Annotated in this window: 50 protein-coding genes, 2 pseudogenes and 1 riboswitch (1 of these 53 only partly in view); of the genes and pseudogenes, 18 read left to right on the top strand and 34 right to left on the bottom strand. The window is 37.3% G+C overall.

What is annotated here, in order from left to right; all coding sequences use genetic code 11:
* Positions 1-469 carry the 3' end of a Ger(x)C family spore germination protein gene (locus tag NST76_RS12080; RefSeq protein ID WP_036117094.1) on the top strand. 695 nt of this gene lie to the left of the window's left edge, so only the last 469 of its 1,164 coding nucleotides appear in the window; the start codon falls outside the window, past its left edge; the stop codon is at positions 467-469.
* Positions 470-1,274: 805 nt separating this feature from the next.
* Here NST76_RS12080 and NST76_RS12085 read toward each other — a convergent pair.
* Entirely contained in the window at positions 1,275-1,487 is a 213-nt protein-coding gene (locus tag NST76_RS12085; RefSeq protein WP_342543917.1) for a hypothetical protein, read from the bottom strand.
* A gap of 287 nt (positions 1,488-1,774) precedes the next feature.
* Positions 1,775-1,939 carry a hypothetical protein gene (locus NST76_RS12090; protein WP_244504829.1) on the bottom strand — a complete coding sequence of 55 codons (165 nt, stop codon included), beginning with the start codon at positions 1,937-1,939 and terminating at the stop codon, positions 1,775-1,777.
* A 331-nt stretch (positions 1,940-2,270) separates the two neighbouring features.
* Here NST76_RS12090 and NST76_RS12095 point away from each other — a divergent pair, with 331 nt between their 5' ends.
* The 4 genes from NST76_RS12095 to NST76_RS12110 all read left to right on the top strand — a co-directional run bounded on the left by NST76_RS12095 (position 2,271) and on the right by NST76_RS12110 (position 5,807).
* A complete protein-coding gene (locus NST76_RS12095) occupies positions 2,271-3,464 on the top strand; it encodes a Ger(x)C family spore germination protein (protein ID WP_342543919.1) in 1,194 nt (397 codons plus the stop codon).
* A 306-nt stretch (positions 3,465-3,770) separates the two neighbouring features.
* Complete coding sequence (locus tag NST76_RS12100; RefSeq protein WP_036117097.1) at positions 3,771-4,637, top strand: effector binding domain-containing protein; 867 nt, start codon at positions 3,771-3,773, stop codon at positions 4,635-4,637.
* Between the two features lie 15 nt (positions 4,638-4,652).
* Positions 4,653-5,234, top strand: a complete 582-nt coding sequence (locus tag NST76_RS12105; RefSeq protein WP_036117099.1) for a GNAT family protein — start codon at positions 4,653-4,655, stop codon at positions 5,232-5,234.
* Between the two features lie 141 nt (positions 5,235-5,375).
* Positions 5,376-5,807 (top strand): hypothetical protein, encoded by a 432-nt coding sequence (locus tag NST76_RS12110; protein WP_036117101.1) that lies wholly within the window; start codon positions 5,376-5,378, stop codon positions 5,805-5,807.
* 97 nt (positions 5,808-5,904) lie between these two features.
* Here NST76_RS12110 and NST76_RS12115 read toward each other — a convergent pair whose 3' ends face one another.
* On the bottom strand, positions 5,905-6,750 hold the full coding sequence (locus tag NST76_RS12115) for an alpha/beta hydrolase (protein WP_036117103.1): 846 nt from the start codon (positions 6,748-6,750) through the stop codon (positions 5,905-5,907).
* A 591-nt stretch (positions 6,751-7,341) separates the two neighbouring features.
* On the opposite strand from NST76_RS12115, the gene NST76_RS12120 reads away from it, so the two are divergent.
* Entirely contained in the window at positions 7,342-7,827 is a 486-nt protein-coding gene (locus NST76_RS12120) for a tetratricopeptide repeat protein (protein WP_058843653.1), read from the top strand.
* 34 nt (positions 7,828-7,861) lie between these two features.
* Here the strand turns inward: NST76_RS12120 and NST76_RS12125 are convergent, their stop codons facing one another.
* The 5 genes from NST76_RS12125 to NST76_RS12145 form a co-directional block, all read right to left on the bottom strand.
* The gene (locus tag NST76_RS12125; protein WP_036117114.1) at positions 7,862-8,080 is read right to left on the bottom strand and encodes a DUF3955 domain-containing protein; all 219 of its coding nucleotides are present in this window, start codon (positions 8,078-8,080) and stop codon (positions 7,862-7,864) included.
* Positions 8,081-8,430: 350 nt separating this feature from the next.
* Positions 8,431-9,474 (bottom strand): phosphotransferase family protein, encoded by a 1,044-nt coding sequence (locus NST76_RS12130; RefSeq protein ID WP_330493274.1) that lies wholly within the window; start codon positions 9,472-9,474, stop codon positions 8,431-8,433.
* Between the two features lie 12 nt (positions 9,475-9,486).
* A complete protein-coding gene (locus NST76_RS12135; protein WP_036117118.1) occupies positions 9,487-10,263 on the bottom strand; it encodes an SDR family oxidoreductase in 777 nt (258 codons plus the stop codon).
* Complete coding sequence (locus NST76_RS12140; protein WP_271910085.1) at positions 10,260-11,495, bottom strand: acyl-CoA dehydrogenase family protein; 1,236 nt, start codon at positions 11,493-11,495, stop codon at positions 10,260-10,262. Before NST76_RS12140 ends, NST76_RS12135 begins: the two co-directional genes overlap by 4 nt.
* A 685-nt stretch (positions 11,496-12,180) precedes the next feature.
* Positions 12,181-13,074 (bottom strand): LysR family transcriptional regulator, encoded by an 894-nt coding sequence (locus tag NST76_RS12145; protein WP_342543921.1) that lies wholly within the window; start codon positions 13,072-13,074, stop codon positions 12,181-12,183.
* Positions 13,075-13,214: 140 nt separating this feature from the next.
* Here NST76_RS12145 and hutG point away from each other — a divergent pair, with 140 nt between their 5' ends.
* Complete coding sequence (gene hutG / locus NST76_RS12150) at positions 13,215-14,180, top strand: formimidoylglutamase (protein WP_340834431.1); 966 nt, start codon at positions 13,215-13,217, stop codon at positions 14,178-14,180.
* The gene (gltS, locus tag NST76_RS12155; RefSeq protein WP_058843652.1) at positions 14,177-15,361 is read left to right on the top strand and encodes a sodium/glutamate symporter; all 1,185 of its coding nucleotides are present in this window, start codon (positions 14,177-14,179) and stop codon (positions 15,359-15,361) included. Before hutG ends, gltS begins: the two co-directional genes overlap by 4 nt.
* A 44-nt stretch (positions 15,362-15,405) precedes the next feature.
* Here gltS and NST76_RS12160 read toward each other — a convergent pair whose 3' ends face one another.
* From NST76_RS12160 to NST76_RS12175, 4 genes and pseudogenes are all read right to left on the bottom strand, one after another.
* Positions 15,406-16,668 carry a polysaccharide deacetylase family protein gene (locus NST76_RS12160; RefSeq protein ID WP_101966729.1) on the bottom strand — a complete coding sequence of 421 codons (1,263 nt, stop codon included), beginning with the start codon at positions 16,666-16,668 and terminating at the stop codon, positions 15,406-15,408.
* A 474-nt stretch (positions 16,669-17,142) separates the two neighbouring features.
* Entirely contained in the window at positions 17,143-17,979 is an 837-nt protein-coding gene (locus NST76_RS12165) for a serine hydrolase (RefSeq protein WP_036117134.1), read from the bottom strand.
* Positions 17,980-18,107: 128 nt separating this feature from the next.
* Positions 18,108-18,269, bottom strand: a pseudogene (locus NST76_RS12170) (histidine phosphatase family protein); the annotation flags it as partial.
* Positions 18,270-18,502: 233 nt separating this feature from the next.
* Positions 18,503-20,191 carry an AAA family ATPase gene (locus NST76_RS12175; protein WP_342503718.1) on the bottom strand — a complete coding sequence of 563 codons (1,689 nt, stop codon included), beginning with the start codon at positions 20,189-20,191 and terminating at the stop codon, positions 18,503-18,505.
* Between the two features lie 93 nt (positions 20,192-20,284).
* Here NST76_RS12175 and NST76_RS12180 point away from each other — a divergent pair, with 93 nt between their 5' ends.
* Complete coding sequence (locus NST76_RS12180) at positions 20,285-20,716, top strand: hypothetical protein (protein ID WP_342543924.1); 432 nt, start codon at positions 20,285-20,287, stop codon at positions 20,714-20,716.
* Between the two features lie 33 nt (positions 20,717-20,749).
* Here NST76_RS12180 and NST76_RS12185 read toward each other — a convergent pair whose 3' ends face one another.
* The 4 genes from NST76_RS12185 to NST76_RS12200 form a co-directional block, all read right to left on the bottom strand.
* Positions 20,750-21,676 carry a WYL domain-containing protein gene (locus NST76_RS12185; protein WP_342543925.1) on the bottom strand — a complete coding sequence of 309 codons (927 nt, stop codon included), beginning with the start codon at positions 21,674-21,676 and terminating at the stop codon, positions 20,750-20,752.
* A 707-nt stretch (positions 21,677-22,383) separates the two neighbouring features.
* Complete coding sequence (locus tag NST76_RS12190; RefSeq protein WP_036117142.1) at positions 22,384-22,698, bottom strand: YbjQ family protein; 315 nt, start codon at positions 22,696-22,698, stop codon at positions 22,384-22,386.
* Positions 22,699-22,700: 2 nt separating this feature from the next.
* Complete coding sequence (locus tag NST76_RS12195) at positions 22,701-23,189, bottom strand: nucleoside 2-deoxyribosyltransferase (protein ID WP_058843648.1); 489 nt, start codon at positions 23,187-23,189, stop codon at positions 22,701-22,703.
* A gap of 12 nt (positions 23,190-23,201) precedes the next feature.
* Entirely contained in the window at positions 23,202-23,636 is a 435-nt protein-coding gene (locus tag NST76_RS12200) for a GNAT family N-acetyltransferase (protein ID WP_058843647.1), read from the bottom strand.
* Positions 23,637-23,828: 192 nt separating this feature from the next.
* Between NST76_RS12200 and NST76_RS12205 the strand changes: the two genes are divergently transcribed.
* Together NST76_RS12205 and NST76_RS12210 are read left to right on the top strand one after the other, a co-directional pair.
* Complete coding sequence (locus NST76_RS12205; RefSeq protein ID WP_036117149.1) at positions 23,829-24,995, top strand: immunity 26/phosphotriesterase HocA family protein; 1,167 nt, start codon at positions 23,829-23,831, stop codon at positions 24,993-24,995.
* A gap of 113 nt (positions 24,996-25,108) precedes the next feature.
* The gene (locus tag NST76_RS12210) at positions 25,109-26,143 is read left to right on the top strand and encodes a YdcF family protein (RefSeq protein WP_342543926.1); all 1,035 of its coding nucleotides are present in this window, start codon (positions 25,109-25,111) and stop codon (positions 26,141-26,143) included.
* A 61-nt stretch (positions 26,144-26,204) separates the two neighbouring features.
* Here the strand turns inward: NST76_RS12210 and NST76_RS12215 are convergent, their stop codons facing one another.
* From NST76_RS12215 to NST76_RS12250, 8 genes are all read right to left on the bottom strand, one after another.
* On the bottom strand, positions 26,205-26,672 hold the full coding sequence (locus tag NST76_RS12215; RefSeq protein WP_342543927.1) for a hypothetical protein: 468 nt from the start codon (positions 26,670-26,672) through the stop codon (positions 26,205-26,207).
* 19 nt (positions 26,673-26,691) lie between these two features.
* Positions 26,692-27,159: a DUF4259 domain-containing protein gene (locus tag NST76_RS12220; RefSeq protein ID WP_036116920.1), complete on the bottom strand. Its 468-nt coding sequence runs from the start codon at positions 27,157-27,159 to the stop codon at positions 26,692-26,694.
* 223 nt (positions 27,160-27,382) lie between these two features.
* A complete protein-coding gene (locus tag NST76_RS12225; RefSeq protein WP_036116923.1) occupies positions 27,383-28,183 on the bottom strand; it encodes a hypothetical protein in 801 nt (266 codons plus the stop codon).
* A 13-nt stretch (positions 28,184-28,196) separates the two neighbouring features.
* Positions 28,197-28,901 carry a DUF4274 domain-containing protein gene (locus NST76_RS12230; protein WP_342543928.1) on the bottom strand — a complete coding sequence of 235 codons (705 nt, stop codon included), beginning with the start codon at positions 28,899-28,901 and terminating at the stop codon, positions 28,197-28,199.
* Positions 28,902-28,916: 15 nt separating this feature from the next.
* Complete coding sequence (locus NST76_RS12235; protein WP_342543929.1) at positions 28,917-30,578, bottom strand: DUF6138 family protein; 1,662 nt, start codon at positions 30,576-30,578, stop codon at positions 28,917-28,919.
* 68 nt (positions 30,579-30,646) lie between these two features.
* Positions 30,647-31,708 (bottom strand): suppressor of fused domain protein, encoded by a 1,062-nt coding sequence (locus NST76_RS12240; RefSeq protein ID WP_036116930.1) that lies wholly within the window; start codon positions 31,706-31,708, stop codon positions 30,647-30,649.
* 277 nt (positions 31,709-31,985) lie between these two features.
* Entirely contained in the window at positions 31,986-32,534 is a 549-nt protein-coding gene (locus tag NST76_RS12245) for a hypothetical protein (RefSeq protein ID WP_036116978.1), read from the bottom strand.
* 789 nt (positions 32,535-33,323) lie between these two features.
* Positions 33,324-33,851, bottom strand: coding sequence for a hypothetical protein (locus NST76_RS12250; RefSeq protein WP_342543931.1), 528 nt, complete (start codon positions 33,849-33,851; stop codon positions 33,324-33,326).
* A gap of 959 nt (positions 33,852-34,810) precedes the next feature.
* On the opposite strand from NST76_RS12250, the gene NST76_RS12255 reads away from it, so the two are divergent.
* A complete protein-coding gene (locus tag NST76_RS12255) occupies positions 34,811-35,272 on the top strand; it encodes a MarR family transcriptional regulator (RefSeq protein ID WP_058843643.1) in 462 nt (153 codons plus the stop codon).
* Positions 35,273-35,293: 21 nt separating this feature from the next.
* Positions 35,294-36,475 (top strand): MFS transporter, encoded by a 1,182-nt coding sequence (locus NST76_RS12260; protein WP_058843642.1) that lies wholly within the window; start codon positions 35,294-35,296, stop codon positions 36,473-36,475.
* 337 nt (positions 36,476-36,812) lie between these two features.
* Here NST76_RS12260 and NST76_RS12265 read toward each other — a convergent pair whose 3' ends face one another.
* Both NST76_RS12265 and NST76_RS12270 read right to left on the bottom strand, forming a co-directional pair.
* Positions 36,813-38,585, bottom strand: coding sequence for an oleate hydratase (locus tag NST76_RS12265; RefSeq protein ID WP_036116942.1), 1,773 nt, complete (start codon positions 38,583-38,585; stop codon positions 36,813-36,815).
* A gap of 1,146 nt (positions 38,586-39,731) precedes the next feature.
* Positions 39,732-40,205: a peptide-methionine (S)-S-oxide reductase gene (locus tag NST76_RS12270; RefSeq protein WP_036116946.1), complete on the bottom strand. Its 474-nt coding sequence runs from the start codon at positions 40,203-40,205 to the stop codon at positions 39,732-39,734.
* Positions 40,206-40,965: 760 nt separating this feature from the next.
* Here NST76_RS12270 and NST76_RS12275 point away from each other — a divergent pair.
* Together NST76_RS12275 and NST76_RS12280 are read left to right on the top strand one after the other, a co-directional pair.
* Positions 40,966-41,184, top strand: a complete 219-nt coding sequence (locus NST76_RS12275) for a hypothetical protein (protein ID WP_036116948.1) — start codon at positions 40,966-40,968, stop codon at positions 41,182-41,184.
* Between the two features lie 719 nt (positions 41,185-41,903).
* The gene (locus tag NST76_RS12280; RefSeq protein ID WP_036116951.1) at positions 41,904-42,380 is read left to right on the top strand and encodes a GNAT family protein; all 477 of its coding nucleotides are present in this window, start codon (positions 41,904-41,906) and stop codon (positions 42,378-42,380) included.
* Positions 42,381-42,594: 214 nt separating this feature from the next.
* On the opposite strand, the gene NST76_RS12285 is transcribed toward NST76_RS12280, so the two are convergent.
* Positions 42,595-42,858 (bottom strand): hypothetical protein, encoded by a 264-nt coding sequence (locus tag NST76_RS12285; RefSeq protein ID WP_170829824.1) that lies wholly within the window; start codon positions 42,856-42,858, stop codon positions 42,595-42,597.
* Positions 42,859-43,421: 563 nt separating this feature from the next.
* Between NST76_RS12285 and NST76_RS12290 the strand changes: the two are divergent.
* A pseudogene (locus NST76_RS12290) lies at positions 43,422-44,005 on the top strand (phosphotransferase); the annotation flags it as partial.
* Between the two features lie 163 nt (positions 44,006-44,168).
* Here the strand turns inward: NST76_RS12290 and NST76_RS12295 are convergent.
* The 5 genes from NST76_RS12295 to NST76_RS12315 all read right to left on the bottom strand — a co-directional run bounded on the left by NST76_RS12295 (position 44,169) and on the right by NST76_RS12315 (position 51,043).
* Complete coding sequence (locus NST76_RS12295) at positions 44,169-44,519, bottom strand: aconitate hydratase (RefSeq protein WP_340809133.1); 351 nt, start codon at positions 44,517-44,519, stop codon at positions 44,169-44,171.
* Positions 44,512-44,844 carry a YolD-like family protein gene (locus NST76_RS12300; RefSeq protein ID WP_058843639.1) on the bottom strand — a complete coding sequence of 111 codons (333 nt, stop codon included), beginning with the start codon at positions 44,842-44,844 and terminating at the stop codon, positions 44,512-44,514. The genes NST76_RS12295 and NST76_RS12300 overlap by 8 nt, the downstream gene beginning before the upstream one ends.
* Positions 44,845-44,857: 13 nt before the next feature.
* Complete coding sequence (locus NST76_RS12305; protein WP_036129128.1) at positions 44,858-46,117, bottom strand: UV damage repair protein UvrX; 1,260 nt, start codon at positions 46,115-46,117, stop codon at positions 44,858-44,860.
* Positions 46,114-46,335 (bottom strand): transcriptional regulator, encoded by a 222-nt coding sequence (locus NST76_RS12310; protein ID WP_036129126.1) that lies wholly within the window; start codon positions 46,333-46,335, stop codon positions 46,114-46,116. Before NST76_RS12310 ends, NST76_RS12305 begins: the two co-directional genes overlap by 4 nt.
* Before the next feature lie 520 nt (positions 46,336-46,855).
* Positions 46,856-51,043, bottom strand: a complete 4,188-nt coding sequence (locus tag NST76_RS12315; protein ID WP_342543936.1) for a S8 family serine peptidase — start codon at positions 51,041-51,043, stop codon at positions 46,856-46,858.
* A 1,039-nt stretch (positions 51,044-52,082) separates the two neighbouring features.
* On the opposite strand from NST76_RS12315, the gene NST76_RS12320 reads away from it, so the two are divergent.
* Positions 52,083-52,745, top strand: a complete 663-nt coding sequence (locus tag NST76_RS12320; RefSeq protein ID WP_342545276.1) for a cupin domain-containing protein — start codon at positions 52,083-52,085, stop codon at positions 52,743-52,745.
* Between the two features lie 95 nt (positions 52,746-52,840).
* Positions 52,841-53,317 (top strand): DUF3231 family protein, encoded by a 477-nt coding sequence (locus NST76_RS12325; RefSeq protein ID WP_058844181.1) that lies wholly within the window; start codon positions 52,841-52,843, stop codon positions 53,315-53,317.
* A 45-nt stretch (positions 53,318-53,362) separates the two neighbouring features.
* Here the strand turns inward: NST76_RS12325 and NST76_RS12330 are convergent, their stop codons facing one another.
* Positions 53,363-55,969, bottom strand: coding sequence for a cation-translocating P-type ATPase (locus NST76_RS12330; protein WP_058844180.1), 2,607 nt, complete (start codon positions 55,967-55,969; stop codon positions 53,363-53,365).
* A 231-nt stretch (positions 55,970-56,200) separates the two neighbouring features.
* Positions 56,201-57,391, bottom strand: a complete 1,191-nt coding sequence (locus tag NST76_RS12335; RefSeq protein ID WP_036129111.1) for an MFS transporter — start codon at positions 57,389-57,391, stop codon at positions 56,201-56,203.
* A gap of 74 nt (positions 57,392-57,465) precedes the next feature.
* Positions 57,466-57,565: riboswitch (purine riboswitch) on the bottom strand.
* Positions 57,566-57,671 lie beyond the last annotated feature (106 nt).

Consider the following 57,671-nt stretch of genomic DNA (forward strand, 5'->3'; position numbering starts at 1 on the left):
GAATTCTGCAGCAAAAGGCAATCAATGGATGCATAATGAAACTAGTCGCGGAGAGGTCACCTTTAAATTAGAAGGTGGCGAAAGAGATTATCTAACCGCTGATTTAGATAAATTAGATGTCAAAGTGAAGCCTGTCATTAAGAATAATCAAGTGACATTTGATATTACGATTCATTTGCGTGCTACCTTGAATGGATTTAAAGGAAAAATAAACTCTGATGAGGTGAGAGCCAATATTATAAAAGAAGTAAAAAAACAAATATTGACAACCTATGAGGAAGGTTTAAAGTTGGACGTTGATATTTATCGTTTTTCAGAGTATCTCTATCGCTCCAACGTCAAGACGTGGAAAAAGTTAGAGAAAGATGGAAAAATCCCTTTAACAAAGGATTCCATTGGGGACATAACGATCCAAGTAACAAAAATAAACCCGGGTCGTAAAACGTATGAAGAGACCATTGAAGAATAAGACCCCTATAGCTGCCAGCATGATGGAAAGCTGTATAGCCTGTTTTAGAATGATCGGAGGCATCATATTTTCTGACGGATTGATTTGTTGTCTGTATGCTACTACAAATTAAAAATATCAGCTAATATGGATAGTTGACCGCTAAAACAAAAAACCAGGTGCTCATCTTTGAGGAGCATCTGGTTTTATTGTGAAAGTGAATCTTACTAATTTGCTTAGTTTTGATTCGTTATAATACTACGATAAGTTGGAGCACTGAACAAGTTAAAATATTTTCCAATAAACTTTTAAGGGGATTTAATGGTTTTTCGAGAAAATAAATTGCCCTTTCAAATTTTATAGTGTTTATTCTATAAAATACTTTGCAGAGCAAGTAAACAAAAGGACCAGTCACTCTCCATGAGCGCTGGTCCTCTCATATTGTTGAAAAAGATGCTATTTTACTAAAATTCTATTGCTTGTTTTGTTTTTCAACACTATGAAAATCTTCTTGATCACTATACAAATATACAAAAAGGACTAGATCCCTACATCCTCATGTGGGTCCTAGCCTTTTTAGTGAAAGTGAATCTTACTAATTTTGCTTAGCTTTTGATTCAATTAAGAATACGTCTAAATTCCATAAAGGTTTCATTTTTTCGTTAAAAATCGATAATGCTACACAAAAAGACCAGGAAAACACGAAAAATGTGCTCCTGGTCCCTTTGTGAAAAGTGAATGTTACTAGTTTGCTTTAGTTTTTGTATTCTACTAATGAGTTAGACGAGTGATGTTTTAAAAAAGTTACATCTATTTTAAAAAGTTTTTATTCCACCAATTTTACAACAAAATCAAACATGCCCTCCGCACCATCTATCGTAATAATGGACATAGAATACATTCCTTCTGGCATAGTATAGCTTCCTTTTTCCAGTATTGCCGTATGTGCTTTTTCAGCTGCTAATGTCCCTTGAGCCCATAGCTTGCCATCTGAGTCAATCATTTTCCAACTAAATTGTTGTGTGCCTTTATTTTTCACACTGTATTGAATGCCTAGCTTGTCTGGTGAATGGTTACTATAAAAGGTGTCATGAAACTCACCATTTCCAGTTGTTCCATCACATAATTTATAGAAAGCCTATGGTACACTGCTACTTCCTTTTTTTGGGGTTGAACAGCATTTTTCATAATTCTCAATTTTCTCTCTATTTCCCAGGCAATTAACTACTTCAATATAGAGAATCAGTATACTATAGTAGTGTAAAGCTAATTAGCCTTACACCTCCAAGACTTGTTACTAGGGTCACTGTTCATGCAGTGACCCGCTTATGATTGATAAACCCCTAAAGGATTTCCATCTTTTGTTTTTCCCTCCCCTCCTAGAGCATTGACTTTCACATCATGATCCACTAAAAATTGATAGGTCTCTTCAATATTGCGCGACATGTAATTAAAATTACCAACCCAAAATATTTCTCTGGAAAACATCATGGCTGATGTTCCTTTGCTTTTACTAAGCAAGTGACGGTTGGACATTGTTTAGCGATTATCATGACAGCTGCCCCGTCCTATATAGAAGCTTAAAAGCAATATGTCCTCATACCATTTTGCCGATAATTTGGGTTCGAGATAAAAATAGCTTCTACACCTATTACTATTTCCTTCATTGCCATTTCCTCCATTTCCTCGCTTTTATACATACAGGTTCCCTTTCCATACTTTACTTTCCTCCAAAAAGAATCTCGTCGATATCGATTATTTTGCATGGCTTTTGCTTATCCTTAATAGTATCGGAAATGACTTAGCCCTTTTCCTAGAGGAGGTGCCCATCATCAAACACACACTATTTTTCATCCTACTGCTTAGCGTGATTCTCTTGCTAGGTGGCTGTTGGAATAAACGAGAGTTAAACGAATTAGCCATTGTTACGGCTGTTGGGGTCGATAAATCAGACGAGCTTGTTGAAATCTCCGTTCAAATCGTTAACCCTAGTCAAGTAGCCTCGAACAAAGCAACCAGCTTTCAAGTTCCTGTTTTCACCTATCACGCAAAGGGAAAATCCTTATTTGATGCCATTCGAAAATTAACAACGCTAACGCCAAGGAAGCCTTATTATGCACATGCTCAGATCATTATTATTGGAGAGGAAATGGCTAAAGAAGGAATGAATAGCATTTTGGATTTATTTCAAAGAGATGCTGAGGGTCGGAGCGAATTTAACATTATCGTTACCCAAGAATCGACTGCACAAGAAATTTTAAGTGTTTTAACACCGCTAGAGGATGTTCCTGCCAGTAAAATGTTTAAATCCTTAAAGGTTTCAGAAGCTGCATGGGGAACGACAGAATCTGTAATTTTAGATGATTTAGTCCAATCTTTAGGTGGTATTGATCATAGTGCCGTATTACCTTCTATTCAAATACTCGGAGATGCGGATATTGGAAAATCTATTAGCAATATAGAAAAAATTGAGAGCCCTGTACAATTACAATATGGTGGAATGGCCGTTTTTAAAAATTATAAGCTAATTGGCTTTTTAACCGAACAAGAAAGCAGAGATTATAATTTTTTAAACAATCATATAAAAAGCACGTTTGAAAATATTGCCTGCCCTGAGCAAGGAAAAATATCGACAGAAATTATCAATTCTTCAACAAAAGTGACGGGCCATTTTCAAAATGACAGCCCTTCCATTACGATTCAACTTGATATTGACCAAAACATAGCTGAGGTAGGTTGTCATCTGGATTTAACGAAACCTGAAACTATCGATGCATTAAATAAAGAGACGAGTAGACAAATTAAAGAGAGCTTAGAACGCACGCTTCATACGATCCAACAAACCTATCAAGCCGACATTTTAAAATTTAGTGAAGTGCTACACCGAGAGGACTACCATGCATGGAATCGAATAAAAAAAGACTGGCCAACCCTTTATCCCGAGCTAACTGTTCGTATTAAGGTCGATGTTCATACAAAAGGAATCGGGACTGCTACAAAATTAAAACTAAATTAAGCAACCAAAAATGACCAGACTCTTTTTCAGAGTGCTGGTCATTTCCATTAACAGCCGCTTCAAATGTAATGAGTGACGTTTCTTGATTAGGTTGTTTTAAGATACGTGTAATTCGCTGAACATATTATGCCAAAGAAAAATGGGAACATAGAGCTAACTATCATTATCTTGTAAATTTGAATTGAACGTTTAATTCAATATTTCTATTGATTTCATGTTGATGACCATTTAATGTACAAATTAGCACAAATTATCAAAAAACACTTTCGCTGAAACAGTACTATTAAGTCGAGAAAGGATGATGGTATGGATTATTTTGAAAGAATACAAAACGCCATAGAGTTTATTGAGGACAATCTACAGGAAAAGTTAACGATCACAGCTATTTCTTCCCAATCTTACTTTTCTGCATTTCATTTCCAACGACTTTTTCAAGCTATTACAGGATTTTCGGTACAGCAGTATATTCGCAACAGAAGGCTTTCTGAAGCGGCCTCTCTATTAGTAACTACTCCCAAGAACATACTGGAAATTGCGATCAACTTTCAATATGGTTCTCAAGAGGCGTTTACACGAGCATTCGTTCAATATTTTGGCGTCACACCTGCTAAGTACCGAAAAGAAGCCAACTCCATACCACTTCTAACCAAAATGAACTTTTTGGATTATAAACTGGAAGGAGAACTCCCTATGCAGCGACCAGAAATACTTCAATTACCTAAAAAATGTATCACTGGCTATGAATACAAAACGTCCTTACAAAACGATCAGTATTATGCAGACATCCCAAGCTTTTATTTAGATTTTGGCCAACAGCAGTATTATGAGCGAATCTCACATAAGGTAGCCCCTAATATGGCATATGGCATTTCTACAGGTTTTCAAGAGGATGGTCAATTTTCCTTTATTGTAGGAGAGGAAGTTCATTGCTTTGAGGAGCAATTAGAGAAAGGCTTCGTTCACCTTGAAATTCCTGCTGGTAAATATGCGGAATTCACATTGAATAGCACTGCGGAAGGAATTCAAAATACAAGACGTTACATTTACGGAGTATGGCTACCAAACTCTAATTATGAGCGAGATGCAGGCCCTGATTTTGAAATAACCGATGTCATGCAATCTATCTATCCACATGATATGAAGATGACAATATACATTCCCATTAAAGAATAAAAAGGAGCAACATCAATGATTATTGAAAAAGTATTTAAACAATTCCCAATCTTACATTCAACAACTTTGGAATTAAAAAAAATAGAAGAATCCCATTTACAAGAATTATTTGCCATTTATGATAATGACAAAGTATTTGAGTACTGCGGAATCATCCCAAAACACAACTTACAAACTGTTCAAAAAATGATTGCTCATTTTGAACGAGATTATTCGAAGAAAAGCAGAATTAAATGGGGTATTTTCGAAAAATCACAAAGTGAAAAACTAGTAGGTATTATCGAAGCAATGGACTTTAATCAAAAAGTAGATATGGTAACAATTGGTTACTATTTAGCTGAGACATCTTGGGGCAAAGGCATCGCTACAGAGGCAGTCGAAATCATTGTGAAATTTTTATTAGAGGATGTAAATGTTAATCGAATTCAAGCTGAGGTCATGCCGTTAAATGAGCCTTCGAAAAAAGTCCTGCTAAAAAATGGCTTTTTAAAAGAGGGTCTATTGAGACAAGCTTCATTATGGTCTGGTAAAGGAGTTGTCGATTTAGAAATATATAGTTTATTGCAAGGCGATTGCAAACATGATCTGCAAAGCTAGACTCTACTTGTGAGTCTAGTCTTTTCTTTTATTCTACAAACAATTGGACATTTTACCATCTCCCAAATGCTCTTTGACATAGATTAGAAATAGGTGCCTCGTGCTAGCAAGACATTCAAACCATAAAGGAGCGTTTAAGGAATGGATGAAAACAGATCTTTAACACGAATGAATTGGGAGTTTAATAATTATCATAAGTTTGCTAAATGCTATTGTGCCTCAAAGAATTTTTGCTCAGGTTACTATTCTGACATCGATCATCATGTGGATGAGGAAGAGTCATATACAATCAAATACTATAATAGCCCCCAATATGAAAAAACATATAAGAAGAAGGAGCAAGCCAAAAAGCAGTGTGACAGTTGTATTTGCCATCATTTAGAATATTTTAAACTTGGAACTTTAGTCGATGTATACCTCTCGAACGGCTGTCAATTTTTAAGTATTTACTTTATCTATCTTGATTCGCAAAGTTGCTGTGGGTATTTCCTTCAAATAGATGATCAAGCCGTTCCTGTGATGATTGACTGTCGACAAATTGATGCGATACGCAAAGCTTGTTCTGCAAGCTAATACTTTGGCTCTTCCCTTTTGGGAGTAGCCTTTTTTATGGTTAAAGAAAGGAAAAAGGCTGGTTATTTGCTATAAAAGCATCACCAGCCAAAAATAACTATCCTTCGTTTATCCATGCAATTAATTGTTCATCAAAATATTCAGGTTCTTCCAGCATAGGATTATGACCACTTTTTTCAAAAATAACTTTCTTTACATGAGGAGTACACTCCATTGCATCCCATAATGATACAGGCGCAACTAAATAATCATACCTACCTAGACCGACAAAAATCGGCATGTTTAAGTGATGTATTTGCTGTAAAAGGTTCTGCTCAGCAAAAGCTACACCCCAAAGATAATCAATGATTTCCATATTCGGATACACGCCATCCCATGTAGAGGTAGCGTTGAATGTGTAATCATAAAAGCTATGTGCACCCATCCGAATACACATATGAACAAAACGTCGTTCAGGTTCTCTCTTTAGATCCTGTTCCAATAAAGCAATATCCTGCTGAAATTGATGTTTACGCTTCGCACTTGCATATGCCTCAAAATAAGACAAACTTTGTTGCTGTCTCTTTTGGCTGTTCGTTGTTGCTGTATTTAATAGGATCATTTTTTGAACATGCTGAGGGTAGGCTTTGGCATACGCCACCGCCATAAATGCATGCCCCGAATGCCCTGCAATAATTAAGTCATCTAGCTTTAGGATTTGTCTTGCATGCTCTATATCCTCCACTATTTTATCCAATGTATAATCAGCTTGTTTAAATGCACGAGTTGGCTTGCCAAATCCTCGATGATCTAAAAAAATAAGCTGAAAATGTTGGGAAAAGTTTTCAGAGAACAAACGCGGATAATAAACACTGCTACCCACCACCAAAATCGGCTGACCTTGCCCTTTTATACAATAATTTAATTCAAATCCATCACAAATTATTTTTTGATAAGTCATCATCTTAATCCTCTTTTCTTGTTTTGTTTAATCACTCCCTTTCCTCTTGATGTTCCCGTGTCTTTTCCATTGAACGCTCTAGCATTCTATCACCTCATGAATGTTACTATGACATAAACAATACCATTCCTACAGGTTTCTAGCAATTCGAGATCATGTATAATAAACAAAAGGATCAGCATTCCTTAGTAGGCACTCCAGCTAGCCAAGAAGATCAGCAGCAACCTCATGTACAATTTCATGCTGATTATGTAACATTCATTGAAATATTTGGGGGTGCCTATGCTGGAATAGCAGTTCATGCTTTTTCTAATGGCTCTAGTATTGGAAACGAAACCTTTGTCGATTTAACTAACCCTGGATTTTCGTCACCAATACAAAGATGTTCTATCTCCAAACATTCTAGACACTAGCTATGTCTTTTCAATGGATGGTGAGGGCAATCCCATTTTTATCGATTCATCAGGTAAGGTTTTCATTTGTTATCATGATTCGGGAGAAATGAGGCTATTAGTAGATTCATTCGAATTGTTGATTGAAGATTATTTTCGCGAATGGTAATTTATTATAAAATATAACGAGAGGGTTAATAATATGGATAAACAAATAGCACATCTTATCACATTGAGAAAAAACGGACAGCTTGAGGAAGCAAATCAATTGATGGTGGGACTAGTCAAGGAACATCCTGAAAATGCTTACTATCAATTTCAATGTGCCTGGACCTTTGATTCTTTAGGAAAAGAAAAGGAGGCAGTCCCCCATTATGAAAAAGCGATTAAATTAGGACTGGAACCAGATGTTTTAATAGATGCTTATCTTGGTTTAGGTAGCACTTATCGGACATTAGGGCAATATGAGCAAGCCGAACAAATCTTTATACAAGCCATTCACGAATTCCCTGAAGCCGAGCATGTCAAGGTCTTCTATGCCATGACACTTTACAATCTTGGCAACCATGTAAAATCGATGGAGACATTACTTCAGACATTATTACGTACAACCAATCATCAGGGCATTCAAGATTATAAAAAAGCTATTCACTATTACAGCGATAAACTTGATCAAATATGGTCGTAAAAAAACAGGCTCCTATTTAGGGCCTGTTTTAGCATTATTTTGCGACATTCATATTTTTTATTTTTGAAAAAAGGGCCATAAATAAGAATGTCAGTATGCCACTAAAGAAAAATAGATAGCTTAATGGAATGAAAAAGAAATTCTTCTCCACGATCGTTCCATCCGCTAATATTTCATCACCAATAATCCCCTTTATAAATAAACATAAAACCCCAAGTACCATTGGAATTGTAGCTAGTAAATATTTTTTCATTGTTGCTTCCTCCATCTATTTGTTTAAATTTGTATTTGATCAATTATCAAACACCTATTCACTATTGTTATAATAGCTTTATACACATTCTAAGTCAACAATTATTTATCGATAAACAATAAAATATTGTTGTTTTATATAAAATCCTTTTTTTCGCAAAAAGAAGGCATATGTGATAAAATAAGAACATACATTCCATCTCTCTTAATTTTTTTACGTGTGTTGTTTTGGCTATTAAGAAGGGTTGGTGCGAGTAGCTATAAATAATTATATTTTATAATGTCGGATAATCTGTTATTGAGAGCAATAAAAAAACAGTTACTTAGTAAAAAGTAACCGTTTTTTAGAATTTATATCGATTTAGAAGCCTGTTGTATGAGTGCAGCGACCATTTTATCCAACTGAGCAAAGCGGTCGTCCTGTGTTTGCCCCTTAGCATAACGATAATAAATTTGCTGACAAATAACGGCTAATTTGAAATAAGCAAATGTACAGTAATAATGAATAGTCGAAACATCTCGCCCACTTTTCTCCGCATATCGTTCAATAAACTGTTGTCGCGTATAAAAGCCTGGTAAAATGGTTACTGGTGGTTCTCCCAGTGCATATAACAACATTTTCGGGTCATCCGCATGCATCCAGTAGCTCATTGCTACACCGACATCGGCTAATGGGTCCCCTACCGTCGTCATTTCCCAATCAAAAAGGCCAATCATTTCGGCATAGTCCTCAGAAAACATCGCATTATTTAATTTATAGTCATAATGAATAATGGTTGCCTCATTATTGGAAGGAATATGATTTTTTAACCACTCTGTCAAAATAGCTACTTCCGCATGCTCTGCTGTTTTGGCCTTTTCATAGCGCTCTATCCAGCCATGAACTTGTCGTTCCATAAATCCATCAGGCTTCACCATATCCTTTAACGCTGTGTCTTGGTAGGGAATGGCATGAAGCGCCACTAAAGAGTCTACCATCATTTCGGACAACTGACGGGCTAGCTCCTCTGTTGGCTCTGTCCCATTTGGAAAATGCGTATCGAGAACAATACCTTTTTTGCGCTCCATTAAAAAGAAGTCGCTACCAATAACATCTCGATCCTCTACATAGACATATGGCTTTGGAACCGCTGTTAAAAACGGATGCAATGCTGATAAAATTGTAAATTCACGCTTCATATCATGTGCTTTCTTGGCTACTGGTCCAAGCGGTGGACGACGAAGAACGACTTCGAAATCAGCTATTTTTAAACAATACGTTAAATTGGAATGCCCTGCACTAAATTGCGAAATTTCAAGTTCACCCTGTGGTAGCTCAGGAAAATAGCTTGCCAAAAAGGCATGTAATTTGTCCACATCTAAACGCTCACTTGCCCTTACTTGCATCGTATCCATTTTATTCCCTCCCTAAATGATAGAGCTCATGCCCCCATCTACAACAATGACATCACCTGTTACATAGTCTGAAGCTGGTGCTGCTAAAAATAACGCCACACCTTTCAAATCATTTTCTGAGCCTAAACGTTTTAACGGTGTAACGTCCATCAAATAGTCCTGTCCTCGTTCAATTAAAACATTGGACATTTTCGTTGGGAAAAATCCAGGTGCTATCGCATTGACATTGACACCGTGTGGTCCCCATTTAACAGCTAAATCCTTCGTTAAGGTTATAACGGCCCCTTTACTCGCATTATAGGCAATGGTATCCATAAAGGCGGGAAGTGTGCCCCCAAGTCCTGCGATGGAAGCAATATTAATAATTTTGCCGCTTTTCTGCTCCAGCATAATTTTGCCCACTGCTTGGCTCATCAAAAAGGTCCCGTTGACATTGACATCAAATACTTTTTGCCAGGCTTCGTAGGGCATATCAATGGCAGGTGTCCCCCATGAAGCACCACTATTATTGACTAAAATATCTATTTTACCGAATGTAGTAATCGTTTTAGCCACCACATTAGCAATATCCTCTGGTTTTGTGACATCACAGGCTAGTGCTAATGTTTGAACACCTAGCTTTTCAAGTGCTATGGCAATCTCCTCACACGCTTCCACTTTTCTTGAGCATAAGACGACATTGGCCCCAGCCTCTGCAAATCCTTGAGCAATTTGCGCTCCGAGTCCCCGTCCCCCACCTGTCACTATCGCTGTTTTACCTTTTAAGCTAAATAACTCTAGGACCGTCATTTCATCAGCTCCTCTTGTTTTTTCGCATGTTTTTTCAATTCTAATTTAGCAATGGTATTACGATGTACTTCATCAGGACCATCTGCTAAACGTAATGTTCGTGAGTTTGCCCATTGTGCAGCAAGCGTCGTATCTGGCCCAACACCAGCCGCACCAAATGCTTGGATGGCTCGGTCAATAACCCTTAGTGCCATATTTGGTGCCACTACCTTAATCATAGCAATTTCAGCTTTAGCCTCTTTATTGCCTACTGTGTCCATCATATAGGCCGCTTTCAATGTTAAAAGTCTTGCTTGCTCAATATCCATACGAGATTCAGCAATACGCTCACGCATTACTCCTTGATCTGCCAACGGTCGATGAAACGCCTGTCGCTCCTGAACACGCACACACATTTCCTCCAATGCGCGCTCCGCAGCACCGATGAGACGCATACAGTGATGAATTCTTCCCGGTCCTAGTCGACCTTGAGCAATGGCAAACCCTTTTCCTTCTCCCCATAAAATATTGTCCACTGGTACGCGTACATTGGTAAAGGTAACTTCACCATGTCCTTCTGGTGCATGATCGTAGCCAAAAGCAGTCAGCATACGCTCTACTTTTACCCCTGGTGTATCCATCGGTACGAGAATCATAGACTGTTGCTCATGGATAGGGGCATTTGTATCCTTATGTTTACCCATAAAAATGGCCACTTTACAGCGAGGATCCCCAGCACCTGTCGTCCACCATTTATGGCCATTTAAAATGTATTCATCGCCATCTCGCTCAATGCTCGCCTCTATATTGGTAGCATCACTAGATGCAACAGCGGGCTCCGTCATCGCAAAGCATGACCGTATTTCTCCTCGTAACAATGGTTCAAGCCATTGCTTTTTTTGTTGTGCTGAGCCATAACGTACAAGCACTTCCATATTTCCAGTATCTGGTGCATTACAATTAAACACTTCTGGTGCCAGTAGTGAACGTCCCATAATTTCACATAAAGGGGCGTATTCTAAATTGCTTAATCCTGCTCCATATTCACTATCTGGCAAAAATAAATTCCACAATCCCGCCTGTTGTGCCTTCTGTTTCAATTCCTCCATAATGGGTGGAATCGCTCCCCAACGATCCTCCATAGCCTCTACCTGCGCTGCATAAACAGCCTCATTTGGATAAATGTATTGCTCCATAAAATTCGTTAGCTTGTCCTGTAACTTCACAACTTTTTCACTATAAGAAAAATTCATTGGAAGATACCCCCTTTGCTTGAACTTTAAAAATGAATGAAAATTCATTTTCATCGTGTTGAAAAACAAAACCATCCATAGCATTTTTGTGAAAGGTGAAAATGGATTTCCGTTGCAGGCTACTTGCTTTCCTGTCGGCGAGCGCCGAGCCGCTTCCGCTCCGTTTAGAGGCTCGCCTGTCTCACTATCCCCCTTCCACTCCAATTCATATAAATGTTTCTTTTTAGCAAGGTTTTCAACTAAAGTGAAGTTATTCACTACCCTTTATGGAGATGTGTTGTCACTTACCACTTCTTCACATTGAAAATAAAGGGCTATTTTGTTCACTACGGCTCGTATGAAAGAGAAGGAAAAGACATTTTTACATATGGTTAATTGGAGTAGAGCCAGCGTCACTCCTAGGGGATTTAGCGTCACATCTGAGTCCCTGGAGCGAACGCAGTGAGTGAAGCGGCTCATCGGACGCCCCCCTGGAAAGGACGCTGGCGGAACGGAAATCAACCCCTCGCCTTGCCAAAAAGTCTTTTTCTGCTATTGCCATGATCTTATTTCAACAACATAAAATGAATGAATATTCATTTTCATTCTTACATTAAATGTTACCGCTATTTTTCTAGTAAAGCAATGTTCTATTATGAATTTTCTAATAAAACAGAAAAAACATGACTTAAGGATTGCTTGCATGTTATAGCATCTTATTTTCAAAAGAATGCAAAATATCTTTCAATAATTGTCGGATAGCCAATGGTAAATGACGATTTTTTAAAGATACTAAATAAACATTGCGACTTAACTTTGCACCTTCAATCTCTTTTTTTACAATGGTTTTGGCTGTTGGTCCTTGCAAATAGTTTTCAGGTAATATCGTTATCCCTAACTGTTCACGCACTAGTGAGACAGCCGTTTCAAAACGTTCGATTTCAAATTGTATGTTGATGTTTTTCCCAGCCTTTTCAAACATCGTTAAAATATCGTGTCTTGTTTGAAAGCCCTCGGTACTAATAATAAATGGCTCTTCACTAATATCCGAGATGGTTAAAGTCTCTTTCCTGGCTAACGGATGGTGTAAGGGTAACACTGCAACCAACCTCTCTTCATATAAGGTTTGGACTTCCAACTCTGGATCATCCATTAACTGATTCGTTATGATTAAATGGGTTTTATAGCTTTTTAACGATTTCTTCACACGTTTACTGCCTAAAATATCGACTAAATGAATCTTCATTTGTGGATAATCCTTTTTATAGTTAGCGATTACTTTAGGCAACCAATGCTTGATCGATTCCATAACACCAATGGTGATGTCTCTCGTGCCATGAACAATGACTTCATCCATTTCAATTTTCAATACTTCCATATTTTTCACAATAACTTTTGCCCGTTCAAAAAGTAGCTCTCCAGCTTCTGTTAATTGCAGATTTCTAGTATTTCTCTCCAATAAGGGGGAACCAATCTCTTGTTCTAATTTTTTGATAGCATTACTTAAGGAAGGCTGCGAAATATGCAGTCTTTCTGCGGCTTTCGAGAAATTCCTTTGTTCTGAAACAGCAATAAAATAGTGTAGTTGTTTAATATCCACTTATATAATCCTCCTTCATTTATAGTTAAAAGCTATAAGTTAATATTAATTATATATTAGTAATTATAATTATGTGAATATATAATGAATTACAACAATACTTTTTCTACAATAATTTTAACAATGGGGTGAATAGGATTATGTACACACTGACAGATCAAAAACAATGGAAAGGCCGTATAGATTCAACGACAAATACAAGCAGTTTTCGTTTACATCAACAAGTAAAAAGATTGGCGATTAATGATGTAAGCGCTTCAGATAAGAAAAGGGCTGCACTCGTTGGTTTTATTTGCGATGAAGGGGTACGTCGAAATCAAGGTCGTCTAGGAGCAGCCAATGGACCGAACGCACTACGGGAAGGACTAGCTAGTCTACCGTGGACATTTGAAGATGATCAACAAATCATTGATGTTGGCAACATCGTTTGTCTTAATCATAATTTAGAGGAAGCGCAGCGTGAGCTTGGTGAAATTGTCGGAACAGTATTGCAAAAAAAATGTCCATGTATTGTGCTTGGCGGCGGTCATGAAACACTTTATGGCCATTATTTAGGTGTTCGCTCAGCATTATCAAAGGATGCTAAAATCGGCATTATTAATATAGATGCTCATTTTGATTTACGACCATACGATGAACAGTCTTCTTCTGGTACTATGTTCCGTCAAATTTTAGAACAGGATCCATATGCTGATTATTTTGTTGTCGGTATTCAACGCTATGGCAATACAAGAGAACTATTCGAAAAAGCGGATGAATTACAGGTAAAGTATGTGTTTGAAGATCACATGACAGTAGCCAACCAACAGCAATTATTGGATGAGCTACAACACTATATGGATCAACATGATTATGTTCTTTTAACCTTATGTATGGATGTCTTGAATGCAGCGTTTGCTCCAGGTGTAAGTGCACCTTCACCGTTTGGGCTTGACCCATCAACGGTACGCACGATCCTACAAAAAGTCACTGCACATCCTCATACACATTCATTTGATGTTTGTGAGGTCAATCCGTTATTAGATGAAAATGGACGAACGGTTAAATTAGGTGCTTATTTTGTGTATGAAGCACTGAACAACTTACTTAGGGGGCAAGGCTCATGATCGAAATTAATCAAATAACAACGGTGTTTTTAGCCGTCGCACTCTTTGCATTGGGAAGCTTTCTTATTAATAAAATCGGATTTTTAAAGCGATTTTGTATTCCAGCTCCGGTGGTAGGTGGTTTATTGTTCGCTGCTCTCGCTACCATCTTAAAAACAACTGGTGTTCTAGAAATATCGCTCGATACGTCCTTGCAAAGCTTATTTATGATTACGTTCTTCACAACGATTGGCTTAGGGGCAAGCTTTAAGTTAGTAAGACTCGGAGGAAAATTATTAGTTATTTATTGGCTAGCCTGTGGCTTCCTTGCTTTAATGCAAAATGTCATTGGGGTATCACTTGCCTCCCTCATGGGGATTCATCCTTTAATCGGAATGATGGCTGGTGCTGTTTCCATGGAAGGTGGTCATGGGGCTGCTGCCGCATTTGGACAAACATTAGAAGATTTGGGCATTTCCTCAGCCATGACGATTGGGGCTGCTGCCGCAACTTGTGGTCTAGTTGCTGGTGGATTAATTGGTGGTCCGATTGTCAAATATTTAGTCGGTAAATACAATTTAACACCTGATGAACAAGAAGCTGAAGCAGTCGAATATGAAAATAAACACGAACAAATTACATCTGACTCGTTCTTTACACAAGTCTTATTGATTACGTTCAGCATGGCTGTCGGCACATATGTTGGGACATTATTCTCAGAAGCAACAGGCTTCGTCCTACCAGGCTATGTAGGCGCAATGTTTGTGGCTGTATTAGTACGTAATATTATGGATAAAGTTAAACCTCAAGCAATTAATATGAAAAGCATTTCATTAATTGGGGATGTAACATTAGGCGTGTTCCTTTCAATGGCATTAATGAGTATCAAATTATGGGAAATTGCTGATTTAGCGCTACCATTATTCATCATCGTTTTTGTGCAAGTATTCTTTATTGTCGTATTTAGTATCTTCGTTTTGTTTAAGCTACTCGGCAAAAACTACGATGCAGCTGTGATGGTAGCTGGTTTTGCAGGACATGGGTTAGGGGCAACACCAAATGCCATGGCAAATATGTCAGCTGTTGTGCAACGCTTCGGACCTTCTCAAAAAGCCTTTCTTGTTGTACCAATTGTCGGCGCCTTTTTAATCGACGTGTTTGGGATTCCTATTATTATTACAACCATTAATTTATTTAAATAAAAGGAGCTGTGCAGTCTCTAGAAGACAATTGCACAGCTTTTCTATTATTGTAATATCTCACTCACTGTAACAAATTCATAGCCTTGTTTCTGTAAATAAAGAATGACATTTTCTAAACCATTCGCTGTCGTTTGATGAATATCATGCATTAAAATGATACTGCCATCTTTTACAGAGGCTTTCACATACGCTAAAATTTTATCCGCATTATGATGTTTCCAATCTAGTGTATCAATCGACCATAAAATCGAAGGGATCGTCATGAACGAGCGCACTTGATCATTTGTCGCCCCATACGGTGGACGGAAAACGGTTGGGTATTGGCCAATGGCTGTATAAATCGCATTACTTGTGCCATTGACTTCTTGTTTAACCTCCGCTATGGATAAAGCCGTTAATTTTTTGTGATTCAAGGTATGGTTGCCAATTTCATGCCCAGCCTCATAGACTTGCTTGACGATAGCAGCATTTCTTGACACATTTTTTCCTACCATAAAGAATGTAGCCTTCGCATCGTATTTATTTAAAGTCGCCAATATTTGCGGTGTTACCTTGGCGTTAGGCCCATCATCAAATGTTAAAGCTACACGTTTTTTAGCACCCTTCACTACTGGCACACCTTTATTATACACTTTATTATCGGTTAGCTGAATATTGGCTAGCTCAGAAGCTTTGACATACCCTTTTTGGTCGCCCGCTTCTACATAGGCCCAGCCTGCAAGCGTTATGTAATACTGGACAGCTGTATTATTGGCAAGTGTACCAAGAACTTCTCCATGTGGGCTAGCAGTTAAACGTAATTCAGCACCAGCCACAGCGTTGATTCGTTTCTTCGTTGGAACAGGTTTTTTTAAAGCATTTGTTGCCACATATCCTATATCCTGCCCATATTGGACGAAAGACCAGCCTCCAGGTGCTGTGCCATACACATAAATCATGCGTCCTTCATAAAGCGATCCTGCCTGCTGTGCATTTTGGCTTGGCGCAGTAAATAGCGTCGCACCACCCTTTTGAATGACTAAATAGCCGACAGACTTCAACTTGACTAAAACATCAGATGGCACAAAGCCTGCCTGCTCTGGCGTTTGAATATGTGTCCACCCTTTGCTTGCTTGCGTCACTGTGACAAAGTGTCCCTTCGCCAATTCCCCCATCTCATTGCTAGTTTTGGAAGGCTTTTCATAAATGACCGTATCCTTCATCACTTTTTGAATTACCACTGGCCCTTCAGCACTTGCTGACAATTGCCCAGCAAATAAACACATCATCAATGTCAACACGATTGCATAGGGTAAAAATTTTGTCATTGTTCTTCACCGTCCTTAGATGTCTTCCCATGTCGTTTGCTAAAAAAATGCTAAGAATTAACTATCATTATAGAGTAACCATTCAGACCAGAAAATAGTAGTAATCGACTAGATTCCATCTTCCAAGACCCTTCACATCTGTATAATATTAACCTTACTACATTTCTCCTTCCCTTTTTTCTATAAAACTATGCGTAAATTATGATAATGACATGTTGAGCCCTCCTTTTTGTGGAGTGATTGAGTGGCTCGCTCCTATTTTGGAGCGAATTCCCCAGAGCTTCCCCAACCATGAGGGCATCTTCCCCGCATCAATAAGCAAAGGGCTACAAAAAGTAATCGTTTTGCTTGATCCAGGAGAGACTTCCCTCAAAAATGGATTATCTAGCACCATCGCAAAACAAGAAATGTCTTCCTTTCAAATAAGACGTTGGAAACGATGAAAAAGTTGAGATGTTTTCATCTTTTTTCCACTTACAGGGCATCATAGGCAGTTAAAGCATCTTCGATATGAGGGGGTGGCGTCCAAACATAGGTCGGGGCATTGGTTGTAATGAAAAGAAATGATTTTCCTTCTTTTTCGATAATGGACGCCAGACAGAGCCCTGCTTCTGGTGTATATCCTGTTTTCCCTCCTAGTATGGGGCCATCTACACTAGGCACTTTTGTAAACAACGAGTTTGTGATAATTAATTCATTAGGCACATGGGTTGTATAGCTTTTCGAGGTAAATATTTGATAAAAGATAGGGTTTTCTAACGCATAGCGTAGAAGCTTACTGATATCCCGCACGCTAGATACATGTGCCTCATCATGTAGGCCACTGGTATTAACAAAATATGTATCATGCATGCCTAATTCCTGCGCCTTGTTATTCATCAAAGTGACGAATTTGTCCTCACTGCCTGCGATAGCATCTGCAAGAGTTCCTGTTGCATCGGCACCTGAGGCAAGGAGTGTGCCATATAATAAATCCTCCATTGTTACAAAGTCTCCTGCTTGAAAGCCTGCCATCGAAGCATTTTGGGCCGTATAGTTGGCAATCGTTTGAGGTTCTACAATTGTTTGTCTTTGTAAATCCTCTGTCATCTCTATGGCAACGATGGCTGTCATAATCTTGGTTAAGGAAGCTGGATAAATAATAGCATCTGCATTTTTTTCGTATAATACTTCGCCTTGTTCATTGAGCAATAAAGCATTATGACTATGTAATGATGGCAGTTCTAGCTGAGCGCGTTCATATATTTTGTTTGTATAATAAAATAAGAAAACCACGATACAAATACAACAACATAACATCCATTTTTTCATAAAAAAACGCCTCCTACACATTATAATAGGTGGCATTTCTGAATATTCCTTGAGAACAATGTGATGAACTCAAATATCTTTATATGTACTAATCATCTTCGATATTAGAACAAATTCTTGAGATTTCTTTATTGGTTGACTTGAATAATACATCTTGAGTGCCTTTTTTTATTAAGTCCTGCATAGACACCCTGTAAAATTCGCCCAGTCAGACCATGCGAGACAATAATCACTTTTGGGAATTGTTGAATCCCGTCAAGCCAAGATGTTAGTCTGCGCACAACAGTCTCATCACTTTCTCCATCCGGTGCACGAAAATACCAATTAAAGGCATCCGTGTTCGTTAACGATAGCGTATATTTTGTATTATATTACCATATCAAGCATAACTCATTAACTTTTATTGTTTTTATGGACATTTATATGATTATTTACTGTAACATGAATCGTTATTATCCGTGGTAAAATACAAGCACACACTAAAATAATGGCAAACCATTTTTTCATTCGTCTACTCCTTATCTTAAAAAGTGTTATCAAATAGCTTTTCTGATAGGCCCTGTAAAATATCTTGCTCCTCAAAAGTCATCAATTCTTCTTTCGAGATTGTTGCCTGTTGAATCAATCGGTTTGATTGGATCGTCACCAATTTTTCAAACAGGTTTCGAATATAGCGACCATTCGAGAAATTAGGAATTGTTTCAATTGGCATTTGGCGTAGCTGCACTTTCATATGTTGGGCAAATGCTTCTCCGAATTGATAATCATTCGTTTGACAAAGCATAGCAAAAATAGCAAAGAGTTCATCGGTGCTAAAATTATCGAACTGGACAAAATGATTAAAGCGAGATTTAAAGCCTGGATTCGCTTGTAAAAACTCCTCCATAAGCTCTGTATACCCAGCAACGATAATTACTAAGTCATCACGTAGATCCTCCATTGCTTTTAATAAACTGTCAATCGCTTCCTTACCAAATGCATCCTGTTTATCATGAATTAATGAGTAGGCTTCATCAATAAAGAGAACCCCACCCTTTGCTTTGTTAACAACTTCCTGAACCTTGAGTGCTGTTTGCCCTACATATCCAGCGACCAATCCTGCGCGATCTGTTTCAACAAAATGTCCGCTTGATAACACGCCAAGATGCTTGTAGATTTGGCCAATAATGCGTGCCACTGTTGTTTTACCTGTCCCTGGATTGCCTGAGAAAACAAGATGATACGTAATTGGAAAGCTTGTTAATCCATGATCGACACGCAGGCTTTGGATTTTAATGAAGTTTATTAAATTATGTAATTCTTTTTTTGCGTTCGGCAATCCTACAAGACTGTCCAATTGCTTTTGTAGTTTAGTAATCTCCTGTTCGATTTCAGGTGTAATGCGCAATCGTTCATCATTGATAAATTCACCACTGTAAATGATTTTGCCATCTTCATTAAAATAATCGCCTCGTCCATGTTTTTTGCCATGAACCAATTCCCCTCTATAGGAAGCCTGTCCATTGGCATAATAAAGCGTTCCATGCCCTGTCATCTTATCTTCTTTAAACTGTCCTTCCGCTTCCAGCATACCCTGCCTAGAAAAAACTTTCCCTTTGCCATGTTTCAGATCTTCAAAGAAATGACCCTCATAGTGGCATGTTGTGACACCACGGGCAAGCTCTTCAGCCGTTGGTGATTCTGTCGGATAATAGAGCTTACCAGCCCCTTGCATATGATGCCAAATAAAATCACCCTCATATTGTAAAAACCCATTTGGATAATATTGCTTGCCTTTTCCTTTTTTCATGCCATGTACAAAATCACCCTCATACTGTGGCTGATTTAAATGAGGATATTGTGCTCGCAATGCTTGATAAGGAGCCGTCACATCCTCTTCATAATATAAGATGCCATAGCCATCCATTAAATCATTGCGAAAATGACCCTCATAATGCTTATGGCCATCCTTATATAAAATGCCGTGACCCTGTTTTTTATTTTGAATGAATTCTCCCTGATAAATAAGTTGCCCTTTTAAATACATGATGCCATTGCCTTGCTTCATATGATTGACGAATTCCCCCTCGAATAAGAGCTCGCCATCTTGATCAAAAAGCATGCCTTTCCCATCATAGATATCATGGCCAAAATCATTTTTTTTGACGCCGCCTCGATACATAATTGTTCTATCTGGATAAAATAGTTCTTTTTCTGCATAATTATATGTCATTTTATTGCCTTCCTTTATCATTTCAGTATATGCTCAATTATAGCGTGGAAAAGAATACATATGTGCGAATTTTTAGAATTTAAGGAGACGAGTATGAAAAAAAGATACAAACTACTTCTAGGCATTTTACTACCATTACTTATTCTGTATATCTCAACGATGCTACTAACAAGGGACACCGATTTTACAACAGAGGTAACAGAGCGTCTCGATGTGAAGGAAATTCATGAAATTGAAGTCATTCGTTCTTCGGATGAAAAAACGATCATGCTTACAAATAAAGCAGAAATCGACCAAATAATGCAGCCATTAAAAGACCTGCCATTAAAAAAAGTATGGTTTGCTAAATCCGATTTTAAAGAAGCTTATTGGCTGACGTTATCGATCAATGATGACAGGGAAATCGGCTTACGTATAGATGATAATCACCATTTATTCGTTTATTTATATGAAGAAAATTATATGAAAGATTACAAGCTCAATCATGATGTCGATTTGACATTCATTGAACAACTTTTTCAGTAATAGTAAAACCCGTGCTTAAAATTGCGCGGGTTTTTAAATACAATGATAATTTTGCTGCATTGCCTGTATAGTTTCTATCATCTCTTCTCTCAGCTCAATTGGCTCCAATATCTCTAGATCTGCTCCCTGACTTAAAAACCACCTATTGATGTCGTTTCCAAACACATTTGCTTCAAATAAGTAGGCATGATCATTTTGCGATACGAGCTTGGCTGTCGGAAATCGATTGAAAACAGTTTGGGGGTACTTTCCTCTATAGAGAAATCGTATAGGCTCACTAACATCAATCAATGGCTGATCCTTGTGGAGCTCACCTATTTGAAATGTTTTATCCTGTTCACGAAGATGCTGAATACGATCCATTCGGTAAACAGTTGGACTATCTTGATTATCTGCTAGAACATAAAAATAGGGTGCTGAAAAGATCACAGCTAGAGGCTTCACCATCTTTTCGGTGGAGATACTTTCTCCCTCAGCTACATAATCAATTGTCATGACCTTGTTCTTTTGAATGGCTTCTGAAATGCTCCAAATGAATGGTACTAAGGATTGGTTATGTTGTACATCTACCTCTACCGATTTTTCCTTTAATACTATTTGAGCATCCTGATTTGCTGCCACAATAGAAATAAGCTTCTCCAACAGTTCATTCATCTCAGTCTTACTAAATGCTCTTGATTGAATTAGTATTTTAATAATAACTAATACTTGTTCTTTAGATAAACGATTATGATCTGTTTGTATTAGTTTATATACTTTTTCTGTACGGACATATTGTAAGCGGCAATTGAGTTTAGCCTTTCTCAGATATGTACGAATTTCGTCGATATCCCGTTGTATGGTTTTTTCACCAACCTGATGTGTCAATGCTTCCTGCTTCTTGTTGATTCCTTGGCCATCCATCAATCGATCAAATATCGAAAGAACACGATAGCCTTTGCTTTGTTGTGAATCTACCATATATCCCACTCTTTCTTCTATCATGCCCAACAGATTCTAAGTTGGGCATCATTAACCTTTACTACCATAACCATTATACCTTATCTGTATAATAGGTATTATACGTATCTTATAATAAAACATCATTAAAGCAGCACAATAGACTGTATTTCTAACATAATTAACTAAAATTTTACAATAAATTCGATAAACGCAGCATTTTTGCAATAAAATAAAGTAAAGCCATTGATTTCCGCTACAGGCGCAGTCAAGCTATTTCCCTCCGCTTCGCTTTCGCACAGAAAACATCCTCTCAGTCCAGAATCTCAACTTCCGCTTCTCCCGCAGAAGTCAGCGCTCTTCATTCCATCAGCTTCTAGATAAAGAACTCCAACTACATATGTTGATGAAAAGCAAGCGTTTGAGGTGACCAAGCCTATTATAATGTACAGAAAGTAAGAACTCATTCAACTTCCTATTTGGGAATTCTATGTGAAGGAAGCTGAACATTTACGATAGTTCTATAACATCAAACAAATCAAAGAAACCATTGAGCATGGTTTTACGGATGCGATGGGTAACTTTAAGTGGTCTAAAAAAATGTTCATGCAAGCGCTCCTTTGGTAATAGTTTACCAAATATTGAATATGAAAGAGAGAAAAAAATGACAAAAGCCATCGAGAGCATATCAAACTTCTCGATGGCTTCTATCCCCCAGTCTGAAACTGTTATTTAAATCTCACAGCCGTTCCATATACCAACACTTCTGATGTGCCATCCATTACAGATGAAGTCGCATAACGGACACCCACAATGGCATCTGCTCCCATTTGTTGGGCTTCCTCTATCATTGCCTGTGTGGCGATTTCACGAGAACGCACAAGCATCTCAGCATACTCTTTCATCTCGCCACCCACAATATTACGAAGACCAGCTATCATGTCTCGACCGATGTTTCTTGATTGAACAGAATTTCCTCGCACTAGTCCTAAAGTGTCGATAATGTCTTTTCCTGCTATCACGTCTGATGTAGCTAACAGCATGATTATGCCTCCTCGTTGTTCAATTTTTGTACGGCTTCCACAGCCTCTTCAATGGAAGACGTTATAACGCCATTACGTTTAATTAACCCCACAACAAATAGATTACGATAAACGAACTGATTCTCTAGCCCATCTCGAATTAGCGCCTCTATTTTTTGCATATTGTCTCGTCCTTGCTGACGAACATCTGTCAGTACACCAATAATAGGACGATTCAGCATAGAGAACGCACCAATTTCAGCGGCCACACCTGAATCAATTTCAACCCCATCCAATACAGCTATCAATACATCACTATTTTGCAGCATTTCTAAATCTGCTTGAGCAATGGCTAAGCTATCTGCATAGGCTGATTTATCATTGATAGCATCGTTTTCCTGTGGTACGTATAAAGCGATGTCTGGCACGGCCTCCCGAATAGCTGCTGCCAATTGCTCATTGACGAAGCGATCTCCTAAAGAAAATAATCCGTTTGCTAAATATGCTTTCATGTTTAAAACTCCTTAATCGAATGTTTTTTCAAATATAATTTTATGTCTTCCTTTTTCATCAAGAAATGTTGAAACGATATCAAAGCCATGTTTGAGATTGGTAATGAGCATGGCTTTGCGTGTATTTCTACCATATGTACGAACTTTTTGAAATCCTACTTCCTGAATAGCCGCATGCTGCGCCTTCATTAATTGACTAGCAATACCTCGCCCCCGCATTGTCACATGAACACCACCCAACCAACTATAAAAAACACCATCTGGATGTGGATAGCCCAGTTTAAAGCCGAATAGCGCCTCATCTTCAACTGCCAATAAACAAAGAAGACCTTCTTTCTTTTCTAGCTTTTCGACTGGCAGTTTGGCACCGTCAAAGACGTGAGCATGAATTTCCTGTAATGGCTCAAGCCAAGCATAGGGTATGCCTTCAATCGTCAAAATATGCATGTTCATCACCTCTGTCTGTCATTATAACAGTTCTATAGCCTGATGAAAAAGGCGGCCTTCTGCTCCGAAAGCAATCGTTGCTATCACATAAAAGCAACTATTTTAACCATTTTTCACCCATCCTATTTTCGTCATCCGTCAAATTCAGTATACTTGACCCACATAACAAACATACGTAAGGAGGAAGTCTTATTGACATTATTTACTAGTTGGCTAACAAATTCACTACGCCCTTATTTCGGTCTACATATGCTAGAAAATCATTGGGACACACATCAAATTCGAGAAGATTACTTTATTTGCTTCGAGGGGGATGTGATTAAAAAAAGAATTTTCGTTAATGAGCATAGCTACCAGGAAGCTGATGTGGACATTTTAACACGTAATCGTGAAATGATTGTCCCACAAACCGCACGTGGAAAGGAAAAGAAATTAAATTACACAACGATTTCTGCCGTGAAAGCAACAGGTGTTATTTTTTCTGCTGGTCTAGGCAATGAACACCAGCCATCAAGCTATATTACAGCTCGCAATGCAAAAACATATTATCAGCTTCCGCTTACAGGTTTTGAGCATTTAACGACTAAGTCGGCGATCATGGATTGGCTACTGCAATTTCCGACTCAGCTTCCTACAGATTACGCAGACAAGCTAAAAAAGCTGACAAAGATGAAAAGTTTACGTTATAAGGCTGTACCAGGCGATATTTTTCGTGTAGAGATTGATCTATTCGTCAACGGCTATGTGCTGGTTATTGGCGATTTACGGCAAATGCAAAAAGATCAGTTATTTGCAGAAGATAGTATTTGGCATAATGTGATGACTATGCCTTTATTTATTCGTCCCTATCTGTTGACCACGACAGAGCGTTTGCCTTCTCTTGAGGAAATTACCGCTGCTCCATTAGCTTCCCAAACACAAATCGTCATGGACGACTATTTTATGAGGGGCTGCTATGAAAAACTTGGTCATAAAACGTTAACAGAAGACGATATTTTATTCCCTCTAGGTTACGGACAGACTCTCCACTATGGGAAGGAGCCTCGTTACCGTCTTTCATGGGGCACAGGAACGATTAGCAAGCCAGCATCTATCACTACATTTCAAACAGGCAATCGTTTTACAAACCACGGTGTCTCTGCAGGCGTTGCAACTGATTGGTTGAAATCAGAGGAAGAAAATGCATCTAGATCACTGGCTCATCCGTACTATCATAAAGAACATCAACAGGCATTCGCTGAATTTGGCTTACCAGCAGATATTACTTATGATGAATTTAATCGTCAAACTGGCGGATTAACGCGTCATGAATATCTTCATTATCTCCATAAATCCGAAAATCGCTCACACAAAAAATAGAGGGAGTATCGTCAGGCTCCCTCTTGTCATTTTGTCGATGGTTGATTTCGCCCAATTATGACTTATAATATAAAGATATCATCAACCACTCCATCACTAGAGGTGCATTTTGTATGTATTTTGGCATTATTCCACTCATTCTTTTTGTCATTTTTCTCATTTCTTATTTAAAAGACCCAAGAAAAATGATCAATGGACTATTATTTAATCTATTTATTTGTTCTTTTCTGTTATTCTGCGTCATCGCATCTTTAGCATCTGACCATTACTTTTTAAGGCTCATTGTTATTATCCCTTTTATTGCCCTATTTATCTTGATTCCTTTTGGCATTCTTGCCTTAATGTTTGGTTTATTTTTAAATGCGAGAGTATTGATGAAGCGAGAAGGTCGACGTTTGGCCAATTCTTTAACATTACTTGTCGCCATAGGCATATTGCTATTTATCCTCTTACCGATTATCTATCCAGCGAGTGTGTTTTCAATCCACCTCCAACCGATCTTTGGTGGGATCTCGCTGATCACGTTTTATTTCTTTATCCATTTATCTAATTTTTTGTCCGCCTATTTTCTTTATCAATTCAATCGACCAAAGCTGAAGCAAGATTTTATCATCGTGCTAGGAAGTGGCTTGATCAATGACAAAGTACCGCCACTGTTAGCTAGTAGAATTCAAAAAGCAATGGATTTCTACCATAAGCAAGCAGCTGTTACTACGCCACCGACCATTATTTTCTCTGGTGGACAAGGTCCTGACGAGAATCTACCTGAAGCTGAAGCAATGCAACGATATGCGATTGAAAAAGGCATTCCAATTGAGCATACTTTACAGGAGAACCGCTCTGTCAATACCTATCAAAATATGTTATTTTCTAAACAACTGATGGATGATCGGAAACAAGGTAAGGACTATAACAGTATTTTTACGACGAATAACTTCCACCTATTTCGCGCTGGTATTTATGCAAGACTTGCGGGCTTGAATAGTCAAGGCATAGGATCAAAGACAGCCTTTTATTATTGGCCAAATGCCATGATTCGTGAGTATGTGGCGATTGTTGTGATGGGACGAAAACGACATATGAAAATGATTGGACCTATTGTTGGCATTTCCATCATCTTATCTTTATTTAGTTTTTTCTTTGTATAATGTCTTTCATATGGATTCGCGCACTTTCTATAGGAAGTGTCACGAATCCTTTTATGATTGGTCACACCATATAGTTCTTCATTTTTTGCTCAAATACCGTCTCGTAGTAGTATTTACGAGGATAGCTTTGTTCCTGCAGTACCTGATAGAGAATAGATTGACCTTCCTCGTAGCGAATGCCCTCATCACAATTGTCAAATAGTTTCCGAGATAACTGTCTTACTAGACAAACATCCTTCGCTGCCACCCTCCAACCAAATCGAATTAAATCCTGCTGATCTAGTGGATCACGATAAGTATCAAGTACAATACAGGCATGCGGCAGATGCTTATTAGCAAATACTAAAACATGCCCTGTATGAATGGACTGATCAAAAAAACGTTCGTAAATTTCTTTTATTGGCACTTGGATATTAAGCACATCCATAATGGCTTGCAATGTTGGCTGAGGAATATAATGATCATTTTCCTCATCTGGATAGTCAAGCAATTCCATGATGGAAGCCATTATCCAAAAATCACAGGTCACTTCCAATGACCTCCCTTTTTTATTGCTGCAAACAGCTGATTTCTTGTTCAATCCTTTGTATAAGATAGGCTAGATTCGACTGCCATTCTAGCCAACTCTCGGACTCTCTCCATAGTTCTGTCATTTCTCTCCCTCCATGCTGATCAGGCTTTTCATCTTGAATGTCCTTTAGATACTGTAAAATAAATGTCAAAGAGTCTTCATTTGCTGTCCAGTGCACTTGTACATTCTTACTTTCGTAACCATAGATTTGACCTGTATCAAGATATTGGCAATAAAGCTCTGCCAGTGCCATAGCGCTAATATCGTAGAAAAAATCGATATCCTCAAAGTTGTCTCCAAAAAAGCCTTTATTTTTCATCATCTGGACAATGCTCCACAAGGTAATCTGACTCGATTCTTTGTGATGCTTCATAAAATCTTGTAAAAAGCCCACTACATCCAAACCTTCGTCACTTTCCAATGCTTTGTATCCCCATGCACCCATTTCCCTACACTTCTCCCTTCATCTATCTAATTAAAGCTTTTCGCAACCATTTGTATTTAAAATTAGCACACCATCAGCGCACATTACTAGGGGGCGTCTCCCAATGAACATGTCAACAGCAAACGATCAAATTAGAAGCATGCTAGAGCTCGTTCCATATGGTTGCGCTATCAGGATTGTCTAACAGAATATTGTCTTATGAGTTGGCGTAGCTAGTCCAAATTTACAGATAGGAGCCAAAGTAAAACTGCATCTTATCTTGCGAATAGCCATCTTGTCCTCTCCAGGTAGCCATTGACATAAAATCCGTTCCACGTCCACGCTCCTTGCGATAATCATCCTGTGATACTAGTAAACCAGCATAGCCCCAGATTTCCATCACAGCATCTCGTTCATATTGATTGGACTTAAATACATCCTTCCAGCGCTTCTCAAGCTGTCTAGCTGCATCCGTCTCATTACAGGATTCTATTGCCGCTATCATCTGTTTTACTATCATTATATCTTCCTCACACACCGTAAACGTCTCTTGTTCTTTCACTAAACATTCTAAATCTAGCAAACAATATAAGAGCCAATTGAGACGAACACCTCCCCACTTCATTCGTTCAAAATTAAGCACATTTAAATCTTCATTTACATATTCTTCATTTGACATGATTTTCTGCTCATTACAGTACCCACAGCCACTATAGGATACTAATGTAACAGGTCGCTCATGATACGTGTGGATTAATAGGTCATGGGTAAGAGCCCAGCTGGATAAGGCACTGCGCAAATATACTTTACGTGTCGATAAGCTATGCAAAAATGCTGTCACCACAAGCTCCTTTGTTACACCTTCTTCATGAAGATGTCGTAACCTCTGTACACATTCATCATGAGTAATGGTTAATCGGTCAAACATCAAGCCCTTACTTTTGGCATACTGAAAATCTTCTTCTGTATAAGTATATCCGCCTGACCGCCATCTACCTGATTGCCAATAGGTTTGCATTAAAATTTTTTTTGCTTTCTGATCCATTGCACATTCCTCACTATCTATCACAGAATTTCAACTTTTCCTGTAGTATTTCTGCCATCTCTTTCCATGGTTGTTTCCAATAGGAGCTCGCTAGTTCTTCTTCTGTTTGTTCTAGCCAATACTCGCCTTCCATCAGTTCAAACATGTCCACCATGGTTATAGGTGCACATACTGGATTGGCTAACGCTACAAGCATAGGCTCGGGTCCATCATCCCAATTATAGCCATTCACAATGGCATGCAAAATGACAGCTGATGACACCTTACTTATTTCATGGCACATTGTATCAAGAGATTCCTCATATAAAATGGATTCCACTTGCAGCTGTTCTGCTGCCTGCAAGGTCAGTCGAATGGCTCCAGGCGTATCCAGCAATAAATCCGCAATCCCTCTATGGTCTCTAGCTGCATACCAAGCTGTAGCAGTAATCCCCTCAGGCGCCTGTAAATCTACACCCTCAGCAAGCAGTAATGAAACTACCTCTGCTTGCTTAAATTTTACAGCCTTTTTAAGCGCCGTATCACCTAGCTTATCTCGTGCCTCTAAATCAATATTTTGTGCCAATAGCAGCTTGATTGCTTCAAGTGGCATTCGATTTGTTAGGAAAAGCATTAACGGTGTTCTCCCACGTGCATCCCGCTCATTGACATCCAGCTTGCTTACCGCCTCTCGCACGTGCTCAATATCCTTAGTTTTACACACCTTCGCCCATTCCATTTAACTGCCCTCCTTTCATAAATCCATCCATTGCAATAATTTCTTCAGCTCATTTTTCATCGGTGCTTCTTCTTGCTTTAGACGTTGTGCGATCTTCTTGGAACTACCAAATATTCGATATAAAACAAATGCACGCTGGTAGTCTTCTTTTTTCTCCAGTTCTTGCACAAGTGCCGTAAGTAAGTCTAATCCCTTGATGTCCATGCCCTTTAATGGCTTAGCCGATTCACTCCCACCTAATAGAATAGCTACGAACACAGGCATCCCCTCCACTGATAGGCCGTGTACCTCCTGAAAAGCCTCCGCATAAGCATCCTGTACAGATTGATGCTCTGTATCCACTAGTGCCATATAATGTTCAACGAGCGGGAAATAAGCCTTACTATAAAGACCTAAGCCAAAGACCGCATAGGTGCCAGGCATCGCTGATTTTTCGCTCGGCTCGACATCTTGATACCATGCAAATTCCTCCATAGCAATCTGTGCATAATTCGCTACTAACGGAAAAAGGCTAGGATATTCAAGGCAATTGGCAAAAAACTGATGGAGCTTTGACTTGGCTAACTTTTTAACAGGAAGGTAATTTTTCACTTTACTCTTGAAGGTTAGCTTATAGCCCTTTGGAAAACCTTCCTGCAACAGTTGAATGATATAATGAAGCGCTTCACGATAAGCCGCTTCCTCTTCAACTATTACTCGTATATCAATTGTTTGTAAAACATCATTTGCTTGCCCTTGGAACATCTCACGCTTCCGCATACTTTCAAAACGACCGCTTCCTTTTTGCAAATAATCAACAGCTTGCTGTGAGCCCAGCTGTTTGGCAAGCTCAAGATACTCTAAACGGGTAGCTGGCTCTTTTTGACCAATTTTCAATGCTACATAAAGAAAGAAATTTAGCCTTTCCTGCTCCAGTTGCTGTACCATATCCTCAGTTTTCAGCACCCACTCTTGGATATAATCCCCTGTTTGTTCAAAATAGTACGGTAAAAATTGTTTCTCTGCCCAGTGCTTAAACGCCATTGTATAATAATAAACCCATTGGTCTAGACGCTCTTTATTGGCACGATGTTTTACTTCTAGTTGACAAATAAGTGGTTCGATTTCACTGGCTGACTGATGAAAAAAATGCGGATTGACTAAATACTGTGCAAAGAAAAATTCATCATGATCACTTGGTCGTATAGGTAGCTCAGCCATTACCTTTGTTTCAATAAATGTGGCCAGCTGCTCTTTCACTAACGCTAGCTTATGATCATGGAGAAGCTTTTTCTGATAGCTAAGCATCGTCCCGTCATGCTCAAATTCAAGGACTACTTGAAAATGGTAATCAAAAAATCGGAAACCATATTGCTCGGATTGAAACAACGTCTCCATTTTTGTACAGAGAGCCGAAAAAAGCTCCTCTATCTGATTTACTTTGGTAAACTCCTGTATGTATGGACCTGCTTCTACCCTATAGGCACTATCACTCCAACTAAATGGCTCATAGACATCAATAAAGATATTGCCATTAGGACTTTTCCCTTTTTTCCAGGCAACTTTTAAATAATGAAAGACACCTGCTTGTAATTTACTTTGTTCTTTTAAGTCCATTATCCGTTTACTTTCTTGTTGATAAACAGCTGTGAGTTGTTCCCACACAGCTGCTAGAAAATGTTCTACACACTGTTGCAATGTCTCACCCTCCCTTTCTACTTTTAGAGAAAAATCTCCCGCTAAAAAGCCTTAGCGAGAGATCAATCTTATCCGATTGTTTTCACAACCGCTCCTTCTTGATTTTTAATATGTGTTTTCAAAATTTGAAAGCTTACACCTGCTAAAGAAGACACAGTGAATTGGCTTTCTTGTGGTACTAGCTTTTGACTTAATTCTTCTACCGCTGCCCTGTTCAATGAAATGGTAATTTCCTGTCCATCCTCACGATAGCCAACTTGGGAATCCGCTTTAAATTGGATTGTTATTTGTTGTCCGACTAAGCTTAGGTTTTTATCTTTTAAAATACGCCCACGTAGTAATTTACTAATGACCTCTGCCTGTTTCGCCCCGAGTTGAATAACATTGGACTGTTTGTTAAACCAACCTTTTTTCCCAATCTCCCAAGCGAGCTGGTCTACAAAAAGAAAACCCGTATTGGAGCCATCTTCCTCCATTCCGTGCTCAACTGCTGCGACAACTTCTTGATTTTGCAGGAGAGAATTACGTGTTAAATCCGTAATATAGCTTGGTATTTGCTCAATACCAGCCTCTAGCACCCCAAGTGTATTCCACGTCTGCATCGCTTCTAGCTCATCCTCTGAAATACCAACCATTTGAATAAACTCCATTTTTCCATTTGGTGTATTTATTTCAGCAAGCTGTGGATCATATGTGAAGGCGAGTGCGGTTAATTGCGTGTCAGCATCAAGACAGATGGGTCCATTTGCATCTAAATAATCCCCTGCTCTAAAAACATTGCCACTATTAAAGACATATCTGCCCATATTTTGCAGTAAATTTAAAGCCCAAGCAGGTGGCTCCTCTTCATTCTCGTTGCGTACTAAGCGAAATGTCAGCTCAAATCCATACCCACTATATTCTTGATTGTCAAATTCTTTTTCATATAATTCCGAGAAACCATATGTAACAAAATGCCAATGCGGAATCGGGGTTTCACTTTTATAGGCACTTATCCCATCTAAAGGATCTTGTCCTCCTAGCGAGTAGGGAATCATGGTTCCGTAATGCATTGGCTCCTGCTCACTATACACCTGTCTTAATGCCTGATCAATCGCATCCCAACCAACTGCTGTTAGTTCTTCACTCATCTATATATCCTCCTTGCTGATGATTCAATCGTTACACATACGTACCTAGTATTTATGATAGCAATTTTATGGTAGTACTTTAACAGGAATAGGACTTATTTTCAGCTTTCCAGCAATTAGGTGTATGGTCATCCTATATGAGGTAAATATTACTAATAAAAAATCAGCAGGCAATCTTCTATTTTACGAAAAAATAAAATGGAAGATTGCCTACCTGATTCAATATATTGATATTAATACGTAATGAAAGGCATTTATAGATTGGAGTATGTCTTCGTTAGCCATACAGCATAACTGGCTCACGAGTAGCTTGTAAATAGTCTGCTAGTTTTCCAGCAAACACTTTTTCTAAATATGGTAATTGTGCTAGGCAATGAGGCGTCATTAATGCTGGATTTTGATAGATTTTTAGACCACCCACTTTTAATAGCGTCGCTACAAATTGGGAACAAAAATAAGCACGCTCACGTCTCACTTCCTTTTGCATCACCACACCAAAAAGACCGATAAAATTATATTTATAGCGATCCCGATTCCAATACATATAGCGCACAATTTTCATCATCTCTAAATATTGATAATGGGATATCCGACAACGATAAATGACACAATCGGCAGACTCAAATAGGCCTCTTTCTGCATCCTCTCGTAAAAAGCCCCCACTTAACGGATTGTTTAATTGCCTTCGACCAAAGCTATACATCTCAGAAAGCCCCTCATCAAAGGCTATGGATGCATGATTCATCTCTTTGCCCGTATACATGCCTATCGCTTTCGATAGTAATGTCCCTGTTTTAGTTAATACTATGTAAATCGTATGTGCCATATCTTCACCTACTCCAATATTCTCTCTCCTACTACCAATACGTTTTAAATCTTCAAATGGTTTCGTGAATTTCCTTTTTTTAATAAGTATACACAACGAATCTTAAATATTTCCTTAGTAGAACCTGAAGTTTTTCTTAAGATTTAGTTTTATGGGGGTGTATTTAGAATTGAATAGGTACGTTGAAATCAAGATTTCTATGATTTTTTTACTACCTTTATTTATATGAATTTAATTGTATTCTTATGTGGGGTATATTTGGAATCTGGAGACTTAATGCGGTTGCGATTTCCTCTAAGTTGAGTTCATCTCCCTTACATAGAATGTTCGTTCGCACATACGATAGAATATGTATTAGCAAGATAAAATTTATGGAATTAATTAAACCAGGTACTCAATTTAACGAGAACCTGGTTTTTTAATATTTTCATATTTAAATTTAAAATACATATGTAGAATAACAGAAATTATTAATCCTGCTCCGCAAACTATGTAATTGAATGTAGATGATAATGAAAAGGTTTTTGAAACTATAAAAAAAACTACAAAATATAGTAATATAAAAATTGAAGCTATTTGCCTACCAGTACTCATAAAAATCACTTCCTAAAATTAATATCGTTCAAATTTCTAAATTAAAATTGAAATTTTTTTTCGTAAAATGACTATTCTTATCTTTTCCATAGTTAATTTTATAGATTTTGTATAAAACGGCTTTTGAATCTATTATTTTATTTTGATGAATCAGTTGAAAGGTCCAGGTACCTTCTAATAAATTAGGCGTAATTTTTAATCCTGCATAATAAATTCGTTCACCATTTTTTTATTCCTCATTAAGCACTCACAGTCCACAAAATGCAATTTTCCTTCTGGGTTAATTATTTGAAAAATAACCGCAGAGTCCTCGGTTATATTTTTTAAGTTTGCCGTATAACAAATTGCTGAATCTAAGGTTGAAAATACTTTTGTTTTATTTATTACTTCAAAAGTGTTATTATTCAAATCTTTTCCTGTACTCGAATTGTTTACAACCACTTTATTTATTGGCTGGGTTAATAAGTCTTCAATATACGAAAAATTCATCTCATCAATAACATGAATACGATAGCAGTTAGGATCACAAACCCAAAATTGATCATTAATAATAAAAGAAAAGTATTCAACCTTACTTAATATTGAATTTTGATATGTAGGAATTAACCAAAGTAGACCATTTTCACTAACTAATTCTATTTTATTTCTACCTATATCCTTATCCAAATAAACTAATAACACAGAATCCAATTTAGTTAGACTATTATAAATGATATTATACATTTTTATCCTCATTAACAATAAAATTATAAAAGTAACAAGTTGATATAATCAACTTGTTACCTCTCTAGAACTATTTAGAACCACGAATTACATCATTATAAATATTATTTACAGATCTATCTCCAAATTCTAAAAGCATCAAAGGATGAATTGACGCCAAATTTCTGGCGTTCATAGTCTCATTTTATGGCGTGCATATACATTACACGCCAATTAAAGGAGGTGAAATTGGCGTGAATTGGCGTTTGTTTATTCCTTCATATGACAAAAGAAACAATTTTACTTAACCACAAGTAAACACTTGATTTTTTTACTTTTATAATTCTCATTTTAAAATGATATTTTCACAAAACTGTAATACTTTATTTCAGGATAGCTACTTCGCTGTTTTATAATAATTTTCAACCTTTCAAAGTCACCACCTGCCATAATGCCATTATCGAATTTATCCAACTGCTTCTTTAGTTATTGAATTTGTAAATTTTATAATGTCATCATTCTTTTTAATTAGTTCATTACGGTTACTCATAGTCATAGCATGGCTAATGCTTTGCAAGAAACTATTCCAACGATCTGCACTTAAAATTCGGGGAGCACAGTATTTACCGTTCCAGTTCTGATGCTTTTTCACTCGCTCAATACCCTATTGGAGTACTTAGTGTACAAAAAACTGGACTGGACAACTAGAAAATAATAGCTATTAAAAGTCACTCAGATACAGTGAACCATAAAGTTGAACTATAACTACAATGAATTTCTTCATTTTATTTTAGTTGACTGCACTACATCCAAGTTTCACTAGGCATAGCTACGGTCAAATCGCTAATATCAACCTTATTATTAACTGATTAACTATTAAATAACCTCGTTAAATACACCTGTTGACATAAATAAAAATAAAATATAAAATTGAAATTGTTAACCAGTTAACTAAAATAAAATAAGGCTAGGTGACACAAATGGAGAAAAAAAATGATGTTATAGAAGCTTTGCAACGATTAATTACAGAAAGAGAATCGGCTGACAGAAGAAGAAAAGGAATGAAAGTCAGTCAGGAGGAAGCAATTGTTTCAGATTGGACATTGACACAATTACACATTGTTGCAGCAATTAAAGAGAAAGGAAAGGCGAATAACATCACACTCTCAGAAACTTTAAATGTTTCGAAACCAGCGATTACAAAAGCAGTAAAAAAGCTATTAGAGCATAATATCCTTGAAAAAATGCAGCAAGAAGATAATAAAAAGGAAGTATATTATATGCTAACAAAATCAGGGGAGATGCTTGCGCTTATCCACCATCAATTACATGAGCAGGCAAAAAATCGTTACTTAAGTATCCTTAATGATTTTAACACTTCGGAATTAGAGACAATTATTCGATTTTTAAACGCTATTACCGAAAACATGAAGTCACATTAAAGCTGTAAAAGGAGAATGTATATGTCTCGACTAGCTCAAACGAAAATACTTGCATTGTATTTGTTAAGTATAAGCAGTTTCTTCGCTTCTTTAAATCAAAATATTTATACGCCTGTCATTCCACTCATTCGGGATTCATTTAGCGTATCTATTAATTGGGTGAATTTCACTGTCAGTAGCTTTATTTTTATCATAGCCATGGTTCAAATTTTTTTAGGTGCAGTAATAGATACCCAAAATCAAAAACGGTTGTTGATCTTTAGTTTCTTGTTAATTAGTATCTCAACCATCGTCTGTGCATTTACAACCAACTTTTTAGTATTTATGGTCTTTAGGGTTGTTCAAGCCATTGGAGCTGGTGTTATTCCCTTGGTTACGATAAATATGATTTCACACTTATTTGATGGTGAAGCAAGGGGGAGCGCAATGGGGACGTATCAAATACTACTTTCCCTGGCCCCAGCAGTTTCTCCAATAGTAGGTGGAATATTAGGCGAATATTATGGCTACCAAGGTATTTTTTTATGTCTATTTCTTATTGCAACCCTATTACTTGTGTTTATTATGCTGGCATTTCCTAACAACGGAAAAAGAAATAACGGTCAAGAAAATGCTAGTAGCTTTATCCAAATCTATCGAGCCATTTTTTTGAATCGTGTCGGTTTAATGACGATGACGGTAAGCTTTTTTGTCTTCTTTATTTACTTTGTCATTCTAGTATTTTTACCGATCTTGCTCCACGATCATTATCATATATCGTTACAAAACATTGGATTATTATACTTACCTTTAACTGTTAGTATGATTTTGGGGAGTGTTATCTTTAAAAAAATACAGAAGAAAGTGACGTTGAAAAAGCTATTTATCACTGTTTTATTTTTCCTCCCGTTGTTAATTATAGCTTTTGGTTTCCTACATACTCAATCAATTATCGTATTAAGTACCCTGTTATTTGTGTATGGCTTAGCAATTGGATTTGCCCCTCCACTATTTTCAACGATTATAAGTAATGAATATAGCGAATATAGAGGAGCTGCCTTAGGACTGTTTAATTTTATTCGCTATTCAGGTATGGCAATCGGTGGTATGTTTTCTGGATTAAGTCTTGTTCTGCCAAGTACCCTCCTCTTTGTTTTTTTGGGTGTTTTATTTTTTCTTATTTCGCTATTTCAGTATTCTAGTTTAAAGCATTGTACTATGTAATAAATATGGTTGCTAGTAGGTTGAGCTATCTTCAAAAATTGGCCGCTTCCCCCATAATTATTATGGTATAATAAACCAATAAGGAGGTTTTCATACAATTATGGAATTATTACTCGGCATTATCCCTGTTTTTCTGCTATTATTTTTTTATCTTGTCCCAGTTGTTTTCATTGTTTGGTTCTTACTTAAATTTATTAACTTACAAAAGGAACAAACTGAAATATTAAGAAATATTTCCGATAAGCTAAATAATTAAAAAAATAATAGACAAAGTCCGAATTTCGACTTTGTCTATTATTTTTTTGTGCTGATTCAAATTGTTAGGATGAGCTATTTTTTATATCAATTTACTTTCTTTTAGTAAATCATAAATGATTGTATCCTTTGTTTTATGAATACCTAATTTACCGATTTGTTTTAAGATAAATGGCGCATCTATATCTGTCAATTTTTTACCATCTAGTAAGCGAGCCGTTGACGCTAATAACGTACGAATATCAAAGGCAGAAGCAAATACTTCAGGAACCCCTCGGTCAATTGCTAATAATTGATAAACCGCCTCCATTGCTGTTCTTACTGAATATTCTGTTGTGAATACGGTATCTCTTTCAGTTTCACTAAAATTCCCTATAAAGGCTAGGTTTACAGATCCTTTTGGGACAACTAACGGACGATCGCCTATTGCTCTCGGCATAAAGTAAGATGTGATATATGGCATATAGCATGGGATTGTCTGACAAGAATTTTGCGCTAAATCTGGAATATCCTCAACAGGTACACCCATATGGTACAACCACTCTTGTGCTATCTCACTGCCACTACATTCCGTAATACTTTTTTTAATAAAATCCCCTGGCTTATTAGATAGTAAACCATAAATCCAAACAACTAATTGATCTTTTGGTTGATTTTTAAAATGAGGTTGTCGATTCAATGTATAGCTTAGCATCCAATTCGAATCTTTTGCTGTTACAATACCACCCGTAACGACCTTCCCCGCATATGGATCTCTTTTACTAATCTTTTCAATATAAGGTGCTACTCGATCATCTAATGTAGTGAGTGTTGCTGAAACAAACCAACTTTCTTTCGGCAAATTATCACAGAATTTTTCTGGTCTTCCAAACGCAGCATCTTGGGCAGCGATGTTTTTCCAAAGAGACCAGCTTCCTCCTAAGTCAGTTGTTTCAGGGGCTGGTGTGTTATTGTCTCCATACGTTGTACTTTCCGTAATACTACCATTTGTCACAAAAACCAATTCATTTTCGGTTAGCTCTATATTTTTTTTCTCACCATTTTGCTTTAACACTAATGTATGAGCTACCTTTTTATCTCCAACATTGTCAATTAGAACATTTTCGACAACCGTATTATATTGGAAATCAACATTATGTTTTTCTAAATAGTTGATCATCGGAAGTACTAGGGATTCATACTGGTTATACTTTGTAAATTTCAGTGCAGATAAATCTGGTAATCCACCAATATGATGGATAAAGCGCATAATGTAACGACGCATTTCCATAGCAGAATGCCATTTTTCAAAGGCAAACATCGTGGACCAATACAGCCAAAAATTCGATTCAAAAAATTCATCAGAGAAAACATCTGTAATTTTTTTATCCTCTAGCTTCTCTTCAGGCGTAAAGAATAATTTAATCATTTCTTCAGACGATTGATCGGATAATGTGAACTTTCCGTCATCCTCTAATCTTTGTCCTCGATTCTCCATTAATCTACATTTTGAATAATTAGGATCTTCTTTATTTAACCAATAAAATTCATCTAAAACCGAAGCATTTTCTATTTCTAATGATGGAATGGAACGGAATAAATCCCATAAGCATTCAAAGTGATCTTCCATTTCTCGACCACCACGAATAATAAACCCTCTTGTCGGATTTAAAATTCCGTCAAGACTACCGCCTGAAATATCTAACTCTTCAAGAATATGAATATTCTCACCTTTCATTTGGCCATCACGAATTAAAAAACATGCGGCTGAAAGTGAGGCAAGCCCCGAACCAATCAGATAGGCTGATTTTTCATCGACACCCTCGGGTTTTTTCGGACGTGCGAAAGCTTCATAATTACCATTACTGTAATACATAATATCGCCTCCATAATTATTATTCCAATATAGAATAACACTCATTGGCACCTAAATGGGAAAAAGAAAGATAAATTAACAAAAAATTCAAATTCGATAGCATGTCTCCTAAATGGATGCTCGTATCATTTGACATCACATCTTCTTGTATTTTTATAAATCATTTCAAAAAACCCTTTTTTAAAAAGGAATTATACAGTATCTACAAATTACATAGCTCCATCTCGATAAAGCATTTATACACTGTTCCATGCTCATTCATTATGCTATACCAGTGGGATAATTATACAATTTTCCGGTTGTTAAATTTGCATAATTATTATATTAAAAAATCTTTTTATAACTAAAAACACCTATTCACTGATCATTCTTTTTTCGGATCTCTCATTATCTCGTTTAAAATGACCTGTAATAGCTAATAATAATGGGACTTCTTTGATTTTAGCCTGCTACTTTCACTGACGCTACAATTTACATACATTACAAATAGAGGTGTTTAAATTGACTACATTCGGAAAATCTATATATATCACATTCATTATCGTTGTATTTTTATTATCAACAGGATGGGATTATTTTAAAAATGGGCATTGGGCGTTGCTTGAAAATCTTTTCTATTCGTTATGGGTGGCAAGCTTCTTATTCCTGACATCATTTATACTTAGAAATAAAAAAAATGACACAAAAAACCAAAGCTGATGGCGTTATTTAATAGGTTACCCATTAAAAATCACTCATGATATTGGCATGAGTGATTTTTTGATAAATCTATCTAGATGGATAACTCCAAGAAGCACATTGAATAAATGATAAATCTTGAAAACGTTTTTCTAAATTTGTTTGGAGGACGATGTTCAAAAACAAGTGTATATTGTTAATATCCAAATTAAGTACTTCTAATCTGCCCCTTTAGCACAGGAAGCGAGTGTACTAAATTGAACAATTGCTACCCGTTAGTTTAAGCAAATTTTATATTTCTCTTGAAAGAATTTTCCACCAAAGTATAGAGTATGCCTGCAATACCAAAAATAATAATAGAACTAATCATGCTTAAATTATATTCATTTATAAAACGGGCATATATTATTTAACGTGCACTATTAGTTTAAAAGAAAAAAAAGAGCTGCCGATGCAACTCAATGTTCTTCAATACTTATACTTATTTAATATTTCTTTTGGAATATGACAATAATCATTTGGACATCTAGCTAACCTATCTTGATGTTCTTCTGCACTTCTTACATAGTTTGTAAGAGGTAATACTTCAACAACTATAAGATCGTAATCATTTCTCTCATCAAGAAACGCCTTCGCCTCTTGTAAGTGTTCAGGCTTTTCACTATATACTCCCGTTCTGTATTTCTCGCCAATATCCTGTCCTTGTTGATTCAAACTGTATGGATCAATGATTTCAAAAAAATATCCCATTAATTCCCTGATTGTGACAATGGTCGGATCAAATTCCGTTTTTACACATTCGGCGTACCCATCATAATCACCCTCCAGTGTATGACCTGTGCCATTAGCTCTTCCTGCTTCTGTAAACGTAACTCCAGGTAAAGTTTTTATAAAAGCTTGTACTCCCCATAAACATCCACCTGCAAAATATACTATCTCCATACTGACTCTCCTTTTTATTTAAAAAAATTCATTTCAAGTTATATAGGAAGAACAAATGTAATTACTAAGTCTATTACACATTAAAATAATGACAAATTTTATTATGTCACATTATGGTCCGATTGTTGAACACAAGTCAAGCAACGCTCTTTAACTAACTGCGTCGTTAGTAAAAAAGCGTCTCTGTGTATGGTGGGAGATTATTAGACCAGCTATGGTAGGAGGCTGGTCGCGATTAACCTTTTTTACTTACAGTAATCATCAAAAGACATCATTACTTTAAAGAAAATTTTTCGTTTTTTCTAATTTACACACAGTGGTAATGTTTATAACCGTTTACACATACATTAATGGCGGGATAGCACCTTTAACATCGCCCCCAAGATGTTTTTGTACAATGCTATCCCTTTTGTATGCAATAAAGAATAGATCAACATATCACTACATTCTTCAGTAACACGGTTGCATTCATATTGTCTTAAATGGCCTTCTTCTTATAAAGTTGAATTTTATCAGTAACTTCCTTGCTGCTTTGTTTTCTTCTGTGAATAGTTTTTATCTTTACTTAAAAGAACCCCCTCTTGCTTTTTTATGTAAATCAATATTCCCACTGAAAATCAGAAACCCAATTATAACTCCTATTCCTTTAGGATAATGGCAATTTAACAAATAACAGAGGCTACGTTTTAATGTAAGTCACTTTATTGGCAAGAACCTCTAGCCACCACCTTCATATATTATAATGAAAGGAGTGGCTATTGTGCCTTGGCAACATAAAATTGCTTACTTAATCGGTCAGCCTGTCGGTGTTTCTTTGACAAATGGTCAAGGTACTTCAGGTGTCCTCTGTGGTGTTTCAGATGGGAAACTACTTGTCCTTGAATATTTATATCAAAGTCAATTCGCCTTAAAGCAATATGATATTCATATGATTCAAGATGTCAACAGCTTTCCCCCTTGTCAGCAGCCGTTATACTAAAAAACATCCGTCTAGGATGTTTTTTAGCTTCTATTCCTTTATAGAAGGCTAAGGAAACAACTCCCGCAGCCTTCTCTTAGGTTTTTCTAGCTTTTTTATATGGACTTATAATTAAAAGCTAGTGTCTGAGATAGATAACTATCTTCAACAACTAGCTCAGGCATACTAATAGTAATGTAAAGTTCTTTCAACTTTACGTTATACTCCTTTATGGTACTTGAGGTCACTTTCGTCCAAGTGACCTCCTTTTACACCTACCCTTTTGTTTGTTTCATCCTTTTACCCTATCAAACGGAATCATTGGCACATCGATACGACAAATTCGTTTTTGTAGGAAGGAGGGAAACAATGGGAATTAATTTAAACTTTTGGTCATTTATTTTTTCTTTAGGTTGTACCCTACTATTTTTTCTATCAGGCACATTGAAAAACTTTTTTGACACCTACCTTCATGTTCATCCATTGACATTGACACTACTTTTGTCCATTGTCTGTTTCTATCTTAGCCTTATGGGCATGAAAGATGTAAGAAATTTAACGACCTTGCTTCGGGGAATATTGACAATGGTTATCACACTTATTTTGATTATTAGTATTTCTTTCATTTTATTTTTCGGTCACTTATTAAGTTAAAAAGTCCAAACTTGCATTATTTTTATACAAGCCTCCTTGACGAACATTTGTTCTGTAGTTAAAATAATAAAAAAGGAGGCTTTTTTATGCAAACAACAACGAGCATTGAATTAGTACATTTCTCTGAAGACTATGCGGAGCAATTAAACAGCTTTGAACTACCTGAAGAACAACACCAGTTTACAGCCCTTCCAAAAGAAATTACGATCGAAAAGGTTGGACAATATCCTATTGTCATTTTAAGTAATCATGTGCCAGTTGGTTTTTTTGTTCTTCATGCAACGGATAGAGTAAAAGAATATTCCAGTAATCCCCAAGCAATGTTACTAACCGCTTTGTCTATCGATTATCAACAGCAAGGTAAAGGTTATGCTAAAAAGGCCATGTTTGCACTAGCTGATTTTGTCAAACAGGAATTTAAAGAATGTAACGAAGTGGTGTTAGTTGTCAATCATAAAAACACGGCTGCCCAGCATCTATATGCCAAAGTTGGCTTTGTGGACCACGGAGAAAGAAGAATAGGCCCTATTGGTGAGCAAATCGTTATGAACTTGCCGCTTTGAAGTAAACGTCACTCATTTGCATTGTTCAAATGAGTGACGTTGCTATTTTTATGGTCCTTTCCTTATAGAACTAACACTTCATCACAAATAATGTCTATAAAATCCTAATCATGTGTAATGATAAAAACAAATTTATTTTGATTTGCCATGTGCTACACCCATTTTTGCCCCATCTAACCCGCTAGTAGGCTCATCCAGTGGTACAATTTGTGCATCAGCTACAGAATACTGCTGCTAGTGATGCAGGGTGTCTGTCCTTTAGTGGGACAAGCAAAAAATTTTCTAGTGCTTCGATCGCCTTGTTGCTTAGAGTCTCTGTTACTTGCCGGCCTAACATGATTTCATTCCCAACACTTGCCACATAAAGTGGATAATCTGGGTCCTGCATGACAAAATAGGTTAGCTTACTTCGCTTTGATGGTGATAACACTTTATCCTTTAAAAGAATTTGTCCTTTTTGCTGTCTGTATAGCCTCACTAATACCTTACAAAGCGTGGTTTTCCCTGCTCCATTTGAATGGTGCCTCCCCATTGTCCATAATTAGCCTGCTTCCGTATAGTTAACATAATATCGTTATGTTGTACGAATGCATGTGTGATGGTTTGTTGTAATTTTTCAAGCTCCCATTCAGCGCATTGCGACTATAAGAGAGGCCCAAGCTAACAGTCCACCCTACTCTGTTGGATGTCGCATCACGTCCCCACATATTTCTAACAGCACAACCGCAATGTATTTTTATGTGTGATAATCCTTCATCAGCATCTGGTCCTTCCCAAGGCTTAGCCCGCATTGCTCACTAATGGCTCACCCAATGTAGAAAACAATGCCTCATGCATGATAATAGTATTAATTCCCCAAAGCGCTTTGCTAATTCCGTTCCATCTGCATGGGCTACCCCCAACTGTTTGGATGCCCATTGTATTTAAATCGGCTTCCATATGTTTGTAATTTAGTTAAATAACAGAGATTTTCCATATGGTATAATCAGGGAATATACAGTGTTTTTTATCATAATGACAATTTTGACAATGTCTAATGCACAAATTGGTCGTTTACATCGCCTATCAAAAACATTTGAAAATATAGAGACCGTTAAATACATTAACGATTGGTATGAGAATGAAGAATATGCTTTTCTGAAATATATCCCTAAAGAAGAAAATATAATTAGAGAAATTGCAGATGAGGTTTTATCCTCAATAAAGGATATTCCGAAAAAACAGTCAGATTATGGTTTGATACACGGTGATTTATGGTTAGAAAACATATTGGTAGATAGTCATAATAATTTTACGATGATTGATTTTCAAGATTGCGAAAAAAACTTCTATATATTTGATTTAGCTGTTCCAATCTATAGTGCGATGGAATATTCATTTGTAGGAAACAGTAATATTGTTGACTATGGTCGTTCTATATCTAACGCAATAATTGAAGGGTATCAGGAAGAAAATTCTATATCATCAGAGATGTTAGAAAAACTCCCTCTATTTTAAAGGAAATTTTTGAATACAGTTTAATGCATATGTATTGGGACATAGAAAAATTAACTGAAGAACAAATACGAATAATGAACCATTTCAGGATAAGAATTGAGCATAAACACTCCCTTCTGAAAATTTAGGTGAATTTTGTCTATTCAACTAACAGAGCTTTAGTTGAATAAGGCTCATTTAATTAATCAAATAAAAATCTCATACTTAACTCCATTTTGATCAATATTTTTTCAAAATGGAGTGTTTTTACGTTTGCTGATAAATGAAGGAAAAATTTTCTTTAATCAATCTTTATTTTAAAGCTACACGTATATGATGCATCAACAATTTTTCCACCTGTGATTTCAGAGCTTGATTTGCATAACGAAGTACTACATCATTACCTGCAGTGGCGACTTGTACGTCACTAAAGTATTCATCTACTAGTTGCCAGCCTACTACTCGTATACGTTTTTGTGCAAGTTCTCCTTTGAGGTGAAAATATTCCTGTCTTAGATCCTTTAGCAATGAATCCATCATTGGAAGAAATACCGTTTTCATTTTAAACTGCTCCAATCTACAGTAGTCAACCTGTAATGATTTAACTGCTAGCTCTAACAAAAGATATTTATGCAGTAACTGTCTTTCGTTGGCTTTAATCATAATAATCAGCATCCAGTTGAGCTGATTGAATACTTTGAATTGGAATACGTTTCGTTATAAGTAGTGTTTCAAGTATGAGTTCATTAGTATTAATCGATTTAATTATTCCAGTCCATTGTGTGATTTTGTAGTCCTCCCACACTTCTAATTTTATGTGCAATTGCTGATTAAAAGCTTGATCAATTGCTTTTTGTAGTTCTTCCAGTTCCCACTCAGTCAATTCTCTTGGCTGTTCTGGATGCTCTTGTTTATACTCTCTAAGAAGCTCTAAATGCTCCGGCAACATCATCGACGCCCATTTAATATGACCTCTGTCTTGTATCATTAATAAATCACTCCTATGCCAAATGACCACCAACTAAGCGATCGCGCTTAATAGCCGTCCCAGCTTTTGTGAAAGAAACTGCTCTTAATATTGAAGTAGCTCCAAACCTGTTGCGTATTGCATCCATTGTAGGACCGATTATTTGACGCTGTGGCTTACGATCATCGAATAAATCTAATTGGATACTATGCTCTCTTTCCAGGTTGGATATTCGGACAGCTATTTGCCGAGTTGGTTCACCTGTAAAATATTTATCCAGTAATTCAATACAAGTTTTATACATCACAAGTGTTTCGCTTGTCGGTACTGCAATTGTTTTAGATCGATGGAATCCTTTGGTCATAGCGTTTCGACTATAAGAAAGACCAATACTAATTGTACGACCAACATAACCTGCATCCCGCGTTCGCTTCATTACGTCCTCACACATTTCAAGAAGTACTACAGAGATTTCTTTACGTGTATGGTAATCCCTCATCAACATTTGGCCCTTCCCAAAACTTAACGCTCCGTTTGTTATTAACGGCTCCCCTAATTTGGATAGATCTATTCCCCATGCATGGTAATAGAGTTGATTGCCCATTACACCAAAGCGCTTTTCTAATTCTTTTAAATCTGTATTAGCCAAACCACCGACTGTTTGTATCCCCATAGCATTTAGATTTGCTTCCATCTGTTTACCGATCCCCCACATTTCAGAAAGGGGTTGAACTGGCCATAATTTTTTTGGAATATCTTCATATGTCCATTTAGCAAAACCTGTTTTCTTTGCTTCAAGGTCTAAAGCTAATTTGGCTATTAACATATTTGGTCCCATACCTACTGCACTAGGTATATTAAATTGGTCAAGAATAGCTCTTTGTATTTCCTTAGCCGTTTCCTCAGGTGAACCCCAAAGCTTTTCAGTGCCAGTTAAATCAACAAAACTTTCGTCCACACTATACACATGTATCGCATCAACTGGTACATAATTAGAGATTAATTTAGTAATCGTCATCGACATTTGAATAAAGAAACTCATTTTAGGCTCAAACAATCTAATGTCAGGATGTTTTGGTATCTCATAACGTCTACTTCCAGTTTTGATTTTAAATTTCTCTTTCATCAATGGTGATGCCGCAAGCACTACGCTACCTGGTTGGTCAAAATTTGCTACTACGGCAACTGGCGTTTTTAAAACATCTAGCCCATGTAACATCGCCACGATACTGGCATAAAAGCATCTCATATCGATACACATAATTGGTCTATTGGGCATACCCTCATAATTCATATAACTTCACGTCCCTTACTAACAAAAGGAATAACAGCTAGAACATTCCTAATCAAAAAAGTACGTTTTGCATGTCTTGTAAAACAAAACGCCTGGAATGAATCACCAACAATTTTAATGACTTTTACACGCCTTTTTGTTATGGAGCCATCTTTTGCTATATACATCATATTCACTAATTGTTTATGCTGCATAGCTTTAATCAGTTGTTCTCTCATCTTAGTTTCCTCCCATTGCCTCTCGTAATTTTTTGAAATGATTGTTATTTATTATTAGCACAATGATTTTCCCTTTTACCTATATTACGTAGGAACATTTGTTTGTATACATAATAGAACGAATGTTCTTACCTTGGCAATGTTCAATTTTTGGAAAAAGACCAAGTACTCAAATTTATCCCTGTCAAGTAGAAAGTTGTAAAAAACTAAGCAGCCATCTAGCATTGATATTCTATCAGTGCCAGTGAGCCCTTTTTGGAAATGTTGTATCATCTGTGATTAGGGAATAGGTAAAAAAATCTTGATCAAGAAGTGAACTATGAATGGGAGAAATAAAGAGGAACTGATTTATATCAAATATGGCAAGAAAATTCGAAAGAATATGTCACAGTTAGTTTAGTAGGAGATAATTTTTTTAAAGGAACTTCTTTATAAATAGTAAAAAGAGAAATTGCGAGGTGCAATTTCTCTTTTTACTTGAACTGAAATTAACTATAAATCATCCACGGTGACTTCATTATTATATGATTGCCATTTCCGTTTCCATTTCCGTTTCCGTTTCCATTTCCGTTTCCGTTTCCATTTCCGTTTCCGTTTCCGTTCCGTTTCCATTTCCGTTTCCGTTTCCGTTTCCATTTCCGTTTCCATTTCCATTTCCATTTCCGTTTCCGTTTCCATTTCCGTTTCCGTTTCCATTTCCGTTTCCGTTTCCATTTCCGTTTCCATTTCCGTTTCCGTTTCCATTACCATTTCCGTTTCCGTTTCCATTTCCGTTTCCATTACCGTTTCCGTTTCCATTACCGTTTCCGTTTCCATTACCGTTTCCGTTTCCATTTCCGTTTCCGTTTCCATTTCCGTTTCCCATTTCCGTTTCCGTTTCCGTTTCCGTTTCCGTTTCCGTTTCCGTTTCCATTACCGTTTCCGTTTCCATTTCCGTTTCCATTACCGTTTCCGTTTCCATTTCCGTTTCCATTACCGTTTCCATTTTCCATTTCCGTTTCCGTTTTTCCGTTTCCATTTCCGTTTCCGTTTCCGTTTCCGTTTCCATTTCCGTTTCCGTTTCCGTTTCCATTCCATTTCCGTTTCCGTTTCCATTACCGTTTCCGTTGTCATCACCTTGCTTTACAAACACACCAAATGTTAGTGTATGCTCACCATACGTTACCGTAATCGTCGTATTACCTTGACCTTTTCCTTTTACCACCCCTGCTTTTACAGTAGCTATTTTATCATTCGCTACTTCATAGGTTGCAAGCTTTGTAACATCTTTTTCTGTTGTTTTCCCATCAAAAGTAGTTACTTCAGTAATCTTCACGGCAACTTCCTTACCTATACTAGTTTCAACCTGAGATTGGTCAATTTCTAGTGTTACTACTTCTACAACAGGTGCTTTAACTGTAACATTTACAGTAACTTTATTATCACCATATGAAATAGTAATAGTAGTCGTGCCCTCACCTACTGCAGTGACTAATCCATTTGCTACTGTTGCAATGTTTTCATCTCCAACCACATAAGTAGCTTTTGTAGTTACATCTTCCTCTGTTGCATCACCTTTTGCAGGCGTTGACGTTTCTGTTACCGTCAGTTGTGCAGTTTCTCCAGCTTTTAGGTCTAGCTCAGTTGGATTTACAGAAAGTGCTGTTACTACTTCATTTTCATATATCTTTGCTTCACCAACATTTCCGGCAGCGTCAGTAATTTTTACTGATACAGCATTAGTTTCTGCTGTTACTGGGAATGTAAAGCTACCGTCTTGATTTAATTCAAAAGGAACTGGTGCTTGTACTTCACCATTTATCGTCGAAATATAGGAAGCTTTTAATTTATCATTTAAATTATAATTTAAATCATATAAATCTAACTCTTCATTGTAGTCGATATACTTATCTGTTACCTGTCCTGTAGCGACACCATTAGCTACTGAACCTGTAATTTCTGGTTTAGTTGTTTTCACAACAATTGGCCCAACATAATCGGAAACTGCTCCTGATGCTGCAAGACCAGTGAAGTCAATTGTATACAGGCCATCTGGAATCGTTGTGGCAGGTTCTGATCCCCATGGTTTGTACTGCCCACCAACATTTAGCGTATAAGAGCCTTTTCCTAGCGCAGTACCTGCATGTAGATAACCAATGTAGCCGTCTTCGTATTCTCCACCTTCAGGATTCATAATATCCCAAAGCTCGATATAGTTAGTTGTTACGTCTCCAGTTAATGTGAATGAAAGTACAGCTGAATCTTTCACTCCATCGCCGTTAAAGGATAGGTCTGTTTCTGTAATCTTATAATCTTTAATTTCCGTTACTGCCTCGCCACCTAAGTCAGCTGCAAATGGTAATGAAATTTCTGTAGATCCTCCATTGATATAAATATACCCTAATATTTCAGAGCCATTTGGTGCCGTAGCTTGTGAAGCAGTTAATGTAATATTTAACACTTGCTCACCAACTAGATTAAATGTCGGCTGATCTACTGTAACAGTTGCATCACCAAATGTTTTTGTCACATCAATCGATACGTTATAATTGCCGCCGTTCCCTTTAATATCTTTTACTAAAACTTGTTTCGTTACAGAAATATCCTGATCTTTCAATGATTGTGGACCGAAAGTAACTGTCCCTTTCAAGTTTTCTGTAACTGCACCCGTACCATCCAAAATTGCGCTATCAAGTGCATAGGCAAGAATTTCTGGATGAGCTGCTGCATAAGCATTTACACGCCCTGCACCCTGAGAAAACACATCGTATTTTGTTGTATCTAAAACCTGTGCTGTATTAGAAAGCGCCACTTTTACATCGAACGCGTTCCAACTAGGATTTGCTTGTTTAACTAATGCAACAATACCTGCAATATGCGGTGTTGCCATAGATGTTCCTGTTTTACGACCATAAGCTTCCCCATAATCTGCATCAGGGAAATCTTTTTTATACATTGGAATCGTTGACATAATATTTGTTCCAGGTGCACTTACATCTGGTTTAATATCAAAGTTTGGTGTAGATGGTCCGCGCGAACTGGAAGAGTTTACCTCATCCCCAAGTGTCTTTGTGGAAGCGAATTTACTAAAACTTACTTTTCCAGTTCCGCCTGCTAATGCAGCGCGAATTGCATTACCATCCGTTTGAGACATGTCGAATGTTGGCAGAAATTCAAATGAATCACCAAGGAATGTGCCTGAAATGTCCGGTGCATTTGTTCCGCCAGCAAAGTTATGAATTATTGTTGCGACAGCTCCATTTGCCTTTGCATTCGCAATTTTATCAACAAATGCGATACCGCCACGGGAAATCAATGCCACTTTCCCTTCTACATCAATTCCTTCAAAGTCTTTTACTTCTCCGTTTCCAGGAACAGCAACTAGGTCAAATTCTCCTTGAAGCTGTTTTGCTACATCTTTCCCAAAAGTCGTTCCCATTAATGGAAGCTGTTTTGTTAAGTTGTAATTGCCAACTGTAACATTCACTTCCCCGTTATACATTGTTTCAGGATTTGTTGTGTTACCAACAGCAATGCCTAAACGAGCTGTTGCAGGAGTACCCATTGTTCCGCGATTTGGACCAGAGTTTCCTGTTGCAACTACTCCGATTGTTCCAGCCATCATTGCATTATTAATAGCAAAAGAACCAGCATCCGTTTCAGAATTGGCTCCCCCGCCAAGTGAAAGGTTGATAACGTCCATTTTTTCTTTTACAGCAGTTTCAATTGCTTTAACAATACCAGATGTAGCTCCACTTCCGTATGCTCCAAGAACACGGTAAGCATAAAGGTCTACTTTTGGCGCAATTCCTTTAATACCAAATTCGTTAGCGCCGATTGCTGCAATTGTTCCAGCAACATGTGTACCATGAGAAGTATAGAACGAGCTTCCTTTTTCATTAAATTCAGGTGTCCCGACTGGACGCTCTGAAGGTAATGTTTCCGATGCATCGTTATCTGCTCGAGGCTTCGTGTAAGTAGAAGAATTTGGAATAAAGTTTTTTCCGCCTTTATAAATTCCAGCGAATTCAGGGTGATCTGCATCAATACCAGTATCTAATACTGCTACTTTTATTCCTTGTCCTTCAATTCCTTCCTTCCAAAGCTGTTCGATACCAAGGAAAGAATTACTTGTATTCATTTGAGCTTCTACTGAATCTTTCTTCATAAGTTCCGATGATTTCATCGTATTATCTTCTGATGCGTAAACAATTGCATCAGGTTCAATTAATGTAATTCCATCAACTGTAAGCAGTTTTGGGAGATCCTTTGCCTTCACAGTTGCTGCAAAACCGTTTAAAACAGTATCAAATGTGTAACCTTGAGTCATCTCCACATTTTTAATAGCTAACTCTTTTTTAACTTCTGCTTGTTGTACTTTTACATTGGAACGAACTTCTTTTGCTTGGGCATTAGAGAATTTTCGGCCTTTGACTTCACTTATTCCTTGCTCTAATGCAACAGGCTTTTCGGATAAATGAACGATGACTGCAACCTTTTGATTGCCTGATACATTTTCTAAGCTTTCATGGAGGGTTGGACCATCTTTAGACAAGCTTAGCTGTTCAGCAATAGCCGCCTTTAGTTGAATTATACTTTCACTTTGACTATCTTGCTTGAATGGTTTCGATTCTTCAGCACTAGCACTCGACAATGGAACTAATAGAGAAAGCACCATAACGAAAACTAGAATACTACTTAAAAACTTCATAAACTTAAAATTTTTCAAATCTCATTTCCTCCTCTTCCTTTAATTGTCACACTTTTCAGTTTAGTGTGATATTTCCAATTTATCACAATGGAACTAATTCGAGAATCGGAATATTTAAATATTCTGAAATATTGATAATTTGTATCAATTTATGAAAAATAGATTAAATCTATTTTCCTAGTAATTGTATAAAAAAACAGAACTTTCAAACCATAAATAACTCACAGTAATTCATAATATTTCCAATTAACCCCATCAAGGCATCAGTGGCAGATACAGTCAGTGATGTAGTTGCTTATAGAAAATTAGGAGGGCTGTAAAAGGAGGGATTGGAAGGGTCGGTTTATATGTAATCTAGGAAATTAAAATAGCCAGCGACTGTTTTAAAAAGGCCGCCTGCTAATAGATTGTGGATCAAGTGCATCAGTTTTACAGTAATAAGAACGGTATTTTGTTTATCTAGATTCCTTCTATGCCCTATAAGAGCAGTGTAAATTTCATGATTGGATAGGTGAATCATAGAAGAGGTGTATAGGTAAAAAAAGAGCAGTTATAATATCCATAGAATACTATAACTACTCCATATAAAAACATTCCACATCAATATAAAAAATATCTTTTATGACCTTAGACTCTCGCTGTAAAATGGGCAGCATGGCTAAAATATTGTTTATAGGAAACGTACACCCCTCTTGCCTTGTAAAGTAAAAGATTCACCTGTTATGTTGATGATTTTTACACACCTTTTTGTAATGGCACCTGATTTCTCTATCTACATCATATGGACGATTTGGTGACGCTACCGATTCTTTCCTGTTGAACGCCCCTTTACAGCTCTGCATATGCCTTTTACACATTTACAATACTTTATATAAAAAGAACAAATATCTACTTTTCTTTACACGTACATACATTCTTAATTAGAGGTGGTAATTTTAGCTAATTTTTAAAAAGATACGTTCCGTAGCTGCTCTCTAGGCATCTGTGTAAGCCTATATGCTGTTGAAACATAATCTATGATGATGAATATCCCACTTTCATGAGAAAGGATGTAAGTATTAGCTCAAATATCGACTATACCTCTCCCTCTACAGAATTCACTTTTGATGTTAATAAAAGTACGCTTTTTAAAAAGGATTCACAAAATTACATTAATATTCTTAGTGTGGAACAATTAAATACAGTAGAAAATACATCTTTACTCGATATTTTTTTGAGTAAAGAAAATATCGTTGAGCCACACTACCATCAAAATGCCGCTGAGCTCGTCTATTGTATCGCTGGGGCAGCGACGGTTTCAATCTTGAATCCCTTTACAAAGAAAATACAAAACTATCCCATTAGACCTGGGCAAGTTGCCAATATACCGCAAGGCTGGTGGCATTATGAAATAGCAACAGCAGATAATACTCATTTACTTGCGATTTTTAATGCACCAACGCCAGAGGTCATTTTAGGTTCCGATATCTTGAAATTTACACCAGCAAATATTATGGCGCATACGTATTGTTTAGATGAAGAACAATGGAAGAAAACAATTGCACCGATTGTTCCATCCACTTATATCGGACCACCAAAAGGCTGTCATCGTGTCCAGTCAGCAACCGATCAAACTCCGTCAAAACAAACAATGCCGCAGCACTACATGAAGCCATGTCCATACCCTTATCCATATCGCTACCCTAATCCTCACATGTCTCCTTATGGCACCTATTATTAAAGGCTCGTTAGTAAACTTTTATTGTAAAAGATGAATAGAATGTCATTTCCTGTCCATCCTAATCTTAGATAAACTAAGAGTTAGGAAGTGCCATAATGATAAAGGACAATCTAGCATCGTTACAATTTAAGGAAATTTTCAAGCTTTGGTCACAGCTTGGTGTCAATCAAAGCTATATTGCTTCAAGCCATGCCTTTTTTAAGCATACACGTGATAAACATTTAAAAATCATGATCTTGGAGTTTATTCAATGTTTAAAAGAGGAAAATAAGCAGTTGACATTATTATTAAAGGAAAATGGCATGTTGGCACCCACTACAGCAATCGAGTACAGTAAGATGAAACTAACGGATCTTCGTGGAAAATCGGCTATTAATGATGGCGAAATTAGTGCTATTTTATCCATGAATATTGCCTCATCTTTAATTGCTGTAAGCCAAGCACTGGATTTGTCAGTAAAAAAGCTCCACTTAACTAAATATGGTGAACTTCATATGCGTTATGCACTATTAGGGGCAAAATTGATTGACCTCAGTAAGCGTAAAGGTTGGATAGTAGCACCTCAAAGCTAAAAAGAAGCATCCGTTTTATCTAACGGAAGCTTCTTTTTTGACCTACTATCGATTTCTCACGAACAGTAGCTTATACCATTGGTTCACTAGGAATGGTAATACCGATAAGCTATAAATAAAGCCTAGCTGAGCTGTCGTTAATGGAGCTACCTCAAAAACTGTTGTGAGCATTGGCATAAACAAGACAATGTGTAAGCTAAATACACCGATGATAAAGGCAAGCCAAGTATATTTATTCGAAAATACGCCAATAGCAAAGATTGATTGTTTGGATCTGGAGTTAAAGCCATGCACTAATCTTGATAGGCATAATGTGGTAAAGGCCATTGTGCTGGCTGTTAACGTATCACCTGTCGATAAACCGATTTGAAACGCAATAATGGTGGAAATGGCGATTAATATACCTTCAAGCACTACTTGTGTTGTAAAGGCTTTATTTAATAAAGGAGTATGGATATTTCTAGGCTTGTCCTTCATTGTTTTCTTATTATTTGGCTCTAAACCGATTGCGATTGCTGGTAGACTATCTGTCAATAGGTTAATGAATAATAGATGCACAGGTGCAAAAGGAACAGGTAAGCCTAAAACAGTGGCATATAACACGACAAAAATAGCACCCGCATTTCCTGATAATAAAAACAGAATCGCATTTTTAATATTCGTATAGATGCTACGACCATTGGCAATTGCCTTGACAATCGTCGAAAAATTATCATCAGTTAAAATCATGGACGAGGCATCTTTCGCAACCTCTGTGCCTGTCACGCCCATTGCTACACCAATATCGGCTTGTTTCAGGGCTGGCCCATCATTGACACCATCCCCTGTCATGGCGACAACATGCCCTTTATCCTGCCAGGCTTTGACAATTCGAATTTTTTGTGCTGGTGTAACACGAGCATACACAGAATAATCATGTATTTTTTCTTGTAGCTCTTGATCGGTTAAACCTTCGAGTGCATGTCCTTCTATAGCTTCTGCTGGATTTTGTAAAATACCAATTTGTTGAGCGATAGCTGTTGCTGTAATTTTATGGTCCCCTGTAATCATGACGGGCTTAATACCTGCTTTTATACAGCTTTCCACAGCCTCTTTCGACTCTTTTCTTGGAGGGTCCATCATCGCTACTAAGCCAACAAAGATTAAATCTCGTTCAGCTCTTGTATCGACTTTTTGTAGAGGCAATACCTCCTTATAAGCAATAGCTAACACCCTTAAACCATTCATAGAAAAATCACGATTCACTGCTTCAATTTTCTGGCGATGCTGCGCAGTCATCTCAAAAATACCAGTTGTTGTTTTGATTCGTGTCACTTTTGGTAAAAGTACATCTAAAGCCCCTTTAGTAATCATGATAGGTTGCTTGTCCATCTGATTAACAGTACTCATGAGCTTTCTCGCTGAATCAAATGGAATTTCAGCCAGTCGAGGATATTGCTCGCGAACTGTCAATTCATCTAAACCATATTGTTTCCCTAATTTCACGAGGGCGATTTCTGTAGGGTCACCAATTTCTTTTTGCTCACGCTCGACAGCGTCACTACATAGAAGCGCTTTTACCATCAGCTCTTTTTCCACTGGGTTCGTTGGATTCAGCCAATCGTGTGGAATCTTTTTCTGGTCGACGAAAACTTCCTGTACGACCATTTTATTTTCGGTTAAGGTACCCGTTTTATCAGAGCAAATAACCGATACACTTCCTAAGCTTTCAACAGCATAAAGCTTGCGGATGATCGCATTTTCCTTCGCCATTTTCTGGGTGCCAAAAGCTAATACAATGGTCACAATGGAGCTCAATGCCTCTGGGATCGCTGCAACAGCAAGGGATACAGCAAACATAAAGGATTCCACTAAGGCCCTTCCTCGAATAAGGTCAATCGTAAAAATAGCTAAACAAATTAGGGTAATGCCTAGTGCTAATTTTTCACCGAATTGATCAAGACTAATTTGTAATGGTGTTTTCTTCTCCTTGGCCGTATCGAGTAAATTCGCAATTTTTCCGATTTCGGTCTGCATTCCGATCGCAGTAACCATCACGATGCCACGTCCATTAGTCACAAAGCTTCCTGAATACACCATATTTTTCTTATCCGCAATCGTTACATTATTTTTCCGAATAGGGTCCGTACTTTTTGCTACAGCAATCGATTCGCCTGTGAGCGAGCTTTCATTGATGTGTAAATTATGGCTTTCCAGTAGCCTGCCATCCGCATTGATGTAGTCGCCTGCCTCCAACATCAGAAGATCGCCTACCACAATTTCTTCAGAAGAAATCTCCACTAGTTGATGATTACGCATGACTTTGGCAATCGGAGAGGTCAATGCTTTCAGATTATCTAGTGACTGCTCTGCCTTCACATGCTGCACCGTGCCTAAAATAGCATTTAAAATGACCACGATCATAATCACAATGGTGCTTCCCACTTCTCCTAGTAGAAAGGAAACGAAGGCCGCAACGAGTAAAATAATGACCAATAAATCTTTAAATTGACCCATGAAAACAGCCCATGTACTTGTTCTTTTCCCTTCCTCTAATACATTATAGCCATAGATTTGTTGTCTTTTTTTGACGTCATCATCGGTCAAGCCTTGTGTGGTGACGTTCAATATTTTCATGACTTCAGCAGATGATTGTTGATGATATTCAGTCATTGGGTTCTCCTTCCATTTACAAGATTTGAAGGTTTCCTTTAAAAAGTAGTATTTACACTTAAATCTCAAACTCCTCAAGTCTGTAAATTCATTAACTACAACAATCTATTCCATAGAGAATTGGAGTATGCTAAGAAACCATAGAGAATTTAATTTTTGAAACGATTCGAAAATAGATTCAAAAAAAGGTATTGGGATGGCTTTCCCAATACCTTACAGGCAGTTGTTCTATTACGAGTTATGATGTGCTGATGAATAATCTACGTGCTGCTCCTGACCAAGAGGTGCTCTTTTGATAGAGAAGATGGCACAAGCTAATGCACAGAGAACTAGAATCGTACCAAAGCTTGCTAAGTGCATAACGGACCCTGTCCAAGCAAACATAGCGCCTCCTACTGCTGATCCGATGGAGATCCCGATTTGCAGGGCAGCTGTATTTAAGCTTTGCTGAATATCAGATGATTGAGGATCTGCCTGAATTAAATAATTTTGTAATGGTGGTGTCAAAGCCCAGCTCAACGCCCCCCATAAAACCGTAAATACTAAAAACAGTGGCAGGGCAATAACTGTATAAGGAATAGTAAATAACACAATGGCAAAGGCAGAGACGATTAAAATAATAGCCTTGCTTGTGCCAATTTTATCACTCACCCAGCCTCCTATAGCGTTCCCGCTAACAGAGGCAATACCGAAAATTAAGTAGCAAATACTAATCCATGAGGCACTCAGATCAAATGCTTCTACTAAAAATGGTGTTAAATAAGCGTAGAGCATGTAATGACCCGCTAACATAAACAGCGTAGTTAACTGTGCTGTTAGGATTTTCAAATTCGCCAATGATTTGATTTGTGCCTTCAGTGGCACTACTTCTCCGATTGGCATTTTTTCAAGCAATAAGGCAATTAAAACCATTGAAATCGTTGACAGGATACTAATACCTAAAAATACAGCACGCCAGCCAAACGCTTCTGTAATAAAAATACCCATTGGCACACCGATTACAAGCGCGGAACTTACGCCCATAAAAACAAGCCCTAATGCTTTGGCACGGTGGCGAGGCTCTACGATTTTAGTAGTAATCGTTAATGATAATACGATGACTAACGCTGTACTCATCGCTGTGAAAATACGAGCAATTAGCACAATGATGAACGTTGTACTAAAGAAGGTCATTAGATTCCCTAACGTGAAAATAAATAAAGAAATAAGGAATAAGCGCTTCCGTTCCACCTTGGCTGTCAAGGATAGTAGGACTGGCGCAGAAATCGCATAAACCAGTGCAAAAATTGTGATTAATTGTCCTGCTGTTGCTAATGATACATGTAAATCCTCTGCAATATTTGGCAGGATTCCACCAACAATTAATTCAACTAACCCTACTGCGAAGGTTGTCACTGCAAGAATATAAACTCTCCAATTCATCGTAATCTCCCTTTCATTACACTTCCATTTTTGTAGGAGATTCTTTTAAAACATAATAAAAAAATCCTGACTACAAAAATGAAGCAAAGTTTTGTAGTCAGGATTTTATGGTTCCTGGTAGAGACCCTCAATCCATATTATTGAGGTTATACAGATCAAATATTTACTTTAGCTATAGTAGCACATCAAAATTTCATTGACAATAGATTTTTTTCATAGAATGAACGCCATCATAAAACCGTGGAATCGAGAGAAAATTTTGAATTTCTGCTTATATTTC

Source organism: Lysinibacillus sp. FSL W7-1291, assembly GCF_038593415.1.
GTDB lineage: Bacteria > Bacillota > Bacilli > Bacillales_A > Planococcaceae > Lysinibacillus > Lysinibacillus fusiformis_D.

Coding starts and splice junctions, on each gene's coding strand:
- NST76_RS12090 (WP_244504829.1), bottom strand. CDS start 1,939: ATGATGTTTTCCAGAGAAATATTTTGGGTTGGTAATTTTAATTACATG.
- NST76_RS12100 (WP_036117097.1), top strand. CDS start 3,771: ATGGATTATTTTGAAAGAATACAAAACGCCATAGAGTTTATTGAGGAC.
- NST76_RS12105 (WP_036117099.1), top strand. CDS start 4,653: ATGATTATTGAAAAAGTATTTAAACAATTCCCAATCTTACATTCAACA.
- NST76_RS12110 (WP_036117101.1), top strand. CDS start 5,376: ATGGATGAAAACAGATCTTTAACACGAATGAATTGGGAGTTTAATAAT.
- NST76_RS12115 (WP_036117103.1), bottom strand. CDS start 6,750: ATGATGACTTATCAAAAAATAATTTGTGATGGATTTGAATTAAATTAT.
- NST76_RS12120 (WP_058843653.1), top strand. CDS start 7,342: ATGGATAAACAAATAGCACATCTTATCACATTGAGAAAAAACGGACAG.
- NST76_RS12125 (WP_036117114.1), bottom strand. CDS start 8,080: ATGAAAAAATATTTACTAGCTACAATTCCAATGGTACTTGGGGTTTTA.
- NST76_RS12130 (WP_330493274.1), bottom strand. CDS start 9,474: ATGGATACGATGCAAGTAAGGGCAAGTGAGCGTTTAGATGTGGACAAA.
- NST76_RS12135 (WP_036117118.1), bottom strand. CDS start 10,263: ATGACGGTCCTAGAGTTATTTAGCTTAAAAGGTAAAACAGCGATAGTG.
- NST76_RS12140 (WP_271910085.1), bottom strand. CDS start 11,495: ATGAATTTTTCTTATAGTGAAAAAGTTGTGAAGTTACAGGACAAGCTA.
- hutG (WP_340834431.1), top strand. CDS start 13,215: ATGTACACACTGACAGATCAAAAACAATGGAAAGGCCGTATAGATTCA.
- gltS (WP_058843652.1), top strand. CDS start 14,177: ATGATCGAAATTAATCAAATAACAACGGTGTTTTTAGCCGTCGCACTC.
- NST76_RS12160 (WP_101966729.1), bottom strand. CDS start 16,668: ATGACAAAATTTTTACCCTATGCAATCGTGTTGACATTGATGATGTGT.
- NST76_RS12165 (WP_036117134.1), bottom strand. CDS start 17,979: ATGAAAAAATGGATGTTATGTTGTTGTATTTGTATCGTGGTTTTCTTA.
- NST76_RS12175 (WP_342503718.1), bottom strand. CDS start 20,191: ATGACATATAATTATGCAGAAAAAGAACTATTTTATCCAGATAGAACA.
- NST76_RS12180 (WP_342543924.1), top strand. CDS start 20,285: ATGAAAAAAAGATACAAACTACTTCTAGGCATTTTACTACCATTACTT.
- NST76_RS12185 (WP_342543925.1), bottom strand. CDS start 21,676: ATGGTAGATTCACAACAAAGCAAAGGCTATCGTGTTCTTTCGATATTT.
- NST76_RS12190 (WP_036117142.1), bottom strand. CDS start 22,698: ATGCTGTTAGCTACATCAGACGTGATAGCAGGAAAAGACATTATCGAC.
- NST76_RS12195 (WP_058843648.1), bottom strand. CDS start 23,189: ATGAAAGCATATTTAGCAAACGGATTATTTTCTTTAGGAGATCGCTTC.
- NST76_RS12200 (WP_058843647.1), bottom strand. CDS start 23,636: ATGCATATTTTGACGATTGAAGGCATACCCTATGCTTGGCTTGAGCCA.
- NST76_RS12210 (WP_342543926.1), top strand. CDS start 25,109: ATGTATTTTGGCATTATTCCACTCATTCTTTTTGTCATTTTTCTCATT.
- NST76_RS12220 (WP_036116920.1), bottom strand. CDS start 27,159: ATGGGTGCATGGGGATACAAAGCATTGGAAAGTGACGAAGGTTTGGAT.
- NST76_RS12225 (WP_036116923.1), bottom strand. CDS start 28,183: ATGGATCAGAAAGCAAAAAAAATTTTAATGCAAACCTATTGGCAATCA.
- NST76_RS12230 (WP_342543928.1), bottom strand. CDS start 28,901: ATGGAATGGGCGAAGGTGTGTAAAACTAAGGATATTGAGCACGTGCGA.
- NST76_RS12240 (WP_036116930.1), bottom strand. CDS start 31,708: ATGAGTGAAGAACTAACAGCAGTTGGTTGGGATGCGATTGATCAGGCA.
- NST76_RS12245 (WP_036116978.1), bottom strand. CDS start 32,534: ATGGCACATACGATTTACATAGTATTAACTAAAACAGGGACATTACTA.
- NST76_RS12250 (WP_342543931.1), bottom strand. CDS start 33,851: ATGTATAATATCATTTATAATAGTCTAACTAAATTGGATTCTGTGTTA.
- NST76_RS12255 (WP_058843643.1), top strand. CDS start 34,811: ATGGAGAAAAAAAATGATGTTATAGAAGCTTTGCAACGATTAATTACA.
- NST76_RS12260 (WP_058843642.1), top strand. CDS start 35,294: ATGTCTCGACTAGCTCAAACGAAAATACTTGCATTGTATTTGTTAAGT.
- NST76_RS12265 (WP_036116942.1), bottom strand. CDS start 38,585: ATGTATTACAGTAATGGTAATTATGAAGCTTTCGCACGTCCGAAAAAA.
- NST76_RS12270 (WP_036116946.1), bottom strand. CDS start 40,205: ATGGAGATAGTATATTTTGCAGGTGGATGTTTATGGGGAGTACAAGCT.
- NST76_RS12280 (WP_036116951.1), top strand. CDS start 41,904: ATGCAAACAACAACGAGCATTGAATTAGTACATTTCTCTGAAGACTAT.
- NST76_RS12295 (WP_340809133.1), bottom strand. CDS start 44,519: ATGATTAAAGCCAACGAAAGACAGTTACTGCATAAATATCTTTTGTTA.
- NST76_RS12300 (WP_058843639.1), bottom strand. CDS start 44,844: ATGATACAAGACAGAGGTCATATTAAATGGGCGTCGATGATGTTGCCG.
- NST76_RS12305 (WP_036129128.1), bottom strand. CDS start 46,117: ATGAATTATGAGGGTATGCCCAATAGACCAATTATGTGTATCGATATG.
- NST76_RS12310 (WP_036129126.1), bottom strand. CDS start 46,335: ATGAGAGAACAACTGATTAAAGCTATGCAGCATAAACAATTAGTGAAT.
- NST76_RS12325 (WP_058844181.1), top strand. CDS start 52,841: ATGATAAAGGACAATCTAGCATCGTTACAATTTAAGGAAATTTTCAAG.
- NST76_RS12330 (WP_058844180.1), bottom strand. CDS start 55,969: ATGACTGAATATCATCAACAATCATCTGCTGAAGTCATGAAAATATTG.
- NST76_RS12335 (WP_036129111.1), bottom strand. CDS start 57,391: ATGAATTGGAGAGTTTATATTCTTGCAGTGACAACCTTCGCAGTAGGG.